Source organism: Pseudoalteromonas sp. P1-30, assembly GCF_001400005.1.
Taxonomy (GTDB): Bacteria; Pseudomonadota; Gammaproteobacteria; order Enterobacterales; family Alteromonadaceae; genus Pseudoalteromonas; species Pseudoalteromonas atlantica.
On the sequence record NZ_LKBC01000007.1, the window covers coordinates 5,381 to 63,051 of the forward strand.

The 57,671-nt window shown below is 40.6% G+C and carries 58 protein-coding genes (1 of these 58 cut by a window edge); 43 read left to right on the forward strand and 15 right to left on the reverse strand.

Annotated elements, in window-relative coordinates; all coding sequences use genetic code 11:
* Window positions 1–710: 710 nt before the first annotated feature.
* Window positions 711–1,634 carry a glutaminase B gene (gene glsB, locus AN395_RS12060; protein WP_054983148.1) on the forward strand — a complete coding sequence of 308 codons (924 nt, stop codon included), beginning with the start codon at window positions 711–713 and terminating at the stop codon, window positions 1,632–1,634.
* 34 nt (window positions 1,635–1,668) lie between these two features.
* Here glsB and AN395_RS12065 read toward each other — a convergent pair whose 3' ends face one another.
* Window positions 1,669–2,973 carry an inosine/guanosine kinase gene (locus AN395_RS12065; RefSeq protein ID WP_004588578.1) on the reverse strand — a complete coding sequence of 435 codons (1,305 nt, stop codon included), beginning with the start codon at window positions 2,971–2,973 and terminating at the stop codon, window positions 1,669–1,671.
* Window positions 2,974–3,151: 178 nt separating this feature from the next.
* Here AN395_RS12065 and tadA point away from each other — a divergent pair, with 178 nt between their 5' ends.
* Window positions 3,152–3,655 (forward strand): tRNA adenosine(34) deaminase TadA, encoded by a 504-nt coding sequence (gene tadA, locus AN395_RS12070; protein WP_024034372.1) that lies wholly within the window; start codon window positions 3,152–3,154, stop codon window positions 3,653–3,655.
* On the opposite strand, the gene AN395_RS19530 is transcribed toward tadA, so the two are convergent.
* Both AN395_RS19530 and mltF read right to left on the reverse strand, forming a co-directional pair.
* On the reverse strand, window positions 3,652–3,816 hold the full coding sequence (locus AN395_RS19530) for a hypothetical protein (protein WP_200910449.1): 165 nt from the start codon (window positions 3,814–3,816) through the stop codon (window positions 3,652–3,654). The two genes, tadA and AN395_RS19530, sit on opposite strands and share 4 nt — an antisense overlap.
* Window positions 3,817–4,062: 246 nt before the next feature.
* Complete coding sequence (gene mltF, locus AN395_RS12075) at window positions 4,063–5,577, reverse strand: membrane-bound lytic murein transglycosylase MltF (RefSeq protein WP_054983149.1); 1,515 nt, start codon at window positions 5,575–5,577, stop codon at window positions 4,063–4,065.
* Between the two features lie 211 nt (window positions 5,578–5,788).
* Between mltF and purL the strand changes: the two genes are divergently transcribed.
* The 4 genes from purL (at window position 5,789) to AN395_RS12095 (ending at window position 12,809) form a co-directional block, all read left to right on the forward strand.
* Window positions 5,789–9,679 carry a phosphoribosylformylglycinamidine synthase gene (gene purL, locus AN395_RS12080; RefSeq protein WP_054983228.1) on the forward strand — a complete coding sequence of 1,297 codons (3,891 nt, stop codon included), beginning with the start codon at window positions 5,789–5,791 and terminating at the stop codon, window positions 9,677–9,679.
* A 133-nt stretch (window positions 9,680–9,812) separates the two neighbouring features.
* Complete coding sequence (locus AN395_RS12085; RefSeq protein WP_054983150.1) at window positions 9,813–12,269, forward strand: YdbH domain-containing protein; 2,457 nt, start codon at window positions 9,813–9,815, stop codon at window positions 12,267–12,269.
* A gap of 2 nt (window positions 12,270–12,271) precedes the next feature.
* Window positions 12,272–12,469, forward strand: a complete 198-nt coding sequence (locus AN395_RS12090; RefSeq protein WP_004588572.1) for a YnbE family lipoprotein — start codon at window positions 12,272–12,274, stop codon at window positions 12,467–12,469.
* Window positions 12,470–12,479: 10 nt separating this feature from the next.
* Complete coding sequence (locus tag AN395_RS12095) at window positions 12,480–12,809, forward strand: YdbL family protein (protein WP_004588571.1); 330 nt, start codon at window positions 12,480–12,482, stop codon at window positions 12,807–12,809.
* 37 nt (window positions 12,810–12,846) lie between these two features.
* Here AN395_RS12095 and AN395_RS12100 read toward each other — a convergent pair whose 3' ends face one another.
* Together AN395_RS12100 and waaA are read right to left on the reverse strand one after the other, a co-directional pair.
* Window positions 12,847–13,395, reverse strand: coding sequence for a DUF1415 domain-containing protein (locus tag AN395_RS12100; protein WP_054983151.1), 549 nt, complete (start codon window positions 13,393–13,395; stop codon window positions 12,847–12,849).
* On the reverse strand, window positions 13,392–14,675 hold the full coding sequence (gene waaA / locus AN395_RS12105; protein ID WP_054983152.1) for a lipid IV(A) 3-deoxy-D-manno-octulosonic acid transferase: 1,284 nt from the start codon (window positions 14,673–14,675) through the stop codon (window positions 13,392–13,394). The genes AN395_RS12100 and waaA overlap by 4 nt, the downstream gene beginning before the upstream one ends.
* Before the next feature lie 182 nt (window positions 14,676–14,857).
* On the opposite strand from waaA, the gene AN395_RS12110 reads away from it, so the two are divergent.
* Complete coding sequence (locus AN395_RS12110; protein ID WP_004588568.1) at window positions 14,858–15,448, forward strand: SIS domain-containing protein; 591 nt, start codon at window positions 14,858–14,860, stop codon at window positions 15,446–15,448.
* Window positions 15,448–16,887, forward strand: a complete 1,440-nt coding sequence (gene hldE / locus AN395_RS12115) for a bifunctional D-glycero-beta-D-manno-heptose-7-phosphate kinase/D-glycero-beta-D-manno-heptose 1-phosphate adenylyltransferase HldE (protein ID WP_054983153.1) — start codon at window positions 15,448–15,450, stop codon at window positions 16,885–16,887. The genes AN395_RS12110 and hldE overlap by 1 nt, the downstream gene beginning before the upstream one ends.
* Window positions 16,888–16,985: 98 nt before the next feature.
* Here the strand turns inward: hldE and AN395_RS12120 are convergent, their stop codons facing one another.
* Entirely contained in the window at window positions 16,986–18,491 is a 1,506-nt protein-coding gene (locus AN395_RS12120; RefSeq protein ID WP_054983154.1) for a capsule assembly Wzi family protein, read from the reverse strand.
* Between the two features lie 211 nt (window positions 18,492–18,702).
* Here AN395_RS12120 and AN395_RS12125 point away from each other — a divergent pair, with 211 nt between their 5' ends.
* Both AN395_RS12125 and AN395_RS12130 read left to right on the forward strand, forming a co-directional pair.
* Entirely contained in the window at window positions 18,703–19,776 is a 1,074-nt protein-coding gene (locus AN395_RS12125) for a hypothetical protein (protein ID WP_054983155.1), read from the forward strand.
* Window positions 19,773–20,855 (forward strand): glycosyltransferase, encoded by a 1,083-nt coding sequence (locus AN395_RS12130; protein ID WP_054983156.1) that lies wholly within the window; start codon window positions 19,773–19,775, stop codon window positions 20,853–20,855. Before AN395_RS12125 ends, AN395_RS12130 begins: the two co-directional genes overlap by 4 nt.
* Here AN395_RS12130 and AN395_RS12135 read toward each other — a convergent pair.
* Entirely contained in the window at window positions 20,838–21,566 is a 729-nt protein-coding gene (locus tag AN395_RS12135; protein WP_054983157.1) for a 3-deoxy-D-manno-octulosonic acid kinase, read from the reverse strand. The two genes, AN395_RS12130 and AN395_RS12135, sit on opposite strands and share 18 nt — an antisense overlap.
* Window positions 21,567–21,690: 124 nt before the next feature.
* On the opposite strand from AN395_RS12135, the gene AN395_RS12140 reads away from it, so the two are divergent.
* The 6 genes from AN395_RS12140 (at window position 21,691) to glpG (ending at window position 26,952) form a co-directional block, all read left to right on the forward strand.
* Window positions 21,691–22,752, forward strand: a complete 1,062-nt coding sequence (locus tag AN395_RS12140; RefSeq protein WP_054983229.1) for a glycosyltransferase family 9 protein — start codon at window positions 21,691–21,693, stop codon at window positions 22,750–22,752.
* Window positions 22,749–23,312 (forward strand): D-glycero-beta-D-manno-heptose 1,7-bisphosphate 7-phosphatase, encoded by a 564-nt coding sequence (gene gmhB, locus AN395_RS12145; RefSeq protein WP_054983158.1) that lies wholly within the window; start codon window positions 22,749–22,751, stop codon window positions 23,310–23,312. Before AN395_RS12140 ends, gmhB begins: the two co-directional genes overlap by 4 nt.
* A gap of 168 nt (window positions 23,313–23,480) precedes the next feature.
* Complete coding sequence (locus tag AN395_RS12150; RefSeq protein ID WP_024034359.1) at window positions 23,481–24,677, forward strand: glycine C-acetyltransferase; 1,197 nt, start codon at window positions 23,481–23,483, stop codon at window positions 24,675–24,677.
* 49 nt (window positions 24,678–24,726) lie between these two features.
* Window positions 24,727–25,752, forward strand: coding sequence for an L-threonine 3-dehydrogenase (gene tdh / locus AN395_RS12155; protein WP_004588559.1), 1,026 nt, complete (start codon window positions 24,727–24,729; stop codon window positions 25,750–25,752).
* Between the two features lie 64 nt (window positions 25,753–25,816).
* Window positions 25,817–26,134 carry a thiosulfate sulfurtransferase GlpE gene (glpE, locus tag AN395_RS12160; protein ID WP_004588558.1) on the forward strand — a complete coding sequence of 106 codons (318 nt, stop codon included), beginning with the start codon at window positions 25,817–25,819 and terminating at the stop codon, window positions 26,132–26,134.
* Window positions 26,131–26,952 (forward strand): rhomboid family intramembrane serine protease GlpG, encoded by an 822-nt coding sequence (gene glpG / locus AN395_RS12165; RefSeq protein WP_054983159.1) that lies wholly within the window; start codon window positions 26,131–26,133, stop codon window positions 26,950–26,952. Before glpE ends, glpG begins: the two co-directional genes overlap by 4 nt.
* Before the next feature lie 2 nt (window positions 26,953–26,954).
* On the opposite strand, the gene AN395_RS12170 is transcribed toward glpG, so the two are convergent.
* Window positions 26,955–27,353, reverse strand: a complete 399-nt coding sequence (locus AN395_RS12170) for a flagellar basal body-associated protein FliL (RefSeq protein WP_024034357.1) — start codon at window positions 27,351–27,353, stop codon at window positions 26,955–26,957.
* A gap of 154 nt (window positions 27,354–27,507) precedes the next feature.
* Between AN395_RS12170 and AN395_RS12175 the strand changes: the two genes are divergently transcribed.
* Both AN395_RS12175 and ubiA read left to right on the forward strand, forming a co-directional pair.
* Window positions 27,508–28,047 (forward strand): chorismate lyase, encoded by a 540-nt coding sequence (locus AN395_RS12175; protein ID WP_004588555.1) that lies wholly within the window; start codon window positions 27,508–27,510, stop codon window positions 28,045–28,047.
* The gene (ubiA, locus tag AN395_RS12180) at window positions 28,044–28,922 is read left to right on the forward strand and encodes a 4-hydroxybenzoate octaprenyltransferase (protein WP_054983160.1); all 879 of its coding nucleotides are present in this window, start codon (window positions 28,044–28,046) and stop codon (window positions 28,920–28,922) included. Before AN395_RS12175 ends, ubiA begins: the two co-directional genes overlap by 4 nt.
* A gap of 63 nt (window positions 28,923–28,985) precedes the next feature.
* Here ubiA and AN395_RS12185 read toward each other — a convergent pair whose 3' ends face one another.
* From AN395_RS12185 to AN395_RS12195, 3 genes are all read right to left on the reverse strand, one after another.
* The gene (locus AN395_RS12185) at window positions 28,986–29,606 is read right to left on the reverse strand and encodes a 2OG-Fe(II) oxygenase (protein WP_054983161.1); all 621 of its coding nucleotides are present in this window, start codon (window positions 29,604–29,606) and stop codon (window positions 28,986–28,988) included.
* 245 nt (window positions 29,607–29,851) lie between these two features.
* A complete protein-coding gene (locus AN395_RS12190; protein ID WP_054983162.1) occupies window positions 29,852–30,736 on the reverse strand; it encodes a LysR family transcriptional regulator in 885 nt (294 codons plus the stop codon).
* 444 nt (window positions 30,737–31,180) lie between these two features.
* Window positions 31,181–31,618: a DUF2721 domain-containing protein gene (locus AN395_RS12195; protein WP_029773572.1), complete on the reverse strand. Its 438-nt coding sequence runs from the start codon at window positions 31,616–31,618 to the stop codon at window positions 31,181–31,183.
* An 83-nt stretch (window positions 31,619–31,701) separates the two neighbouring features.
* On the opposite strand from AN395_RS12195, the gene AN395_RS12200 reads away from it, so the two are divergent.
* The 3 genes from AN395_RS12200 to tsaD all read left to right on the forward strand — a co-directional run bounded on the left by AN395_RS12200 (window position 31,702) and on the right by tsaD (window position 33,818).
* Window positions 31,702–32,061, forward strand: coding sequence for a DUF2007 domain-containing protein (locus AN395_RS12200; RefSeq protein ID WP_054983163.1), 360 nt, complete (start codon window positions 31,702–31,704; stop codon window positions 32,059–32,061).
* Window positions 32,045–32,635: a YjaG family protein gene (locus AN395_RS12205; protein ID WP_004588549.1), complete on the forward strand. Its 591-nt coding sequence runs from the start codon at window positions 32,045–32,047 to the stop codon at window positions 32,633–32,635. Before AN395_RS12200 ends, AN395_RS12205 begins: the two co-directional genes overlap by 17 nt.
* Before the next feature lie 169 nt (window positions 32,636–32,804).
* Complete coding sequence (gene tsaD, locus AN395_RS12210) at window positions 32,805–33,818, forward strand: tRNA (adenosine(37)-N6)-threonylcarbamoyltransferase complex transferase subunit TsaD (RefSeq protein ID WP_054983164.1); 1,014 nt, start codon at window positions 32,805–32,807, stop codon at window positions 33,816–33,818.
* 9 nt (window positions 33,819–33,827) lie between these two features.
* Here the strand turns inward: tsaD and plsY are convergent, their stop codons facing one another.
* Window positions 33,828–34,436 (reverse strand): glycerol-3-phosphate 1-O-acyltransferase PlsY, encoded by a 609-nt coding sequence (gene plsY / locus AN395_RS12215; RefSeq protein WP_024034349.1) that lies wholly within the window; start codon window positions 34,434–34,436, stop codon window positions 33,828–33,830.
* A gap of 230 nt (window positions 34,437–34,666) precedes the next feature.
* Here plsY and folB point away from each other — a divergent pair, with 230 nt between their 5' ends.
* The 3 genes from folB to AN395_RS12230 are packed head-to-tail and all read left to right on the forward strand — an operon-like array spanning window position 34,667 to window position 36,312.
* Window positions 34,667–35,026: a dihydroneopterin aldolase gene (gene folB / locus AN395_RS12220; protein ID WP_004588546.1), complete on the forward strand. Its 360-nt coding sequence runs from the start codon at window positions 34,667–34,669 to the stop codon at window positions 35,024–35,026.
* Complete coding sequence (gene folK / locus AN395_RS12225; protein ID WP_054983165.1) at window positions 35,027–35,515, forward strand: 2-amino-4-hydroxy-6-hydroxymethyldihydropteridine diphosphokinase; 489 nt, start codon at window positions 35,027–35,029, stop codon at window positions 35,513–35,515. It abuts the gene before it with no gap.
* Window positions 35,512–36,312: an undecaprenyl-diphosphate phosphatase gene (locus AN395_RS12230; RefSeq protein ID WP_054983166.1), complete on the forward strand. Its 801-nt coding sequence runs from the start codon at window positions 35,512–35,514 to the stop codon at window positions 36,310–36,312. Before folK ends, AN395_RS12230 begins: the two co-directional genes overlap by 4 nt.
* Before the next feature lie 72 nt (window positions 36,313–36,384).
* Here AN395_RS12230 and AN395_RS12235 read toward each other — a convergent pair whose 3' ends face one another.
* Window positions 36,385–37,173, reverse strand: a complete 789-nt coding sequence (locus AN395_RS12235; RefSeq protein WP_054983167.1) for a hypothetical protein — start codon at window positions 37,171–37,173, stop codon at window positions 36,385–36,387.
* Window positions 37,174–37,411: 238 nt separating this feature from the next.
* On the opposite strand from AN395_RS12235, the gene mpl reads away from it, so the two are divergent.
* The 5 genes from mpl to AN395_RS12260 are packed head-to-tail and all read left to right on the forward strand — an operon-like array spanning window position 37,412 to window position 41,751.
* Complete coding sequence (mpl, locus tag AN395_RS12240; RefSeq protein WP_054983168.1) at window positions 37,412–38,767, forward strand: UDP-N-acetylmuramate:L-alanyl-gamma-D-glutamyl-meso-diaminopimelate ligase; 1,356 nt, start codon at window positions 37,412–37,414, stop codon at window positions 38,765–38,767.
* Window position 38,768: 1 nt separating this feature from the next.
* Window positions 38,769–39,389: a flavin prenyltransferase UbiX gene (locus AN395_RS12245; protein ID WP_004588542.1), complete on the forward strand. Its 621-nt coding sequence runs from the start codon at window positions 38,769–38,771 to the stop codon at window positions 39,387–39,389.
* Window positions 39,389–40,318, forward strand: a complete 930-nt coding sequence (locus AN395_RS12250; RefSeq protein ID WP_004588541.1) for an ABC transporter ATP-binding protein — start codon at window positions 39,389–39,391, stop codon at window positions 40,316–40,318. Before AN395_RS12245 ends, AN395_RS12250 begins: the two co-directional genes overlap by 1 nt.
* Complete coding sequence (locus AN395_RS12255) at window positions 40,319–41,086, forward strand: ABC transporter permease (protein ID WP_004588540.1); 768 nt, start codon at window positions 40,319–40,321, stop codon at window positions 41,084–41,086. It begins immediately after the preceding gene.
* Window positions 41,086–41,751: a tRNA (guanosine(46)-N(7))-methyltransferase TrmB gene (locus tag AN395_RS12260; protein WP_054983169.1), complete on the forward strand. Its 666-nt coding sequence runs from the start codon at window positions 41,086–41,088 to the stop codon at window positions 41,749–41,751. Before AN395_RS12255 ends, AN395_RS12260 begins: the two co-directional genes overlap by 1 nt.
* On the opposite strand, the gene AN395_RS12265 is transcribed toward AN395_RS12260, so the two are convergent.
* Complete coding sequence (locus AN395_RS12265; protein WP_054983170.1) at window positions 41,748–43,628, reverse strand: GGDEF domain-containing protein; 1,881 nt, start codon at window positions 43,626–43,628, stop codon at window positions 41,748–41,750. The genes AN395_RS12260 and AN395_RS12265 overlap by 4 nt on opposite strands.
* Window positions 43,629–43,904: 276 nt before the next feature.
* Between AN395_RS12265 and panP the strand changes: the two genes are divergently transcribed.
* The gene (gene panP / locus AN395_RS12270) at window positions 43,905–45,533 is read left to right on the forward strand and encodes a pyridoxal-dependent aspartate 1-decarboxylase PanP (protein WP_054983171.1); all 1,629 of its coding nucleotides are present in this window, start codon (window positions 43,905–43,907) and stop codon (window positions 45,531–45,533) included.
* A 79-nt stretch (window positions 45,534–45,612) separates the two neighbouring features.
* Here the strand turns inward: panP and argE are convergent, their stop codons facing one another.
* On the reverse strand, window positions 45,613–46,764 hold the full coding sequence (argE, locus tag AN395_RS12275; RefSeq protein ID WP_029773581.1) for an acetylornithine deacetylase: 1,152 nt from the start codon (window positions 46,762–46,764) through the stop codon (window positions 45,613–45,615).
* A gap of 218 nt (window positions 46,765–46,982) precedes the next feature.
* Between argE and argC the strand changes: the two genes are divergently transcribed.
* The 13 genes from argC to AN395_RS12345 form a co-directional block, all read left to right on the forward strand.
* A complete protein-coding gene (gene argC, locus AN395_RS12280; RefSeq protein WP_054983172.1) occupies window positions 46,983–47,993 on the forward strand; it encodes an N-acetyl-gamma-glutamyl-phosphate reductase in 1,011 nt (336 codons plus the stop codon).
* Window positions 47,993–48,760 carry an acetylglutamate kinase gene (argB, locus tag AN395_RS12285; RefSeq protein WP_054983173.1) on the forward strand — a complete coding sequence of 256 codons (768 nt, stop codon included), beginning with the start codon at window positions 47,993–47,995 and terminating at the stop codon, window positions 48,758–48,760. Before argC ends, argB begins: the two co-directional genes overlap by 1 nt.
* Window positions 48,761–48,767: 7 nt before the next feature.
* On the forward strand, window positions 48,768–49,700 hold the full coding sequence (locus AN395_RS12290; protein ID WP_024034341.1) for an ornithine carbamoyltransferase: 933 nt from the start codon (window positions 48,768–48,770) through the stop codon (window positions 49,698–49,700).
* Window positions 49,697–50,899 carry an argininosuccinate synthase gene (locus AN395_RS12295; protein ID WP_004588532.1) on the forward strand — a complete coding sequence of 401 codons (1,203 nt, stop codon included), beginning with the start codon at window positions 49,697–49,699 and terminating at the stop codon, window positions 50,897–50,899. Before AN395_RS12290 ends, AN395_RS12295 begins: the two co-directional genes overlap by 4 nt.
* 51 nt (window positions 50,900–50,950) lie before the next feature.
* Window positions 50,951–52,816: an argininosuccinate lyase gene (argH, locus tag AN395_RS12300; protein WP_054983174.1), complete on the forward strand. Its 1,866-nt coding sequence runs from the start codon at window positions 50,951–50,953 to the stop codon at window positions 52,814–52,816.
* Between the two features lie 290 nt (window positions 52,817–53,106).
* Complete coding sequence (locus AN395_RS12305; RefSeq protein WP_054983175.1) at window positions 53,107–53,310, forward strand: hypothetical protein; 204 nt, start codon at window positions 53,107–53,109, stop codon at window positions 53,308–53,310.
* A gap of 16 nt (window positions 53,311–53,326) precedes the next feature.
* Entirely contained in the window at window positions 53,327–53,860 is a 534-nt protein-coding gene (locus AN395_RS12310; protein WP_054983176.1) for a hypothetical protein, read from the forward strand.
* Between the two features lie 5 nt (window positions 53,861–53,865).
* Window positions 53,866–54,336, forward strand: coding sequence for a hypothetical protein (locus tag AN395_RS19655; RefSeq protein WP_054983177.1), 471 nt, complete (start codon window positions 53,866–53,868; stop codon window positions 54,334–54,336).
* 230 nt (window positions 54,337–54,566) lie between these two features.
* Complete coding sequence (locus AN395_RS12320) at window positions 54,567–54,998, forward strand: hypothetical protein (protein ID WP_095206659.1); 432 nt, start codon at window positions 54,567–54,569, stop codon at window positions 54,996–54,998.
* Between the two features lie 207 nt (window positions 54,999–55,205).
* Window positions 55,206–55,649: a hypothetical protein gene (locus AN395_RS12325; protein WP_054983179.1), complete on the forward strand. Its 444-nt coding sequence runs from the start codon at window positions 55,206–55,208 to the stop codon at window positions 55,647–55,649.
* Window positions 55,649–56,161 (forward strand): hypothetical protein, encoded by a 513-nt coding sequence (locus AN395_RS12330; RefSeq protein ID WP_200910450.1) that lies wholly within the window; start codon window positions 55,649–55,651, stop codon window positions 56,159–56,161. The genes AN395_RS12325 and AN395_RS12330 overlap by 1 nt, the downstream gene beginning before the upstream one ends.
* A gap of 599 nt (window positions 56,162–56,760) precedes the next feature.
* Entirely contained in the window at window positions 56,761–57,270 is a 510-nt protein-coding gene (locus tag AN395_RS12340; protein ID WP_054983181.1) for a hypothetical protein, read from the forward strand.
* On the forward strand, window positions 57,263–57,671 hold the 5' portion of the coding sequence (locus tag AN395_RS12345; RefSeq protein WP_054983182.1) for a hypothetical protein. Its footprint extends 89 nt past the window's final position; only the first 409 of its 498 coding nucleotides appear in the window; the start codon lies at window positions 57,263–57,265; its stop codon lies off the right edge, out of view. Before AN395_RS12340 ends, AN395_RS12345 begins: the two co-directional genes overlap by 8 nt.

A 57,671-nucleotide genomic window follows, 5' to 3' on the forward strand; every position in this document is an offset into this window, starting at 1 on the left:
CCCGGCCAACGATAGTGTAGCATTTGCTATGTGACTCTCCACCGCTGTGGGCACTACGACATTACCAGGAATTAGTTAAGAGAAACCCGTTACAGCGATGTAACGGGTTTTTTGGTGTCTGGGGTTTAGTAAATAACCAAGAGTCCATGCCAAACTCAGTAGTGAAGCAAAACAGCTCGAAGGCGAGCCCCGGCCAATGATAGTGTAGTATTTGCTATGTGACTCTCTACCGCTGTGGGCACTACGACATTACCAGGATNAATGATAGTGTAGTATTTGCTATGTGACTCTCTACCGCTGTGGGCACTATGACATTACCAGGATTCAAATTAAAGAAACCCGTTACAGCGATGTAACGGGTTTTTTGCTGTCTGGGGCTTAATAAAAAGCCAAGATCTCATGCTAACTCAGTCTCTGTAATGCTCGCGCTTGTAAATTCTTTGAGCCATAACATTCATATCCTTATAAAAAGCTAAGCTATTATAGGCAAAGTCACGGCGCACATCGTGCTGAGTGTAATCAGTTTATAGCCCCGCAAAATAATTAAGGCTTATTGCGGGTTGGTATTGCTTTGATATAGAAAATATCACTTTGAAAATAAACATTAAGTTCATGCTTATCTGCTATTTTATTCATGTAACATAGCTAGGCGTGCAGAAGTTGTGCGTGTTAAAATCAAATTTTTATAAATGCCAAAATAGAGGTGTCAATTGCCCACTGCTGACTACCAAACTGTACTAGATGAAATAGCACACGAAGTGCGCCCTTTGTTATCACAAGGTAAAGTTGCGGACTATATACCTGCACTTGCTGAGGTTTCTAGCGAGCAGTTTTCTATTGCTATTTATACCACTGATGGCGAAACCATTTGTGCGGGTGATTGCTCAAAACGTTTTACTATTCAGTCAGTTTCTAAAGTAATGACGCTTACAATAGCGCTACAGCGCTATGGCGACGAGCTATGGCATCGGGTAGGTAAAGAGCCCTCAGGAACCGCGTTTAATTCTCTTACGCAGTTAGAGTTCGAAAAAGGCGTACCACGTAATCCTTTCATTAATGCTGGCGCGATTGTGACGTGCGATGCTTTGTACAGTCGATTATCCGCACCTCGCCACTCAATGCTTGAAACATTTAGGCTACTTGCAGGTAATAGTGCAATAGTGATTGATAAAAAAGTGGCCAATTCTGAGTACGAGTTTAGGCATAGAAATGCGGCAATGGCGCATTTAATGAAGTCGTTTGGTAATTTTGAGAATGACGTCGATGATGTACTTTGGTCTTACTTCAATTTTTGTGCGATTGAGCTTAACTGTATTGAGCTAGCTAGAGCGTATAACTTTTTAGCGAATAAAGGGGTTGATTACAGCTCGGGTAAGCGCGTTTTGAGTAGTCGCCAGAATAAACAATTAAATTCGATTTTATTCACCAGCGGCTTATATGATGCGGCAGGAGACTTTGGCTACAGAGTGGGAATGCCGGGTAAATCGGGAGTGTCAGGCACTATATTAGCGGTATTACCGGGTAAGTTTACAGTGGCAGTATATTCACCAGGGCTTAATGAATTTGGTAACTCGGTGGCGGGGATAGCAGCATTAGAGCTGCTATCTAAAAAGCTCGATATTTCGATTTTCTAAAATACCGCAATAGGGAGCACGTAAAGCTCCCTATTTATTGGTCCCAGTACACTTGCTCTAGGCAGTCTTCGCGCTCTGGCAACCCACGTGATAAACGTGGAGAGTGCTGTACTAATACCTCGTAACTAGCGCGGTTAGCGTACTTACTAATTTGTGCAAGAGAAGAGTAGGTAATGGCCTTTTGTTCGTGTTTTGCTGAGTTAGCGACATTTAACTTATGATAAACGTTTGCTGATAAATCGTGTAACACGGCAGCCAACGCACAATCGCCAGCACCATTGGTGTTTTTGATTGAATCAGGCCCACCCATGAATGGCGCCGTATGGCTATACGCTTTTATCGGGTTTTCGCAATCGGATTTTTTCATTGCACGAGAAAACTCATAGCGATTAAAATCGGCAATGGCACCTGGTAATAGTGGGTACTCGGTTGCACGTTTAAAGCTCTCATCAACGTAACCGGCCATAAATAAGCCTTTTTCGCCAGCGGTACAAATAACTAAGTCTACCCAGTCAAGTGCTTTGTCTGCGGCTAATAATGGGTCTTCAAAGCCAGTAATTGCTAGCCCTTCTTCTTCGTTCATGGCAAGTATATCGACATGCTCGTTTACAAAGTTAGCCCACCAGGTTGGATCTTGCTCAATTAAAAACTTAGTGCCGAGTGTTAAAACTACCGGTACACCTGCATCGTTAGCGTATTTAACTGCTTGCATGGTTGCTTCAGTCATTGTTTCATCACCCTGTGTACGCATTAGGTAGGCGCTGATCACAAGTGCTGATGACTGCTCAATTAAGTGTTTATCGATAGACTCAGGCTTTAAGTGATTCATTAAACCGGCGCTAATTGCGAATGTACGCTCGCCTGTTTCATCAATTAAGGTAAAACAACGGCCAATAGGGCCATCTACAGGTTGTAAATAGTCTAAATCAACGCGGCTTGATGTGTTACATAAAAAGCGGTAGGCATAGCTGCCAATTTTTATGTTTTCACTCATAACACCGAGCAATACTGAACGGTCATCTGCTAGTACAGAGTAGTTATGCATTGTGTTACCAATGGTGCCACCGGCAAATTCGTAATCAACCATGTCGTTTAGTTTTAAACGGTCGTAAAGTGCGTTAGTAATATCGCTATCAATAACTTGCGACATTCCTCGGCGAAGTTGAAACTCGTCTAAAAAAGCCTGATCGACTTTGGCTTCAATATCAACAACGATCTGATCGATACCCGTAATGTAACTACGTTGTAATCGCTCAGTTGCGTTTAGCTGATTAGTAAGTGGATCTTTAGCTTCCACTGGAAAATAATGTTTATGTCTGCGGCGTCCAGGAAATTTCATTTGCTACCTGTGTTGTGAGCTAAATAAAAAAAGCGTGAGATTATAGCGTAAATCACACTCTATGAGCCACGATAAACCACATTATTTTGTTTTATTTTTGCAATAATTTAATCAATTACGCATTTTAAACAGGCAAGTTGATATAATAGCGAGAGAAAATTTATTTAAAGTAAGCACTATGAACGATCTTAAAAGCGATGAGTATTGGATGGAGCAGGCATTAGTTTATGCCAATAAGGCGCAGCAATTGGGCGAAATTCCGGTAGGAGCTGTCCTTGTGAAAGATAACACGCTTATTGCAGCGGGTTATAATCGTTCAATTACTGATAACGATCCCTCTGCGCACGCTGAAATGATTGCAGTGCGTGAAGGAGGGAGAGCTTTAAATAATTACCGTTTAATTGATTGCACTTTGTACGTTACGTTAGAGCCATGCTCTATGTGTGCCGGGCTGTTAGTGCATAGCAGAATAAAGCGCCTTGTTTACGGTGCGCCTGATGCTAAAACAGGCTCGGCTGGGTCGATTATGAACTTATTGCAAGAGCCGAGGCTGAACCATCAGGTAGAGGTATTAGGTGGGGTGCTTGGTCAAACCTGTGGGAGTACTATTTCGGCGTTTTTTAAACAACGCCGAGAACAAATTAAAGCGGCTAAAAAAGCAGCTCGCCAAATTAATGACTAGTTAGCCTTATCTGTATCTACTTCTATCATTTGCTGCATAGCAAACATACGACGACGCCAAATAATTTTTTTATGTAAGTTACGTAGCATAATACGACGTCTGGTGGCTGTTGAATGAATAATATTGCGTTTTAGTTTTTGCGTGCGTCTACGTTTTAGCATGTGTTCTCCTAATGCGTGAGAGTGAGAAAGGCACAAGATATATATTAAAAATCAGGTAAATATACTATAAACACACATTAGTGATCATTTCATGACAAGTAAACAGATTTTTAATTTAGTTACTAGAGTGGTTAAGCCTGAAGGGGGAATTAGCGCCTGTTAAAACGAGGAAAGAATCGTTTAATGCCCACATTTTAATGTTTCACAGGCCTGAATAGCCCATTTAAAAACGTAAATATAAACGCTTTACTGAGACTGCTGCGTGTTATTTTCACCTTGCTTACTTTTTTCTTCAGGTGAAAGCGAAGGGGTAGGTTCGGTTTTATCGTTGTTTATACGCTCTTTGCTTGGTTGAGCTGCTTTTTCAACTTCAGGTGCTTCAGGTTCTGATTCAGGTTTTGGCTCTGGCGCTAGGGCATTATTTTCATCAAGCCATACAAGTGCATCATAATACCTGCGAATGTTATCAACATATTTTACCGCAACATCGCCACGCGCATAGCCGTAACGGGTTTTACGGTAATAACGTTTTTTGATTAAAAGTGGTAAGCGCTTTTTAACATCGGCCCATTTATCAGGGCTCGCCCCTTGTTGTTCGGTAATAATGCGCGCGTCGTTAACGTGCCCCCAACCTACATTATAGGCTGCCAGTGCAAGCCAAGTTCTATCAGGCTGCGGGATTCTATCGGGGATGCGTTTAACGAGCTTAGCTAAGTATTTAGCTCCGCCACGGATGTTTTGCTCTGGCTCTAACCTATTTGTTACGCCCACTTGTTTAGCGGTACTGCGTGTCAGCATCATAATGCCTCTTACACCTGTAGGCGATTTAGCGCGAGGGTTCCACATAGATTCTTGGTAGCTAAGCGCAGCAAGTAAGCGCCAGTCAAGGCTACCTGCATATTGCTCAAACCAAGGCCTGTAAGTGGGAAGTGTTTCTTTTATAGCCTCTATGTATGCAAGCGTATTAACGTAGTTAAACTGGCGTACGTGTCCAAAGTACTTTTCCTCAAGCACATACAGTTGGTTACTTTGTTTTACGTCACCAAAAAAGGGCACTAGCAGTGCATAAAGCGAATCATCTTTTGATTTATTAAGGATCCAAGCTATGGGGTCATTTCGGGTAACTGAAAAGCCAATACTTAAATTTGGGTGGTAACGTCTAAACAGTGAAAGCGTGTGTGAGTCGGCGAGGGTGTAATCTATTTCGCCATCGATAACGGCTTGTAAAAGCTCCTCTTCATCGAGTTCTTCGGTTTCTTGCCAAGTTAAATCTGGGTTACTCTTTTTTATTTTTTGTAAGGTTAAAGAGTGGCTACTTTTGGCTATAACTGTAAAGTTTCCATCAAGGTCGTCAAATTCACGTGGGCGAACTCGACCTTGTTTATAAACCAACTTTTGGCTAATTGTTCTGTAAGTGGGGCCATAGCGGTATTGCTGTGCACGCACTTTGTTGTAGGTAAGTCCTGAGGCTATTAAGTCTAAATCACCACTTTCAAGGCGCTCAAACATATCGGATAAATTAAAAAACGGCACTATTTCTAGTTCAACACCTAGGTAGTCGGCAAATGCTTGAGATAGCTCGTATTCAAAACCTTGCTCGCCTTGCACGGCTTGGTAGTAGTTGCTGGCACTGGCAAGGGTACCTACACGTATTTTGTTTTGTGCTTTAATTTGGGCAAGTTGAGTTTGTTGATCCTGCATATTACACGCACACAACAACATAACTAAAGTGATGATAATTATTAGCTTTTCTTTCAACATTAACCGCCCCATAAAGCTCATACCCCGTTATACCAAAACTTCACTATGGCGTCACTTAGCGTTTAGCTTTTATTGGTAATTTTGCTGCTGTTTATATAAATAAAAAGTTAATTTTCTGAAAAGCGCAATTTGGAGTTAAAACTCGGTGCTACATAGACTATAATGCCCGCCTAAAATATCGTTCAATCCCTAACCCCGGATGAAATTATCTATGTTGATCCTTCGTGGTGCACCAGCACTTTCAGAGTTCAGAGTTAATAAAATTTTAGCGCGTTGCAAACTATCGCAACTTCCAGTCACCAATGTATATGCCGAGTATGCACATTTTGCCGATTTAACCTCGCCTTTGAGTGTTGATGAGCAAACTAAGCTTGAAAAACTACTTACTTACGGTCCAACTATTGCCGAGCATACCCCAGCTGGCACACTTATTTTAGTTACCCCTCGCCCTGGCACCATTTCACCATGGGCATCTAAAGCAACTGATATAGCGCATAACTGTGGCCTTAAACAGGTTCACCGTGTTGAGCGTGGTATTGCTTATTACGTAGAAGGTGAACTAAGTGCAGATCAGCTTGCTCAAGTAACGGCGTTATTACACGACCGTATGACTGAGGCAACGCATAGCGAACTTGCTTCTGCAGCGCAATTATTCCGCAATGACTCACCTCGCGAAATGTCATCAGTTGACATTTTAGGTGGCGGGCGCGAAGCATTGGCTGCGGCAAACGTTGAACAAGGTTTTGCGCTTGCTGATGACGAGATAGACTACTTAGTAGAAAACTTTAAAAAGTTAGGCCGTAACCCTAACGACATAGAGTTATTTATGTTTGCCCAAGCAAACTCAGAGCATTGTCGTCATAAAATATTTAATGCTGATTGGACAATTGATGGGATTGAGCAGCCTAAATCACTGTTTAAAATGATCAAAAATACATTCGAGCACAATCCTGAAAATGTGCTGTCGGCGTACAAAGATAACGCAGCAGTAATGAAGGGCTCAAAAGCGGGTCGTTTCTTCCCGAATGTGCAAGGTGAATATGCGTATCATCAAGAAGACATAGAAATTTTAATGAAGGTAGAAACCCATAACCACCCAACAGCTATAGCACCATTTTCAGGTGCGGCTACAGGCTCAGGTGGTGAAATTCGCGATGAAGGCGCAACAGGCCGCGGCTCTAAGCCAAAAGCCGGTTTAGTTGGCTTTACGGTTTCTAACTTACGTATTCCGGGTTACGAGCAACCGTGGGAAAGCGACTTTGGTAAGCCTAATCGTATCGTAAACGCGCTTGATATTATGATGGATGGCCCACTGGGCGGTGCTGCATTTAATAACGAGTTTGGACGTCCTAACTTATTAGGTTACTTCCGCACGTACGAAGAAAAAGTAACAAGCCACAATGGTGAAGAGGTACGTGGTTACCACAAACCAATTATGCTTGCCGGTGGATTAGGTAATATTCGTGCTGATCATGTTCAAAAAGGCGAGATTCCAGTAGGCGCAAAACTAATTGCGCTAGGCGGCCCTGCTATGAATATTGGTTTAGGCGGTGGTGCTGCATCAAGTATGGCGTCGGGCCAATCAAACGAAGACTTAGACTTTGCTTCTGTTCAACGTGAAAACCCAGAAATGGAACGCCGTTGCCAAGAAGTGATCGATAAGTGTTGGCAACTAGGGGATGAAAACCCAATTGCGTTTATACACGATGTAGGCGCCGGTGGTTTATCTAATGCGTTTCCTGAGCTTGTAGATGATGGTGGCCGTGGTGGTAAATTCCAACTACGTGATATTCCTAACGATGAGCCGGGCATGGCTCCACACGAAATTTGGTGTAACGAATCGCAAGAACGTTATGTACTGGCTGTTGCTGTTGAAGATTTTGATCGCTTTGAATCCATTTGTAAGCGCGAACGTGCGCAGTACGCAGTAATAGGTGAAGCCACAGAAGAGCGCCACTTAACTGTTGCCGACAGCCACTTTGATAACAGCCCTGTTGATTTGCCGCTTGATGTATTATTAGGTAAAGCACCTAAAATGCATCGCGATGTAACTTCAAAGCAAGTTACCGGTAAGGCAATTGATGCAAAGTCGATTGATATAGCTGAGGCTGCTCAGCGTTTACTGCGCTTACCTACTATTGCAGAAAAAACATTCTTAATTACCATTGGCGATCGCTCGGTTACTGGTTTAGTAGCACGGGATCAAATGGTGGGCCCTTGGCAAGTACCTGTGGCTAACTGTGCAGTTACCGCAGCAACGTACGACACTTACCACGGTGAAGCTATGTCACTGGGTGAGCGCACGCCGGCAGCACTATTAAATTACGGTGCATCGGCGCGTTTAGCCGTGGCAGAGTCACTAACCAATATTGCCTGTGCCAACATTGGTAGCCTAGAGAACATTAAGCTATCGGCTAACTGGATGGCTGCAGCAGGTCACCCTGGTGAAGACGCCGGCCTTTACGAAGCTGTAAAAGCGGTAGGCGAAGAGCTTTGTCCTGCGCTTGGTTTAACTATACCTGTGGGTAAGGATTCTATGTCGATGAAAACGACATGGAAAAACGAGGATGATAGTGCTGAGCAATCAGTTACTTCTCCGTTATCACTTATTATTACTGCCTTTGGCCGTGTTGACGACGTGCGTAAAACAGTGACTCCGCAGTTACGTACTGATAAAGGCGATACATCACTTATTTTAGTTGACTTAGGCGCGGGTAAAAACCGACTGGGCGCATCAAGCCTTGCACAGGTTTACAAGCAGCTTGGTGATGTTACTCCAGATGTGGACAGCCCTGAGCTACTGAAAGGCTTTTACAATGCCATGCAAGCACTTGTCGCTGATAGCAAGCTACTTGCCTATCATGACCGCTCAGACGGTGGTTTATTTACTACGGTAACTGAAATGGCGTTTGCTGGGCACACCGGTGTGACTGTTGATTTAGCTGGTTTAACCGGGACAGATCTAGAAGCACTTTATAACGAAGAGCTTGGCGCGGTAATCCAAGTTGCTAACAGCGATTTAGATGCCGTAAATGCTGTATTTGAGCAACACGGTGTTGCTGCAATTAGCCACGTGATTGGCTCGCTTAATAGCGACGATAGCATTGTATTTAACCGCGGTGAGCAAACTGTACTTAATCATACTCGTACTGAATTACGTACTATTTGGGCCGAAACAACGTACCAAATGCAAGCACGTCGTGATAACCCTGATTGTGCTAAGCAAGAGTTTGATGCCAAGTTTGATGCAAAAGATCCAGGCTTAAACGTAAAACTTAACTTTGACTTAAACGAAGATATAGCCGCACCGTACATCGCAACGGGCGCTAAGCCGCAAATGGCTATTTTACGTGAGCAAGGCGTTAACTCGCATTTAGAAATGGCTGCTGCGTTTAACCGTGCTGGTTTTGCCGCTGTTGATGTACACATGAGCGATATCCTCGAAGGGCGTTTAACCCTTGAGCAATTTAAAGGCTTAGTGGCATGTGGAGGTTTCTCTTACGGTGACGTATTAGGCGCCGGTGAAGGCTGGGCTAAGTCTATATTGTTTAACGATATGGCACGCGATCAGTTCCAAAACTTCTTCCACCGTGAAGACACCTTTAGCTTAGGTGTGTGTAATGGTTGTCAAATGTTATCAACATTGAAAGAGTTAATTCCGGGTACTGAGCATTGGCCACGTTTTGTAACAAATAAGTCAGAGCGTTTTGAAGCTCGCTTTAGCTTAGTTGAAATACAAGAAAACCCGTCTGTGTTCTTTAATGGAATGGCTGGGTCGCGTATGCCAATTGCTGTATCTCATGGTGAAGGCCATGCAGAATTTGCAAACGATGCTGCCACTAAAGCTGCGCTTGAAAGCGGCACTGTTGCGGTTAAATTTGTAGATAACTATGGTAACCCGACAACGCAATATCCGGCTAACCCGAATGGTTCACCAGAGGGTATTACCGGTATTACCTCTACTGATGGCCGTGCCACTGTAATGATGCCGCACCCTGAGCGTGTATTCCGCGCTGTTGCTAACTCGTGGCACCCAGATGAGTGGAAAGAGGATAGCCCATGGATGCGTATGTTCCGCAATGCACGTAAAAATGTAGGTTAAAAACGACATATACAAGTTAGATTCATAATCTAGCTGTAAAATAAAAAAGGCTGCACTGTGCAGCCTTTTTTGATTGCGTAGATTTAAAATTACGATAGTTTGTAAGGTATAAATAAAAGCTTATAAGGATAGTATGTTAAAGCGCATTGGTTTAATTATGGGTGCTGTATTGCTAAGTATAGTTTTGCTTGGCTATGTATTTCGTTTGCCACTATTACAATGGGCTGTAGCGCCTGAGCTTGAAAAAGCAGGTGTTACCTTAAGTTGCTTAGATTTTTCGCTTACGAGTAAGTTAAATGTGCACGTACAAAAAGCCTGTTTAAGTTACCAAAATCAAGAGCTTGCTCTTACAGGTATTACTGCTAATACTAAGCATGTTAAAGTTAAACACGCAGTACTTAATGTAAATCCATTTCCTCAAAGTAGTAAAACAAGCACTGCTGCCACAATTTTAGATTTAGCGCTTCCTGAAAAAAGGCCAACAATTACAGTTGAGCATTTAACTATACACAGTGCGCTTTTAAAGCGCCCGCTAATGCTAAATATCACCGAGCCCACGCTTAACCAGTTTGTAGTCAATGGTGATTTAAACGCAAGCGCAACGCTTTACAATAATAAGGTACAAGGGCAGCTTAAAGTTAATGATGGATTATTGAAGCAACTACTTAAAACAGATAATGAGTTATTAAGTGGACTTAGCTTTAATGCAGCGCAGGCATTTAGCTTTAACGGAGTAGAGGCAAGCCTTACTGGTGATTTACAAGCCCAGTATGACTATAAAATACAAAGCTGCGATATAACAAACAGCTCCAAAGGTGTGCTAAGTGCTACCTATAATTTAAATAGCCAAAACCTTGAGCTTGACCCAAGCAAGCTTAAAAACAATGTAAAACTTAGTAATAACTGCCAATCTCTTATTCCTGAAAGTGCCTACAAGTCATTTGCTGTAAAGCAGCTTCCACTTAATTGGCAGTGGGCTTTAGCTAAACCAATTAGTTTTGCGCAAAACAACCTAACTTTACCGTTAATAACGCTCAAAAGTGCAGAGCAAGCCAAGCAAAATATAGATATAACGGTTACAGATACGTTTTTAAATACTGCAGCACCGTTACAAAGTGCACGCACACAGCTAAAAGCACAACTACATACGGATGAAATAGACGCTATAACGCTAAGTACGCAGCTTAAAAACGCTCAACTAAGCGGTGATTACGATATTGCGCTTAACTCTTTGCCTGAATTTTTACCGGCTGAGGCTAATAATATTAAAGCCAAGGGGGATTTTACAGTTACTCAACTTATTGACTTTAAGCCCGAAGGTAGCGCACGTATTGAGTTAAGCTTTGATAGCGCAGCTGCTTATGGCAGCGCTCTTAACGGCTACACAGGTAACCTTGAAGCAAGTATGAATGAAAAGCTCGATGCAAAAGTAACGCTTAAAAGTAAGCTTAAAAGCGTGCAATACAACGAATATAAACTCACTGGTATTAATAACACCCTTAGTGCAAGGGCAAGCTTAGGTGTGGGAGAGTTATTTGCTCACTTAAATGCAAACACCCAAATAAATACACTCACTAGTCCAAATGTCGATTTAAATACAATAAACGTAACGTCAACCGGGCTGCAAAGTCGCGCGCTTGAAGCGTCTCATCATGTATTTGTAAATGGTGTTGAGCTGGTGGCCAATCATCATGTTTCAAAGGTAGCGCATCCGTTTGAAGTGATTATACCGCAGCAAAGTGTGCTTTCGTTAAATTCAATCGTTAGCCAATTTGAGCCGTTAGCTCAGCTAACCCAAGGAAAATTGGGTGGGCGTATAAGTGGTGATGTGAATTTACAAAAAGCAAATTTTACTTTAACGATGACTGATACCAGTGCACTGTATAACGACTACTTGGCTAATCAATTTAGTATGCAGCTAGGTGGGCAGTACGATTCAGGGCAGCTTAATGTTGCCCCTACTACCTTTAATCTTAATGAATTACGTGCAGGCGCTGTAGTTAAAAGTATCACGGGTAATATTAAAGTGGTTAATAATAGCGCGCAGGCCTTTGATGTTGAAGGCGATATTTTTGGTGGTAAATTTTCTTTAGATAAATACACGCTTTTAAAGCAGCAGCAAACAGCTAATGTTACGTTTGAAAATGTTGATGCCAGCAAATTAATAACGCTTGACGATAAGTCGGGTATTACCCTAACAGGTAGGCTAAAAGGGTCGTTGCCGTTTTATTTTGATGATGCAGGGGTTGAGGTAAAAAATGGCAGCCTAGCCAATCAAGGCCAAGGGAAGCTTATTATTAGTAATAACGAAGCGTTTGATGCTGTTATGCGCCAGCAACAAGAGTTACAACCTGTGCTTGGGTTGCTCAAAAACCTTGATATACAAAAGCTTAATAGTACAGTAGCACTTAAAAGTGATGGCTGGTTAAACTTAGGTGTTAACTTACAAGGCTTTAATGAGCCAGAGCAGCAACAAGTTAACTTTAATTATAATCACGAAGAAAATGTGTTTACGTTGCTAAGAGCGCTTAGACTGAGCGACGAAATAACGCAAAAAGTTGAGCAGCAATACTCTAAAAAAGGAAACTAATGATGAAAAATTTGTTGAGCATTAAGGCCGTTATTGCACTTGCTGCTATTAGCGCTTTAAGCGCATGTACCCACAGAGTAGAGGTGGCAGCGAAAGAGCCGATAACGATCAATCTAAATGTAAAAGTAGATCACGAAATTCGAGTAAAAGTAGATAAAGAACTCGATAACTTATTCAGTGACGACAGTGAATTATTTTAGGAGCTAAATGATGACTATAAAAAATAAATTAAGTATTGCTACTCTAGTAAGTGCGGTATGTTTGTCGTTTTCGGCGTGGGCTATTAGTTTAGATGATGCTAAAAACCAAGGCTTAGTGGGTGAAGATAGCTCAGGTTACTTAGGGCTTGTTGTACAAAACAGCGAGGCAAAAGCCGTGGTTGAAGAAATTAACGCTAAACGTAAAGCACAGTATTTAAAGTTGGCTAAAAAGAACGATTTATCGCTGGCACAAGTAGAAGCACTCGCAGCAGCTAAAACAATCGAAAAGACCAAAAGTGGCCACTATATTGAAGTGAATGGTAACTGGGTTAAAAAGTAATACAAGCAGCTAAACATATTACTTAAAAACCAAGCGTTTAGGCGCTCGGTTTTTTTATATTTGCTAAAAGTTGCTGCCAAAAGTCGAATCCTTTGCGCCTTGCAAGCTTTATATTGTGCTCTGGTATAGATTCAGGCTCGTTATAGTTATCAAGCGCTTCGCTCATACTCAGTTCGCGAATTAAATGTAATGTAGGGTAGGGGGCTCGGTTAGTGTAATTTGCGGCATCATCTTCATCGCTGTCGGCAAACACGTAATCGGGATGAAAATTAGCAATTTGGTATTTACCTTCAAACCCTTGCGCTACCAGTAAGGCATTGGCTAAATCGACTAAATCTAAAAAGTCTTCAAAATCGCTAAAGCCGTTATCAAACAGTATTAATGTGGTTTCGCGCTCTGGATTTTGATCAAGCTGCACACACTGCTCTAGCATGTCCATTACAGCGTCATCAATTTTTGTTGCAGGGCTAAGCACATAATGAATACAGTTGTTTTCTACTTCTTTACGGGCAAATGGGCAAAAGTTATATTTTACAATAACGGATGATACCCACTCGCGGGTTTGGGAGATTGCTTGATGAGTCATGCTTTTGGCTCTAAATACTGATTTATAATGGTTAATGTTTTTTCAATGGCGCCTTGGTTTTTTACTACACATTGCTGCGCTTTAATACCCAAGCTTTGGCACGCTTTGGTGTTTTGGCTTAAATTAATTAATTGTTTAGCAAGCTCATCGGTATTTTCAACAACGACAGCCCCTTTAAGTTTAATTAACTCAGGGTAGATATGATCAAAATTATACGTGTGTGGGCCTGTAATAACACCAACCGAAAAAGCAGCAGCTTCAAGTGGGTTGTGCCCACCTCGGCGAATTAAACTACCGCCTATGTAACTTACATTCGCTGCGCCATATAAACACTGAAGTTCGCCCAGTGTATCAGCTAATAGTACCTGCTCGTTTTGATAGTTATTGTTGCTGCGACGACTAAAGCTAAGTGGGCTTTGAGTTAACGTATCGGCTACTTTATCAAATTGCTCAGGGTGGCGCGGTGCTATAACTAAAAGTGCATTAGGGTGTTTTTTTAATAGCTGCTGATGGGCGTTTAATATCATTTCGTGTTCAAGCGGGTGAGTAGAGCCTGCCACCCATACAAAACGTTCATTGGTTTTATACTCGGCTTTAAGATTTGCAACTTTAGTTAGTTGCTCATTGCTTGGCGTAATGTCGAACTTTATTGAGCCTGTAACATGGCTTTTTGAAGGGGGTAAACCAAGTTCAACAAAGCGCTTAGCATCATTTTTATTATGACTTGCAAGCACTGAAATTGAACGCATAATTATATGGGTTAACCCTGCCACCTTTTGATACCCTTGTTGCGATTTTTCGCTTAGGCGAGCATTAAGCACTAATACCGGAATATTCTTTTTATGGCTTATTGCCATTAAATTAGGCCACAGCTCAGTTTCTAAAATACACAGTGTTTGTGGGTTTACGCGCTTTAAAAATCGAGCGCTTGAACCTGCAAAGTCTATAGGTAAATAACAACAAGCCACGGTATTTTTAAATTGTTCACTAATTTGCGCACGCCCGGTAGGAGTATTGCAGGTAATAAGTATATTAAGCTGCGGGTGTTGTTTTTGCAGTGCTTTAATCAGTGGCGTTGCAGCAAGGACCTCACCTACAGAAGCGCAGTGGAACACAACTGGTTTAGCGCTATTATTAAATAAGTGTATGCTAATAAAACCAAAGCGCTCTTTAAAGTTTGCGCGGTAGCCTATATTTTTTTTACCTCTTAGTACATACAAGTAAAATACAATCAGTGGGCTAATTAAAATTAAAGCGAGTGAGTAAAAAATGCGTGCCATACTGAACTTTTATTAAGGTAAGTGGCGCTAGTTTAACGCGAAAGTGATAATTTCTGAACATGTGAAGCACTAAATTATAATTCAGTTCAGCTATATTCCCATAAAATACACACAACTAAATAAAACTATGGAATAATGGATTTAATTTTTTCCTGCCATTTCAGTTCCTAGAGGAATTTTTCATGTCAATTATCGATTCTGTGGCAACAAGCTACGTTGAAAGTTTAAACCGTCATCAAGCCTTATTTGAAACGATGGAGGCTTATCATCAAGAGTCTATGCAATTATTAGAAGCGTGCCACAGTGCATTGCAAGCTGGTGGTAAGGTTATTTGGTTTGGTAACGGCGGAAGTGCTGCCGATGCACAGCATTTAGCTGCCGAATTTGTTGTGCGTTATAAGTTAGAGCGTGGCCCGCTTGCCTCAATGGCGCTGACCACAGATACCTCAATATTAACTGCGCACAGTAACGACTACCACTTTGATACGGTATTTGAACGCCAAGTTCAGGCTTTATGTAAACCAGAAGATTTAGTGATTGGTTTAACAACCTCAGGTACCAGCGCCAATATTAATTTAGCACTGGAAGCAGCTAACAAAATTGGCGCGTTTACGGTTGCATTAACCGGTCGCGAGGGCGGTAAAGTAAAAGACATTGCTAAGTTGCCCATTATTATAAAAAATGATGAAACAGCCCGTATCCAAGAGGCACATATGTTTATTGGCCATTGGTTATGTGAAGCAATTGATATGGTTGTTGCGGAGCAGCAGTAATGGATTTATCGCTATTAAAAAACTTATCTAAAGCGCGTATTTTAGTTGTCGGCGATGTCATGCTAGACCGATACTGGTACGGCGATACAGGGCGTATTTCGCCTGAGGCTCCAGTACCCGTTGTTAAAGTAAGCAAGTTTGAAGATAAAGCAGGTGGCGCTGCAAATGTTGCAAAAAACATTGCTAGGCTTGATGCCAAAGTGGGCTTACTTGGTTTAATTGGTGAAGATGAAAGCGGGCAAATCTTAGAAACCATTTTAAAGGGTGAAAAAATACATTCACAGCTTGTTAGTGTATGCGATTTGCCCACTATTTCTAAAATGCGTGTAATTAGCCGCCATCAACAACTTGTGCGCCTAGATTTAGAAGAGACCTTTAGCGAGCAGCATAGCCAGTTGTTATTAAACCGTTTAGAGCTGGTGCTTGATGATTACGACTTTGTGGTATTTTCTGATTACAGCAAAGGCTCGCTGAGCTTAATTAAAGAAATGGTTAGCGTTGCTAAAACGGCGGGTAAAACTGTACTTATAGACCCTAAATCGCCCGATTTACACTTATACGAAGGCGCAGACTATATTACCCCTAATTTACATGAATTTAATTTGGCAGGGGGGAAAACAGGCTCTGAAGAAATATTAGCACAAAGCGCGCGTGAGCTAATTAGTAAAAATGGTATTAAAGCTATGCTACTTACACGCTCTGAGCAAGGTATGTCATTAATTAACGCCGATGAAAAACACGACTTTGCAGCGCAGCAGCTAGAAGTAAGTGATGTAACTGGCGCAGGCGATACTGTTATAGCCACGCTTGCGGTGATGCTCGGGGCAGGTATGGAGCCTAAAGATGCGGTAGAAATTGCTAATTTAGCCGCAGGCATTGTAGTAAGTAAATTGGGTGCGGCAACGGTTTCACCAGAAGAGCTTAGCCAAAAGCTTGGCCAATACTTGCACATCAATGGCGAGCACTACCAAACTCCGTTTGACGATGTATTGCAACACATTGAGTTTGCTAAACAAAATGGCGAAACGATAGTGTTTACCAATGGCTGTTTTGATATTTTACACGCAGGCCACGTACGCTATTTAGCCCAAGCTAAAGCGCGTGGAGATAGACTCGTTGTTGGTTTAAATAATGATGATTCAATTACGCGTTTAAAAGGCCCTGAGCGCCCTATAAATCCACTTGATGAGCGCGCAATGGTATTAAGTGCACTTGCCTCTGTGGATTGGGTAATTCCCTTTGGCAGCGCGGACGAAAACGACACACCGGCTAAATTAATCGAGCAAATAAGCCCCGATATTTTAGTTAAAGGTGGTGATTACACCGTAGAGCAAATAGCTGGCGCCGATCATGTGCTACGCCATGGCGGCAAAGTAGAAGTGCTGACATTTTTAGATGGTTGTTCAACCTCTAAGGTGATTAGCAAAATAAAGCAGTAATATTTGCTGATTAAATAAAAAAGGGTTGAAAACGCAGTTTTCAACCCTTTTTTTGTTATAAATAGCAGCATTTAAAATGCTATTTTTAAATATACGGTTTAAAAATTATATTCGTACTTAGCAAACGCTGATGTGTCGTTTTCTGCGCCATCGTTGTTTGATGCAAAAGCGCCGAGCGTTAAGCGCCCGCCCATAGCCAGCTGCCTGTAGCGTAGCTCAACTTGTTTTGAGTTATAACCGGTTTTGGTAATTGTATTACCTAAATCGGGGTTACTAGGGTAACGGTCAAGATTATCGCTGTTGTAATCCACACTACGTAGTTTTACTTGCCAGTCATCGCCATTTGAAAGCTGACCTAAAAGTGTTAATACCACTGACTGCGCATCGTTATCAAAGGTTGAGCCAATAGTGCGGCCGTGGTAACGATAGCCCGATTTATAATCGGAGTGTTCGTAGTAGCAGTTTTCATTGGGTGATTCGGCCGAGCACGATACACCTGTGTCTATGTATTCAACGTTAACGAGCACATTTTGATTGTAAATGCGCTGCGTAGTTTGTACGCCAAATAAGTACGCTCTGTCGGCTGGTTTGAATTGCGAGCTGGCATCTTCGCCAATTGTACTTGCGTAGATTGCATAGGGGTGACTAAATAAAGTGTCAGACCAACGCACATCTATGCCTGCAAGCTGATTACCAATTTTAGACTCCAGTGAGCTATCACAACTTTCATTGCCATCAATACAATTAGTTTGCCCAGTAATAACATCAATAAAATCACCTGCTGAGCTTGGTTGGCCTTCACCGGCCCACTGCGCAGACCAACTTAAAGCAATTTCAAGCTGTTGCATCGGGCGAAAGTTAACACGGCTGCTCCAAAGCAGCGCATCAGGAATAACACGGGTCGATTCTAACTTTGCCATTTGCGCGGTAAAGCTCCATTGCCCAAGCCAACTTAACCAAGGCGTTTCAAACGCTGTACTTTGTTCACGGGTTACACTTAGTGCCGGCAGTGGCTTTGCATTACCCGACATAATTAAACTGTTATCAACACCTGGGCCCCAAAACTGCTCTACGGCACCGGCTCTAAAAATCCAATTGCCCAAGCGGTAGGCTAAGTAGCTATCGTCAAATGAGGTATCGTTACAATCTTCAAGTGCTTGTTCGTTAGTGGCTATATCATCGGTTGTTTTGCCATCAACTAAGCATTGCTTACCATCGTTACGGTAATTAATGGCTACCTTCGCCGCAAAGTTATCGCCAAGGTAGGCGTAGGCCGCAGAAAGCTCAGATTCTTGTGTGTTGGTTGCCCCAAAGCTGGTGGCTATAATTGGGTCTGATGCGGCAAACGCTGAGAGTTGTACACTGTGCGAGCTGCTGTTTTCTGACTTATAACGATGTTTTACACGAAGCAGTGCATCTTGCAGGCTGGGAGATAAAAGTTCAAGCTTGCTCGATTCTAGCTCGCCAATAAAGCTTTTCCACATTAGCGGGTAGGTGGTTACAGGCGCTAAAATAACACCGGCATCAGCCAGTTGTTGAATGTCGGCACGTAGACCGTAATCGTCTGGCTTTACCCAGGGCTCTGCTGTTACTGATGCGCTCATAGCGCAAAAAAGAGAAGAAAGTAGAAAGATTCTGTTTCGCAAAGTTCAGATCCTTGTGATTAAGATTGCGGCTAAGTTTACCAATCTAACATGGCTATTGCAGTAAATAATCTATTTTAGGGCGTTAAATTTGTGTATAAAAATGTAACCTAGCTATCGTAAAAACAATGGGATTGATATACTGCTGCGCAAATAGGAAATAGAGAATGCAATGAGCAACAAACGACTTTTATTTATACCCGTATCATCGCCACAAGGAATAGGTGAATACATGCGCTCGTTGTTGCTAGCCCAAAGCCTTGAAAGTGAATGTCTAGGTTCACTTACTATCCATTTTGTTTTAAATAAACACACGAACTACGCTAAAAACTGCCCATATGATACCACCTTGCTTGAGCGCTCTGCGACTAAAGAGCGCGATAAAGTGTGTGAAGTTATAGCCGATTTTAAACCTGACATTGTAATATTTGATTGTGCAGGGCGCGCTGCTCACATGAAAGCTGCAAAAAAAGTGGGTGCCAAAGTGGTGTTTATTTCTCAGCATGCGAAAAAGCGAGCGAAAGGTTTAAAACTTAATCGTATCAACCTAATTGATAGCCATTGGGTGGTACAGCCTGATTACTGTATTGAACCGCTGAGCTGGGCTGAAAAAGCTAAAATAGATATGTTTTCTTTGGCTATGCCTAAAAATGTGGGCCCTTACATAGCGTTTTCATCAGCGTGCGATACCAAACAGGTATTAAAAAAGTATCAGCTTGATGAACAAGGCTACTTTATTGTGAGTGCAGGCTCTGGCGGTCATGTACTAGATAATCAAAACTGTGCAGATGTATTTTTTGCTGCCGCAGAGCAAATTTCATTGCAAACAGGGTTAAAGGCGGTGGTGGTATTTGGCCCTAATTATAATAAAGCGTTGCCAGTATCAAATACGGTTATAAATTTGGATACGTTAGAAAATAGTGAGTTTTTGTCGCTTATGGAGCAAGCTAAATTTGCGTTGTTAAGTGCTGGCGACACGCTATTGCAGGCGATTGCTGTTAAAACGCCTGCTGTGGCATGCGCTATATCAAAAGATCAAACACAGCGCCTAGCAAGTTGCGCCACAACTGGCGTGGTAATTAAAGCAAACTTTGAGATTGAAGACATAGTAAATAAAGCCAGCGCTTTACTAATAGAGCCGCATTTTAACCAGCTACTAGAAAAATATTCTTTGCTTGAAAGCGCACATAGCTATGAAGAAATAACGCAAGGGGTTAAAAGCATGATGATGGTTGCCGATAGATGAATATAGTGATTGTAATAGACTCGTTAGCGGGTGGCGGCGCCGAAAAAGTGATGCTAACCCTTGCTCAGCAGCTAGTAAAAACGCATAGCGTTACTATTTTATCGTTGGCTAATAAATATGAGTACACGATCCCTGCGAATATAAAGGTTGAAAGTTTATTCAGTGATAAAGCCACTAAAGTGGATCGCTTTTGGAAAATAAACAAAAGTGTAGCAAAACTAGAGGCGTGGTTTAATAACAAACAAAAACAAATTGGCCCCATAGATTTAGTGCTTAGCAATTTAGATAGAAGCAATAACTTATTGGCTAAAAGCCAGATTAAAAATGTTCACTTTGTTATGCATAACTCTGTTAATGCAGAGCTAGCTAGGCAAAAAAAGTTAGGCCCGTTTTCTTATTACTATCTTAAAAAGTCAAAGCAAAACTTAAATGGAAAATCCTTGGTGTGCGTGTCTAAAGGGGTAGAGCAAGAAATTACCCAAGGGCGTTTAATTAGCCCAAGCGCCATCACAACTATTTATAATCCCTTTAATTTAGTGGATATAAAGCGGCTCTCAAATGAGGTTAATACGCAAATTCCACAATCGCCGTATGTTATTCATGTAGGGCGATTAGCTAAACAAAAGCGCCACGATATTTTATTTTCGGCATTTGCAAAGCTTGATAAAAAATACAAATTAGTCCTTTTATGTAATAAGCCTAGCAAAGCATTTAAGCTTGCAAAAACGTATGGTATTGAGGGACAACTTATAGTGCCAGGGTTTGAGCAAAACCCGTATAACTGGATTAAGCAGGCTGAGGCATTAGTATTAAGCTCTGATTTTGAAGGGCTCCCTACAGTGTTAATTGAAGCATTAGCTGTTGGCACGCCTGTAGTAAGTACTAACTGTACGTTTGGGCCGAGCGAAATTTTAACAAACGACTTGGCTAAATATTTAGCGCCTGTAGGGCATAGCGATGAGCTAGCGGCTAAAATTGAGCTGGTTTTAAACACTAAGCCTAATGTAGATAATGCCGACATTTTACAAAAGGTAACGGCCGAACAAGTTGCTAAGCAATACCTAGCTTTGTGTGGTTAATTGCTCTTTATAAATAGCCAATAAAGTTTGCCAGTCATTACTTTGCCAATAAAAAGCGTTGTTACGTCCTTGCTCTTTTAAAAATGAGCGCTCTAAACGTGCCATATTACTTTGTTGCCATTGCTTGTTAGGTGGTTTTATTTCGCCGCGATCAAAGTCGATAATATAAACCTCGCCCGTTTCATTAAATAAAATATTATTTATATTCAAATCAGCGTGGTACACACCTTTTGAGTGAAATAGCGCAACAGTATTGGCAATGCGCTTGAGCTCATCTTCTGTTAGTGGGCGTTCAATTAAAATATCGAGCAGGCTTTTAGCCCCTTTTACAGCCTCTGTAATTATATCGCCACGATAAATTAAGCCTGTGGTTGTTACCTTGGCGGCAATGGGTTTTGGTACATTTAAGCCAAGCTCAATAAGCCTTATCATTAAGCTGAACTCTTTATACACACGGGTGTTTTTAAGCCCAGGGTAGAGGTACTGATCGCTTAACAACTTGCCAACTAAACCGCCGCGCCAATAGTGCCTAAGTACAGCGGTTAAATCATCGTGTTTAAAAAACCAGGCTGTGGCGCGGCCTTTTTTAGCACCGACTATTTTATTTTGCTGTTGCCAATAATCTGCATTGAACCAGTTTAAATCAACCTCGTTAAAATAATCTGGGTGGCTTAAAATAGTGTGCTTACCTTGCGTTAGTGTTTTAAACATAGCTCGTTAAAATAATTCAATAATGCGCGTATATTAACGTGTTTTATAGCGCAGCATAAGTGCTTGCATTAGTGCGAGTATAATTTAAGATCGCAGTCTATTATTTAAAGCCAAAGTGGAACGCGTGACTCAAGTGCCTAATTACTCCTCAATTTGTATTTTAAGACTCTCTGCCATTGGTGATGTGTGTCATGCCGTTAGTGCTGTACAAGCCATTCAAAAAGCACACCCCAATGCAAAAATAACGTGGGTAATGGGTAAAATAGAAGCCATGTTACTTGCCGATTTACCTGGGGTTGAGCTGGTGGTTTTTGATAAAAAACAAGGTAAGGATGCACTTAAAAAGTTAGCACATTCTTTTAAAGGGCAGCAGTTTGATGTGCTGCTTAATATGCAAGTCGCATTAAGAGCTGGCTTTGTTGCGCGCTGTATTCCGGCTAAAGTAAAAATAGGCTTTGATTGGGCACGTTCAAAAGAATTACATAGCTTGTTTATAAATAAACGAATAGCCCCACAAAAAGAAGCGCATGTGCTAGAGGGATTTAAAGGCTTTGCGGGCGCCATTGGAGTTAAAGACTATTCACCTACCTGGGATATGCCTTACACCTTAGCGGATGAGAACAAAGCAGATGAGCTATTAGGGCCTGCGCATTTGGCAAATAAGTTATTGGTAATATCGCCAGCGGCCAGTAAAGCACAGCGAAACTGGTTGCCTGAGCGCTATGCTGCCCTTGCTGATTACGCGCATGAGCAGGGCTTTAACGTGGTACTAACGGGCGGCCCAACTGAGCTTGAGATTAATTTAGCTAATCAAATTATAAAACACAGTCACTGTACTATTTTAAACTTAGTCGGTAAAACAAAACTTAAAGAGCTGTTATGTGTGCTTAAGCGCGCTGATTTAGTATTAGCCCCCGATACCGGCCCTGCACATATGGCGGTAACGGTAGGTACGCCGGTTATTGGTTTATATGCGCATTCTAATCCTGCACGTACAGGCCCTTATTTATATCAAGACTACGTAGTTGAGGTGTATCATCAAAATCTGCTAAAGCAAACGGGTAAAACAGCTCAACAATTGCCTTGGGGTACGCGCGTTAAGGGAGATGACCTTATGAGCCAAATAACCGTAGGCAGTGTTAAAGCTATGTTTGATCATGTGGTACAAAAAGAGTCTATAAAATGAGTGTAACAGAAAAAAACAAAGCGCTTTTTTTAGACCGAGATGGCGTGGTAAATATTGATCATGGCTATGTGTATCAAAGTGAAAAATTTGAATTTATAGACGGTGTGTTTAGTACCTGTAAAGCATTTTATGATGTAGGTTATAAAATTATCATAGTGACTAATCAATCGGGAATAGGGCGAGGTTACTACACTGAAGATGACTTTTTAGCTTTAACTCAGTGGATGAAAACACAATTTAGTAAGCACAATATTAAAATTACAGATGTGTATTTTTGCCCGCACCATCCCAAAAAAGCGATAGCGCAATATTTAAAACAGTGCCAGTGCAGAAAGCCAGCTCCAGGTATGCTGTTACAAGCTATGCAAGAGCATAATATTGACCCTTCGAGCAGTGTTATGGTGGGTGATAAACTTAGCGATATGCAAGCGGCACAAAAAGCGGCTATTAGCACGCGAGTGCTAGTTCGCTCAGGCCAACAATTTGACGAAAACGCTAAACAATACGCCGATTTAGTGATTGACTCTATTAACGATTTACCAGCACACTACTTGGTATAAAGTGCGTTTATATTTTCGCAACTAAAGTGTTAAGTATTGCTGCCATTACCTGTATTAGCGACGAGCTGCAAACAGTGCATTTTACTTGTTAAACTTTTACAATACACCTCAACATAAACAGTGGCTTTAATGTTGTTGTTTACCCGTTCATTTAATTGGAGACTACAGATGAGAGCATCTGCTTTTTTTAGCCAACTACAAGAGCAAATTGAAGACGTTAAAGCGCAAGGTTTGTATAAAAGTGAGCGTATTATTACCTCGCAGCAACAAGCTCAAATAGAAGTTGCATCTGGCGATAAAGTTATTAATTTTTGTGCTAACAATTACTTAGGCTTAGCAAATAGCCCTGAGCTAATTAAAGCAGCGCAAGGTGGTTTAGATGACCATGGCTTTGGTGTTGCTTCAGTACGTTTTATTTGTGGCACGCAAGATATTCATAAAACACTAGAGCAAAAAATTAGCGCGTTTTTAGAAACCGAAGATACAATTTTATACTCGTCTTGTTTTGATGCTAACACGGGCCTATTTGAAACTATTTTAGGCGCTGAAGATGCTATTATTTCTGATTCTCTAAATCACGCATCAATTATTGATGGCGTACGCTTATGTAAAGCTAAGCGTTTTCGTTATGCTAATAACGATATGGAGGATCTTGAAAAGCAACTTATTGCAGCTGATGAAGCGGGCGCTAAAACAAAATTAATTGCCACCGATGGCGTGTTTTCTATGGATGGCGTAATTTGTAACCTTGAAGCTGTGTGTGACCTTGCCGATAAGTATGATGCATTAGTGATGGTTGATGACTCACATGCGGTAGGCTTTGTTGGCGAAAACGGTAAAGGCACGCCTGAGTACTGTAATGTGCTTGACCGTGTAGATATTATTACCGGCACGCTAGGTAAAGCGCTGGGCGGTGCATCAGGCGGTTATACATCAGGTAAAAAAGAAATTGTTGAATGGCTACGTCAGCGTTCACGCCCTTACTTATTCTCAAATTCATTAGCGCCTTCAATTGTAACTGCATCAATTAAAGTACTCGAAATGCTTGAAAATGGTGGTGAGTTACGCGCTAAACTTTGGTCAAATGCTAAATATTTCCGTGAGCAAATGGAAGCTGCAGGCTTTACGTGTGCGGGTAAAGATCATGCCATTATTCCTGTAATGCTTGGCGATGCTAAAGTTGCTTCATTAATGGCAGACAAACTACTCGCTGAAGGCATTTATGTAACCGGTTTTTCGTTCCCTGTTGTGCCAAAAGGCCAAGCGCGTATTCGTACACAAATTTCTGCTGCGCACAGTATTGAACAACTAGACACCGCAATTGCTGCCTTTACCCGTATTGGTAAAGAAATGGGCGTTATTTAATTTTTTATAAACCGAAGTATTGCTTCGGTTTTTTAGTTGAGTGCTAACTATGAAAGCTTTATCAAAATTAAAAGCCGAAACCGGCATCTGGATGACCGACGTACCCAAGCCTGAAGTAGGGCATAACGATCTACTCATTAAAATTCGTAAAACCGCGATTTGTGGCACCGACGTTCATATTTATAAATGGGATGAGTGGTCACAAAAAACCATTCCGACCCCTATGGTTGTAGGCCATGAGTACGTGGGTGAAGTGGTTGATATGGGCCAAGAAGTACGTGGCTTTGCAGTTGGTGACCGCGTATCTGGCGAGGGACATATTACGTGTGGGCATTGTCGTAACTGTCGTGCTGGTCGTGTGCATTTGTGCCGAAATACAACCGGTGTGGGCGTTAACCGCGAAGGTGCATTTGCTGAATATTTAGTTATTCCGGCCTTTAATGCGTTTAAAATTCCTGACAATATTTCTGACGAGCTTGCGTCTATTTTTGACCCGTTTGGTAATGCTGTGCACACCGCTTTATCGTTTGATTTAGTGGGTGAAGATGTGCTTATTACAGGGGCAGGTCCAATTGGTATTATGGCGGCAGCCGTTGCTAAGCATGTGGGTGCTCGCCATGTTGTGATTACCGATGTTAACGAATACCGTTTAGAGCTTGCGCGTAAAATGGGCGCTACACGTGCCGTAAACGTTGCGAATGATAAACTTGAAGATGTAATGAATGAGCTAGGTATGACTGAAGGCTTTGATATTGGCCTTGAAATGTCAGGTGTGCCAAGCGCCTTTAATTCTATGTTAAATAACATGAACCATGGTGGCAAAATTGCCATGCTGGGTATTCCGCCATCAGATATGGCCGTAGATTGGAATAAAGTTATATTTAAAGGCTTAGTGATCAAAGGTATATATGGTCGCGAGATGTTCGAAACGTGGTACAAAATGGCAAGCTTGATTCAATCAGGCCTTAATTTAGACCCTATTATTACGCATCAATATTCGGTAGATGACTTCCAAGCTGGCTTTGATATGATGATTTCAGGTCAATCTGGTAAAGTAATTTTAAACTGGGAATAGTTTAAAGTTTGCATACAGAGGCGGCTTAAGCCGCCTTTTTATTATATTTTTAAAAGAGATTTCAATGGCATTTAAACATATATCTATAGCACAAACGCACGAACTGCTTGATAAAGAAGATGTAGTGATTGCAGATATACGCGATCCTAATTCGTACCAAGCAGGGCATATTCCTGGCTCTGAAGCGCTTTCAAATGCCAATATCGCTCAGTTTATGATGGAAAAAGAGTTCGATCAGCCCATTATTATTGTTTGCTACCACGGTATGAGCTCACAAGGTGCGGCTAGTTATTTAGTAGAGCAGGGCTTTGAAGATGTATATAGCATGGATGGTGGCTTTACGGCTTGGGAAGCGGCTTACAGCGAGAAAGTGGAACGATGATTGAGCTAGGTAGTTTAAATAATCCTCGTGCCGCACAGGGCTTTATAGATTATTTAAAAAGCCAAGGCTTAGAAGGGCAATTGCGCAGTGCTGATGGCAGTAATGTTATTATTTGTGTTGCGGGCGAGCACTTTCATCAAGTGCAACCTTTGTGGGCTGAATTTGTACAAAACCCCAATCATGAGCGTTATCAACAAGCCTCTTGGGATGTGGGCAGTACACAATCTGGCTTAACGTATCAAGGACAGTCGCTTAATTTAGTGGCACACTTTAAAGCACTAAGCTGGCTAAATAAAACCGTAAGTATTGTAAGCGTTGCTATTTACTTTGCATTTTTATTGGGTGGCTTTGAGCAAATTTATACTGCTTTGCAGTTTAACCCGAGCCAACCACTGAACTGGTTAACGCCGGCACTTGTTCATTTTAGCGCAATGCACATTGTATTTAACCTAATTTGGTGGATGTCGTTAGGTGATAATATTGAAAAGCAATGCGGTAAGCTGAGCTTAGTTGGGCTATTTGTGGTTACTGCACTTATTAGTAACTGGGCTCAGTTTTTAATTGTGGGGCCTAACTTTGGTGGTTTAAGTGGTGTTGTGTATGGTTTATTGGGTTTTTGTTGGATTCACAGCTATTTAAATCCTAAGCAACCTGCGCTAGTAAGCACTGCCATTATTGGCTTTATGTTAATTTGGCTGGTACTCGGTTTTGCTGATGTGTTGTTTGTTGGTATGGCTAATTGGGCGCATTTAGGTGGGCTTTTAAGCGGCATGGCTTATGCCGTAACCGCTAATTTATTTAATGCTAAAAAAGCGTAAGCTTAGTGGTATAAATACTTAGTAAATAATACTTCACGAATAATCTCTTGGCCTGTTTCTTCTTTTAGCAGGCTTTTTAATTTTTCGGCACACTTTGCTCTAATTTCTTCACGCCCAGTAAGCGACTTTATTTTTTCTTCAGGTTCTTTAGATAGTATTTCTACTAACGCATCGCGTAAAAGCGGGGTATGGTGCTCTACAATAGCAATATCTGCATTATTGCTAAGCATTAAATCTATAGTCACGCGTACATAGCCCATTTTTTTACTTGAAGCGCCTATGTAATTGGTAATAATGTCTGGCTCAAAACCAAAATAGCCCACTGTCGATTCCGCTTTTGCCGAAAAGCTAAAACAGTTTAGGATCAGTGCTAAAAAACCTGCGTATACTATTTTTTTCATCTTTAGTGTGTTTCCATTTTCTTAATACAAATAGTTTATACTTAATAGCGCCTAATAAACAGCTCCTGCAATTATTTATCGGCAGTAAAACATCACTTTTTCAAATGCTTTGGCAATGTTATCATCGTCTCGGTTTTTATTTTATTGAGCTATTGTGATTACATTTCCGCTTTCTATATCTGCCAATTGGCAATGTGCTTCTTTGGTAAATAACTTATCTGCGTTAGAGCAAGAGTGGCTATTTGAGCCACATTCATTAACCGCTAAATTAAAAAGTAATGCACAAACTTTTAGTGTAAAAGTGCTTAATGAGCAAACTTTTACTCTAAGCGATGCACAGCAACAACTACTTGGCTCAAATACAAATAAAGCACTTAATCGCGAGGTGCTTTTATTGTGTGACAATACACCCATGGTGTATGCCCAAAGTTGGCTGCCCAGTACACAAACGCAAACAACACTGCATAATATGGGCGCACGCCCTTTAGGTGATGTTATTTTTCAGCACCCTGAACTTACCCGAAGTAATATTGAGGTAGGGCGCTTTGACTCAGAGCATGCGCTGCAGTCACTTGTTAAAGAGTTGAATTTAACTACGCACCCTTTATTAGGTCGTCGTAGTGTGTTTTCTATTAATGATTATCACTTTTTAGTGTGCGAAGTATTTTTACCCGGAGCCTATTTGTACTCATGAAATTAGCCCCTTTGCAATTACAGCATAGCCCTTTTTATATTCAGCTCATGCGCATTGACAAACCTATCGGTACATTACTATTACTGTGGCCTACTTATTGGGCTCTATGGCTTGCAAACGCTGGTATGCCAAGCCTAGTTAACTTTATTGTATTTACCTTAGGCGTAATTGTTATGCGCAGTGCTGGCTGCGTTATTAATGATTTTGCAGATAGAAAAATAGACGGCTCAGTTAAGCGTACAGCAGGGCGCCCTTTGGCCACCGGACAAGTAAGTGCAGGTGAAGCACTGAGTTTATTCATATTACTGATAGCCATTGCTTTTGTGTTGGTATTACTACTTAGCATCAACACTATTTTATTGTCACTTGGGGCGTTGGCACTGGCATTTTGCTACCCGTTTATGAAACGCTATACACATCTTCCGCAGGTAGTCTTAGGCGCTGCATTTGGTTGGGCAATACCTATGGCATATATGGCATCAATTGACTCATTACCGCTGCAGGCGTGGCTGTTATTTGTTGCAAATATTTGTTGGACGGTAGCGTACGACACTATGTATGCCATGGTCGACAGAGATGATGATTTAAAAATAGGGGTTAAATCTACTGCTATTTTATTTGGTAAATACGACCGCCATATTATATTTTTATTAAACGCTAATTTTATAGCGTTGTTGGCGCTTATTGGCTTAATTAACCAGCTAGGCTTGGCGTTTGTTGCAGGTTTATGTACTGCCGCTGGGTTACTTATTTATCAGCAAGTGCTTATTCATAAACGTGCGCGTGATGCATGTTTTAAAGCGTTTTTAAATAATCACTATGTTGGATTAGCTATTTTTGTTGGCTTGTTCTTGTCATTTGTATTTGCGCGTTAATTTCATCTCAACGCTATTAATTTAACCTCAGCATAGCCACTAGTTGTTGTGGCTATGTTGGTTTTATCGTGGGGGGTCAATTACTCCACTTATTGAGGCGTTTTTTCTAAACCAGCCAGCAATAGAGTAGCGCTCATTAATGGCAGGTAACACCTCGTGTGCAAAACGCTCGCTTTCAAACATAACGAGTGTCCCCGCGGTGGGTTTAATTATTATCTCTACTTGCTTACTTTTTGGCTTGTAAATAACAAGCTCGCCGCCTTGCTCGGGCGTATTTAAATAAAGGATTGTTGTAAATACGCGGTTAGATCGCCCTTTAAATGCATCAAAATGCTTTTTATAAAAGTCGCCTTGGGTGTATTTAGCGTAGTGGCACTCATAATCAAATAAGCCCATAAAAAACTGTCGATTAAGTGTGGTTTTTATACTTTCCATTGTTGCTTGATAAGTTAGCTGTGCTTGTGAGCTGCCATCAAACCAATAGGTTTTATCTTTACGAATGGTTTTATCTATTTGTAAGTCATTTAAACGGCCAATACCTGCAGCGCTAAAATGCGGGTTAATACGGTGGCAATCGGTGATTAAACTCTCTACTAGCTCGCTAATAAGTGCGTTAGGAATAACAACATAACCATGGGTTTCTATTGCATCTAAATAAACATCAGAACTAAAAAGTGCGTTCATCTATGTCTGTTGATTAAAAAAGGTGCGACAGTGTAGCCTAAAAAAATTTAATAGCTAGTGGTTTGTGCTCCGCTACTTAAGCAAATAAAAACCTAACGCGTAAGCATAAAAACTAAAAGTGCTTTTTAGGTTAAGCAGCTGTGCTGCAGGTTTTGGTAACAAGAAGAGTAAATCAGTAAGGGCTATCTAAATTGGTTGCCCTTAAAAGGTTTAAGGGCAATGCGGTATGCTCTTTTTATCTTGGCTTAAGTAATAGTCGTAGATGCTTTTTTGATAAGAGATAATAAATGGTCAATGTGTTCGCTAACTGCTGCTTGTTGGCTTGTTTGTATAACAAGTTGTTCGTGACTTAAGTCTTTATTTGTTTTTAGCTGTACAAGTTCTGTGTGCTCTGCAAGAGTGCTCGCGTGTTCAATACTCGCAATAGCAAAGTGATCTGATTTAACCAGCCCTGAGATTACTTGCTCAATGCTGCCTACCTTAATGCTAGCCGATTTATTGAGCATATCGATAGCTTCGTTAAGCATGCTTTGTACTTGTTTAGACTGAGAAAAACAGCCGTACATAGGGTAGCTATCTAAATCGTGTTTGCTGATATCATTTTTATTTGCTAACGGATGGTGTTTAGAAACAAACAATACCAGTTGGTCTGGCAGGTGTATGTCGCTGCCGATGCTGTTAATTGCCTGCGAATAAACACTAATATCAATCTCGCCCTCTTGCAGTTTACGCGCAAGTTCGTGCTGCTCTTGCAATTGCATTTCTATTTTAACATGGGGGTATTGTGCTAAAAATTGCCCGCATGAGATAGGCACTACACTGCTGGCTTTGTTGGTGTAGCCAATGACTAACTTTTCGTCAGTATTGCCGTTAACCGATTGAGAAATTCGTTTTTTTGTATGCTCAAGTTCGGCAAGAGTGTTTTTGGCGTAATCAAGAAATAGCTCGCCTTCGGGTGTTAACTTTACTGAACGTGTTGAGCGTTTCACTAGTTCGTACCCCATTTCGTCTTCTAGGGTTTGAATGCTGCGCGTTAGCGCTGATGTGCTAATTTGAGTTTGTTCAGCTGCTTGTCTGAAATGACGTAATACACCAAGCGCTACAAATTGTTCTAATTGTTCAAATCTCACTTTATAGTCCCTTTTTATAAGTAAGTCGCGTGTGCCGCGAACATCAATAATATTAGATTTAACGTTTCAAAAAGCGAAGCCTAATATGTAACTGTGTTTGCAAATTTATGACATATTTGCAATCAGCATATCCCCCTTTTTGTATTATTTAAAGGGAATACTTATTAAAAAGTATCACCAATTAGGCTTATATTTTGATTAATTACGCTGTTTTAAACCTAACTAGTCGAGATAGTGATAATAAACACAATGGCTTACCTTCCTAGCTGCGTTAAAAAGTAATACTTTAGACATAATTTAGCATTAATTAATAAAAAAGTATGCCATAAAAAAAGAGTGCAGGAAAATTATTTAGTAGTGATTTGTAATGAAGTGAGGCGTAACAACCTATAAATATAGGTTATATTCATGATTTCATTATTTTCAACTCTATTAAGTAAGCCGCTAAGGCTTACTACTTTTGTTAGTAAAGTTTTTAGTAATGCGGTTACTTAGGGGTTTGTCTTCAATACTTTGTAGCTCTATTTCTATGGCGTCGCACGAAATATGAATTTCAAATAACGATGTTAATAACGAAAGGCTTAAGCACGCTAAGCTCACCCCAAACAAAATAATGCCTGTGGTGTTAAATTCTATAAATAAAGCAAACATTGATAGCGTACACAATAAAAAAGAGGCCACCCCATACACTTGCATGGTACGTATTAGTTTAATGCGCTTCCTTAAGTTTGTTATTTGAGCCACAACAACGGGGCGAATAGACTCACCTTCTCGTGAATTTAATTCTCGGATTAATTGCGCTAGTACTAAAAAGCGGTTTGTGTAAGCAAGCAGCAACAGTGAGATTGCTGGAAAAAGTAAACCTGGGGTAGTAAGTGTCATTGTTTTATCCTAAAAAGTTACCTGCTATACACTTTAGTAGAGTATCGTAGGATATTGTAAACACAAAATAATTGAGGTGATAATTGCAAAATATTAATACTCATAGTACTCAGCAAGCTTTTCAGTGGGTAACGCTCTACAAAGCAGATAACACATTAGAGGCAAATATAATCAAAGGGCTGTTATTAAGCGCGGGAATTGAGTGCCAAATTCAAGGTGAGATGCTTCAAGGCGCCTTAGGCGAAATCCCCTTTGAACAAACCCAAGTAAGTGTGCGGGTTTATTCGATAAAAGAGCGCCACGCGCGCGAAATATTGGTAAACTACCAACAAGTAAAACAATCCGCTCCAGATTGGGTATGCCCTAACTGTAATGAGCATAATGGATCAACATTTGATTTTTGTTGGTCATGTGAGACGTTAAGAAATGACAAAAGCGAATAACTTTCAACGTATTAGAGAGCTAAACTACTTACAAAAAGCAGTGTTAGCAAGTGCTTTAATTGAGCGTATGTTACCTAATTATGGTTTATTTAGTGAAGCCACCGGTTTTGGTGATGAAGCCTTATTACGCAGTGCGTTAAATGTTTGCTGGGAAAAAATATTACTACCAAAAAGTAAAATAGATCTCGAAAAACAAGTAGAAAAAATTGAGCCAAATGTACCTGAACTTGCCGACTTTGATATGTTTGGTACTTACCCCGCAATAGACGCTGCTACGTCGCTTTTGAGCCTAATGCACGGCTTGATGGGGCAAGACGAGCAAGAATTTATAAGCGTTAGTAAAATATCGCAAGCAACGGTGGCGCGTTTTATTGAATACCAAATGACGGTTGAAGGTGAAGTGGCTGACAATAAAGCCGTACGAGAACACCCATTAATGCAATACGAAATTGAAGTTTTGAGTGAGCTAATCGACTTTGTAGAAAATATGGGCCGCGTGACTTCTGAAAACGTTAAGGCACTTAAAAAGCAGGCCGTTGCAGATGGACAAACCAATATTGGTTTAGCGTTATAGTCTTAATTATTAACTGTGGTTAATTAATCGCTCTCTAGCAATTTTAGCGTTTATTACGTTGAACTTAGTAAAAACCTTAGCTAGAGAATGATAAAATAGTTTTAAATATGTGTGTAAATCTCTTAACCACAATGCAGGTTAAGCAGTAAATAAAGGCAGGAGAAGTAAAGTGCGAATTTTAGGCATTGAGTCATCGTGTGATGAAACCGGTATTGCAATTTACGATGATGAAAAAGGCTTATTGGCTCACCAGTTATACAGCCAAGTAAAAGTACATGCAGATTATGGCGGTGTTGTACCTGAGCTTGCATCGCGCGATCATGTTCGTAAAACCCTGCCACTTATTGACGCTGCGTTTGCTCAAGCCGGTTGTGGCCCTGAAGATTTAGATGGCATTGCATACACCGCAGGCCCTGGTTTAGTCGGGGCGTTACTGGTAGGTACCTCTATTGGCCGCTCTTTAGCCTATGGTTGGGATATTCCAGCTGTTGCCGTGCATCATATGGAAGGGCATTTACTTGCTCCTATGCTTGAAGAAAATGTGCCTGAGTTTCCCTTTATTGCTTTGCTCGTGTCGGGCGGCCATACCATGATGGTAAAAGTAGCCGGTATAGGCCAGTACGAAGTATTGGGTGAATCTGTTGATGATGCCGCAGGTGAAGCATTTGATAAAACAGCTAAACTGCTAGGGCTTGATTACCCAGGCGGCCCTCGACTAGCTAAAATGGCTGAGCAAGGTGTTGCAAAACGGTTTGTTTTTCCACGCCCTATGACGGATAAGCCAGGCCTTGATTTTAGCTTTAGTGGCTTAAAAACAGCAGCTTCTATAGCGATTCGCGAAAATGATGATGACGCACAAACCAAAGCAGATATCGCCCATGCGTTTCAAACAGCAGTGATTGATACATTGGTTATTAAGTGTAAGCGTGCTCTAAAACAAACTGGGATAAAACGTTTAGTGATTGCCGGCGGAGTAAGTGCAAATACACAGCTGCGCTTACAGCTTGAGCGTGTTATGCAAGGTATGAAAGGACAGGTTTACTACCCACGTACTGAGTTTTGTACTGATAATGGCGCAATGATTGCCTATGCTGGTATGCAGCGCTTAAAAGCAGGCCAGTTTGCCACACTCGACATGAAAACCAAACCGCGTTGGCCAATAGACAGCTTAGAAGCGATTTAGCATAAATAATTATTGATTTTTTTCATTAGTGGGTGCTTTTTTAGCGCCCACTTTTGGCTCTTCACCTTTGAAAAGGCGGATAATATTGGTGCGATGACGAAATATAATTAGCACAGTAATAAAGGTTACCGGTAGGGTGTAAAGCGGTTTAATCAACCACGTATACAGTGGAGCAAGCGACACCGTGACCAAAGCGCCTAATGAAGAAAAGCGCGTAATAGCAACCACAATAATCCAGGTACTTATTAACAGCCCCGCCAACGATAAACCAATCGGCAATAAAGAGCCAAATGCAGTGGCTACCGCCTTTCCGCCTTTAAAGCTAAAAAATAGTGGGTACATATGCCCTAAACACGCGGCAACGGCGACCAAACCAAGTGCTAAAGGCGTTAGGTCTAAAAAATAAGCCCCCCATACGGGGATAGTGCCTTTTAAAATATCAAACACTAATACTAAGCACGCAGGAAAGGCTCCACCTAAACGATACACATTGGTGGCACCTGGGTTATTTGAACCGCTGCTGCGAGGGTCTGGCAGTTTGAATAGCCGAGACACTAATATAGCCGATGAAATCGACCCTAATAAGTAGGCTAAAACAAACAGTAAAATGGCTAACACAAAGTCCCTTATTTTTTAATTGCTATACCCATCGATAGCACTTTTACGCTATTATTGGCGGCACAATTTATCGTGAAAATTATTAACTGCTGTATTTTGCAGTTAATCTAGCTATTTGGCTATTGTAGAAGTAATTTTTACATATTTAAACACTGCTTAAAGCATATACAGTATTAATTTTATCAATGCATTGTATGCTTAGAGAGTGTTTATAGTTATTTGGAGTATCAATGGATAAGGTTTTTATATCTCAACTACACGTCGACACAATTATTGGAGTGTACGACTTTGAAAAAGAAAGTAAACAAAGCCTTTATTTTGATATTGAAATGCTCAGCGATATAAAGCCTGCAGCAGCAAATGATGACATTAATTTAGCACTCGATTATGCAAAAGTAAGCGAGCGAGTGATTGAGCACACTACGGCTAAGCCGGTTGAGTTACTTGAAACCTTAGTAGAGCAACTAGCAACTATTATATTAACCGAATTTAATACACCACAAGTAACAATTAGAGTGAGCAAACCGGCCGCTGTAGCGCAAGCAAACACCGTAGGTGTAGAAATAACACGCACAAAGGCTATGAGCTAAATGGCGCAAATTTATATCAGCTTAGGCTCAAATATAAATAAAGCGCATTATATTCGCTGTGCGCTTGATGCACTTGAGCAACACTTTACAGATATTGTGCATTCATCTGTTTTTGAAAGCGAAGCTGTAGGGTTTAAAGGAAATAACTTTTATAACTCGGTGGTGGCTGCTAGCACATCAATGCCGCTTGAGCGTGTATGTAAGTTATTAAAACAAATAGAGCGTGATAACGGGCGTAAAGCGGATGATAAAAAATTTAGCCCCCGTACATTAGATTTAGATCTGCTCTTTTACGATGACGTTATTTGCGACTCGCCAGCACAATTACCTCGCGATGAAATTACCAAAAACGCTTTTGTACTTCAGCCACTTTGTGAAGTCGCCCCCAATTTTTATCACCCCGTTGCCAAGCAAACCATTGCTGCGCTATGGAGTGCGTATAACAACCCTCAACAAAAACTATGGAAGGTGGAGTTTTCTAACCCATGAGTATTTTAGAAATAATTATTTTAGCCCTGATACAAGGGTTTACTGAGTTTTTACCTATTTCGAGCTCAGCTCACTTAATTTTACCTTCGCAAATTTTGGGATGGGAAGACCAAGGCCTTGCTTTTGATGTGGCTGTTCATGTTGGTACGTTAATAGCGGTTGTTATTTATTTTCGTAAAGAAGTGGCTGATATTCTTAGCGCCTGGTTTAAATCGTTTGGCGCTCAAGGCACCACCGACGACAGCAAACTTGGCTGGTGGATTATACTGGGCACTGTACCTGCAGCGTTATTAGGCTTATTGCTAAAAGACGTTGTTGAGCTGTATCTGCGCAGTGCGTGGGTTATAGCTGCTACGACTATTATTTTTGGTTTATTACTTTGGTACGCCGATGCCAAAGGTAAGCAAATGAAAACAATTTATCAGCTTAACTGGAAAACAGCGCTGTTTATTGGCTTTGCTCAAGCGGTGGCTATGATCCCTGGTACCTCTCGCTCAGGCATTACTATGACAGCGGGTTTATTGCTGGGCATGAACAAACAAAGCGCAGCGCGTTTTTCGTTTTTACTCGCTATACCTATTATTTCTATGATGGGTCTTTACTACACAATAGAGTTGGCTTTGGGCGATCATGTGGTTGATTGGAGCACATTAATTTTAGGTGTAGTCCTTTCGTTTTTATCGGCGTACGCCTGTATATTCATGTTTTTAAAAGTGATAGAACGAATGGGTATGCTGCCGTTTGTTATTTACAGACTTTTACTTGGCGTTGGCTTAATTGTATTTTTAACGCTTTAAAATAAAAAGTGCATAAAGTGCCCCCACTAGCTTAATTTTAAACTACAGCGGGGGCCTTAATATCTACAAAAGTTACAAATTAAGTAAATAAGCTTCTATAAATTGACGTTGATTTGGTGCTTCAGGTGCTGTTTTAAAGCTAATGACGCCTGCATTTTTTCGTAACTTGAGTTTATCAGTAAATTGACACTCAACACGATTTAATTGTGTAGCAGTGTGTTTAAAATTTTCGTCTTTTTCACACATGTACGCTATTTCATTTGCAACTTGAGCGCAAAAAGAACCCACCGCATACTTTTTAAGGTTTTCGTCGTTGACGTTAGCCCAGTCAAGTTGTGTCTCTATGGCTGAGCCGCACTGTTGAAGTGTATTTTGTTGTGCTTTAATTAGTTGTTGCTGTTGAATTTCTAAATGTTTGTTGCGATCAAAGCTAGCAAGTCGCTCTTGAGTTCCGTCAGCTAACTGTTGTTCGTATTGTGCTTTTAAATCTTCAACAATAGCAGGGCTAGATTCATCTTCTTTTGATAAGTAAGTGCCTTCACTACCTTGAGGTATGTATAGGGTGTAAGAGCAACAGCGATAACCTTCATTAACAGTGATTAAACTACGCTCAGTTCCATCAAAAGTGAACTTATACGCTTTATTTGTTCCATGAGGCTTTAGGTTTGTTAGAAAAACGACACCATCAATCTTATGGTTTACCCCAGTAACTTTTACTAACGCCTGTTTTTTATCAAGAGTTGGTGCAATAACAACGTTTACTCCTTCACCTGAATTTAGTTCTAGGGGGTATTTAGCCAGCTCGAGCGCAAAAGCTTGCTGAAAAAATAAAATAGAGGCTACGAACAATAGTTTTTTCATGATAAGTCCTTTTAATTATTAAGAATTGTATTTAGCTAATTTATAACACCGATGCCAATTTATTTAAAGCTGTAGCTAAAATTGCGAAACCTGACTCTCAAATAAAAATTAATAAGGATTAACGCTGTTTTAGCATCAGTGAATTGACGAGACGTGCATAGTCACGAAGCCTAAAATTTGGCATTATAGCGCCATTAAACTTCACAGACGTGCGAAGTACGAAAGGATTTAAAAAGTTATGCATATTCATATATTAGGCATTTGCGGCACCTTTATGGGCGGTATAGCGGCTATTGCTAAATCGCTTGGTCATAAAGTAACCGGCTCTGATCAAAATGTTTACCCGCCGATGAGCACTCAACTTGAGCAGCTGGGCATTGAGCTAACCCAAGGTTACGACGTAAAACAGTTAGAGCCAAAGCCAGATATGGTGGTTATTGGTAATGCCATGAGCCGAGGTAACCCCTGTGTAGAGTATGTGTTAGATAAGGGCTTGCCGTATACATCGGGGCCAGAGTGGCTTAAACATAACCTATTGCAAAATGCTTGGGTGCTTGCGGTGGCAGGCACACATGGCAAAACCACCACAGCAAGCATGCTGGCGTGGATTTTAGAGTATGCAGGTTTAAAACCCGGGTTTTTAATTGGTGGCATAGTTCAAAACTTTGGTGTGTCAGCCAAAGTGGGCGAAACCCCGTTTTTTGTAATAGAAGCGGATGAATACGATACCGCTTTTTTTGATAAGCGCAGTAAATTTGTGCATTACTTACCACGTACGCTCATTTTAAATAACCTTGAGTTTGACCACGCTGATATTTTTGACGATTTAAACGCAATAAAAAAACAATTTCATCACTTAATGCGTACATTACCTCATACTGGCAAGGTAATTTGGCCAAAAGACGATATCGCACTTGATGATGTTATTAAGCAAGGGCTCTGGAGCGAAAGTGAAACCCTAAATGGTGATTGGCATTATGACTTGTTAAGCGCTGATGGCAGCCAATTTAATGTGCTTTTAAACAATGAACTTCAAGGCACAGTTAATTGGCAGGCTATAGGCGAGCATAATGTTAAAAATGCCATTATGGCTATCGCGGCAGCGCGCCACGTAGGTATAGCCGTTGAGCATAGCATTGCAGCGCTTGAAGAGTTTATTAGCCCTAAACGGCGTATGGAGCTTAAAGCCGACATAAATAACATTAAGGTGTACGACGATTTTGCGCACCACCCAACAGCCATAAAAACTACCCTTGCGGGGTTGCGTGCAAAAGTGGGTGATGAAAAAATTATTGCTATTTTAGAGCCTCGCTCAAACACCATGAAGATGGGTGTACATCAACATACGCTACTTGCTTCGTTAAGTGATGCCGATGACGTGCTGTTATTTGAGCCCGACAACCTAAATTGGTCTCTTAAAGCGCAAGCCGATAATGCCGGTATGCAGTGTTTTAATAGTACGCAAATGATTATTGACACTGTGCTTGAAAATATCATGCCAAATCAGCACATATTAATTATGAGCAATGGCGGTTTTAATGGCTTACATCAACACTTAGTTGATGGTTTAGCTAAAAAATACAGCGGAGAATAATGTGCAGTTTAAAGATAAAATTACACTGGCGTTTAGTGGTGCTTCAGGCGCGCCTTACGGTTTAAGATTGCTTGAAGTATTACTCGCGCAGCAATTTCAAGTGTATGTACTTATATCAAGTGCTGCGCGCGTGGTGCTTGATACAGAGTCAAACATTAAACTCTCAGCTAATGAAGATAAAGCAACCGAGCAGTTAAGCGCTCTATTTAATGCCAAGCCAGAGCAGTTAAAAGTATTTGGTAAAGATAACTGGTTTAGCCCTGTAGCTTCAGGCTCTGCCGCCCCTAAAAAAATGGTAGTATGCCCGTGCAGCGCAGGGTCCGTGTCTGCTATTGCGCTCGGAGCATCAGATAACCTACTCGAGCGTGCAGCCGATGTGGTTATTAAAGAGCGAGGGCAATTAATTTTAGTGCCACGCGAAACGCCCTTTAGCGAAATTCACCTTGAGAATATGTTAAAGCTTGCGCGTTTAGGGGTCACTATTATGCCCGCTGCGCCTGGTTTTTATCACAAGCCACAACGTATTGAAGACTTAGTTGATTTTATGGTGGCGCGAATTTTAGATCATTTAAACATTGAACATAACCTAACTAAACGTTGGGGTTATGGTGAGGGTAAATAATGAATAAGCAAAATGTTGCTTTAAATATAGAAGGCCTGACCAAGGTTTATAAAAACGGTGTAGAGGCCGTGAAAGGTGTTGATTTACAAGTTTTTGAAGGCGACTTTTTTGCCTTACTTGGCCCAAATGGTGCCGGTAAGTCGACCACTATTGGTGTTATATCGTCCTTGGTAAATAAAACGCAAGGTAAGGTGGAAGTGTTTGGTCACAACATCGATACCGACCTTGAAGCTGCTAAAGCGCATTTAGGCCTTGTGCCACAAGAGTTTAACTTTAGTCAGTTTGAAACGCTTGGCCAAATATTGGTAAATCAAGCAGGCTACTACGGTGTTACCCGCGCAGAAGCGCATAAGCGTGCCGATAAATATTTAACTCAGCTTGGCTTATTAGAAAAAAAAGACAAGCAAGCACGTACGCTTTCAGGGGGTATGAAACGCCGTTTAATGATTGCCCGCGCATTAATGCATGAGCCAAAGCTACTAATATTAGATGAACCCACAGCAGGGGTTGATATAGAGCTGCGCCGCTCAATGTGGGATTTTTTACGCCAAATTAATGAGCAAGGCGTAACGATTATTTTAACCACGCACTACCTTGAAGAAGCTGAGCTGTTATGTAAAAACATCGCTATTATTGATACTGGCCGTATTGTTGAAAACACCACTATAAAAGCGTTACTAGCTAAGCTTGATAAAGAAACCTTTGTGCTTGATTTAAAACAGCCAGCACAGCCAGTCACCCTTGAGGGGTACTCATTTAGCATGCCTGATGAGCACACCATAGAAGTTGAAGTGGCTAAATCTCAAGGGTTAAATGCAGTTTTCAGTGCGCTAACCGAACAAGGTAACACTGTTTTGAGTATGCGTAATAAAGCAAACAGATTAGAAGAGTTATTTGTAGGATTACTAGAGCAAGGGCGGGGCGAATAAATGTTTAAATATGGCGTAGCCTTAAAGAGTTTATGGATTAAAGAGTGTATTCGTTTTTTACGTATTTGGGTGCAAACCTTAGTGCCGCCGGCGATTACGATGAGTTTATACTTTGTTATTTTTGGTAATTTAATTGGCTCACGTATTGGTGAAATGGGTGGTTTTAGCTACATGGAATTTATTGTTCCGGGGCTAATAATGATGTCGGTTATTACCAACTCATATTCTAATGTTGCTTCTAGTTTTTATTCAACCAAGTTTCAAAAAAGCATTGAAGAGCTATTGGTTGCGCCTGTGCCTAATTACATAATTGTACTTGGTTATATGGGCGGCGGTATGACCCGCGGCATGATGGTGGGCTTTATTGTTACCTGTGTATCGCTGTTGTTTGTGGATATTCAAATACACAATATATTTGTAATTATGGCAACGGTAATTTTAACCTCAGCGGTGTTTGCACTCGGTGGTTTAATTAACGCTATTTATGCCAATAGTTTTGACGATATTAGTATTATCCCAACCTTTATTTTAACGCCACTAACATACTTAGGCGGCGTATTTTATTCAATTACGCTACTGCCAGAGTTTTGGCAAAATGTATCGCAAATAAACCCAATTATTTATATGGTTAATGCGTTTCGTTATGGCTTTTTAGGCGTGTCGGATGTTGATTTAAGTGTCGCGCTTGGCGTTATATTAGTATTTATTACGGTGCTATTTACTTTAGCGCTAACGTTAATTAAAAAAGGTGTGGGGCTTAGACATTAATGAGCGATGCAAATTCACGCAGTATTGTATCTAATCAGGCGGGCATACACGAAAAGCTTGATGAAATCGTTAACAAGCATTTAAACGCAGAGTTTAAAAAGCCTATTGCTGAGCACACTCAACAAGCGTTTGATGAAGTCAATGAGCAGGTTCAAGCTTTTAATGGACCGCTTATTATAGACTCATGTTGTGGAGTAGGAGAGAGCTCGGCTAATTTAGCTAAGCGCCACCCAGATGCATTAATTATTGGTATTGATAAATCGTCACACCGCTTAGATAAGCACGATGTTGAATATAAACAAACAGACAGCGGCCAGTACATTTTGGTACAAGCTGACTTAAACGACTTTTGGCGTTTAGCTGTGGCTGCTAATTGGCAGCCTACTCATCATTATTTGCTTTATCCTAACCCATGGCCTAAATCTAAGCATATCCAGCGTAGGTGGCACGGCGCGGCTATTTTTCCGTTTATTGTTAAGCTAGGCGGTCGCTTAGAGGTGCGCAGCAACTGGGATATTTATGTAAAAGAGTTTGCCAGAGCGCTTGAACTAACGGGTCATCCTTGTGAGGTAACGCTGTATGAGTCAAACGAAGCAATTACTCCGTTTGAGCGTAAATACTGGGCCAGCGGCCAACAAAGCCATCGTTTAGTGATAGACCTTTAAACGGCCACTTCCTCTTGGCTTGATGAGTTAACATGTGACGCTGGGTAAGCAAAGTAATTGCCTTGCATCAGCGCCACATCTACATTTTTAAGCGCATTTTCAATACTTACATTTTCTACCGACTCTGCCATGAGCGTTAAACCAAGCTGCTTTGCAGCATGAACTGTATGCTCAATAAATAAGGCTATATTTTCATCACTTACTGCTTGTTTTACTAATGCGCCGTCGAGTTTTATACCGTTTACTTCAAGCTTTAGCGCATTCGAAATATTTGAATAACCACTACCAAAACCAGTAATAATGACATTCACCCCTTTGGTTTTTACCATAGAAATAAACGTTTTAACTTCTAAAAAATTAGTAATAGCGTGTGACTCTAAAAGGCCAAGCGTGATGTTTTCTGGGTGCGGGTAGCGCTTAAGCTCGTTAGCAATGTATTCACTCAAACTAGGGTCGAGTATATCTTTATCGCTTATGTTTAAGCTCCAGCATATATCTGTTTTTCTAAACCGCTCTATACACTGGCTAAATAGCGTGCGCGTTAGTAGTCCGCCCATTCTTGAGCGGCTCACTACATTTAAAAATGAGTCGGGTTTTAAAATTTCGCCATTTTTAGTCACCATTCTGGCTAAGCATTCGTAATGTACAACTTCATTATTGGTGGTGTTAAACATAGCTTGAAAATAAGGCACTATGCGGTTGTTATCAAATGCTTCTTGAACCTCTTTGGCAAGGCTTACATTGTATTGATACTGGTTTTTTACATCGCTCATTACTTTTGAGTAGCTAACAACCTTACCGCGCCCATGTTTAGCCTGAAGCGTTGCAATGTGCGCGTTTTCAATCAGTAGTGATTTATTACCACTGGCGATACCTGCGCAGTAAGTTATATAAATAAATGGGTTTGTTAATACCGGGCTGTTTGCATTATACGACTCAACTAAATCGCTCAGTTCGCTGCTTTTAAAGCTTTTAGGGGTAAGCACGGCAATTTTATTAGTAGCAAGGCGATACACCTTACAGCTTTGCGGGCTGCGACTTTGATAATGACTGAGCAAGCTTTTCATTACGTTGTCGCCAACTTGAGTGCCATAAAAGCTATTAATATCTTCAATTTCGTTCACCCAAATAATGGCAAGTTGCATGTGGTGTGAATTACTCTTTTTGATAAAGTACTCAAGCGCAATATGATTGGCAAAGCCCGTACTGGCATCTGTTGCTAGGGTACGCTTTAACAAATATATATAAATAGCTGCAACCAGTACCGCAATAAAAAAGAAAAAACACGCCGTTATTATGGCTTTAGTGACACTGTATTGAAGCTTTTTATTTAAATCATCTAAGGTTATGTCGGCACCCGTAATGTAGGTGGTACCATATTTATCTACAAAGGGAATAAAAACAGTTTTAAAATCACCCCATTGGTCGCTAGATTTCTCAAAAACAGGCTCGGTAGAATAAAACGCGCCCCTGTTAATGTCGGTGGCCTCTGGGTATAAATCAAGAAATTGCGTAACACGTGCGTTTTCTTGATCGTCTTTGGTGTAGCTGGAAGAGGTAAAGTAAACTTTGTTATCGCGCATGATCATCGAATAGACGTAAGCTATATCAAGCGCTTGTGCAAGCTCTGAGAGTTGTTTGCTTTTAGTTTGGTAAACCGAAAAACCAATATCGTAGCCTTGGCTAATTCTATCGTGGTAACTTTGCCCCAAAATATGTTTTACGCTGGTGGCGGCATTTAGAAGGCGCTCATCGACAGCGTGCATTATTTCGCTACGCGCTGAGCTATAGGTGTAATAAACATAGACTAATAAACTGACCAAAAACAATGTAAAGCCAGCTATAAACCACTTCCCTTTTAATTTCCCTGTGAGCATACTTGTCCCTTATTGTTACACACATTAAGTATACGCATAAATGTAATTTGCCCAAAACTAAAATGTGACTTTTTAATAAAATCCTATTATTGAAATTTTTTTACAATATTTGTCATCCGTTTAGTCGCTTTTATGGCTTAAAGGGAGACATTTTACTTATATTGCAGTAAAGTTAGCGCAATTTTTAAAAGAAGCACGCTGCTTATAATAGCGCCATAGTTTGGCATTTTTAACTGTTAAACGCGTGTTTTAGCTACACACACACTAGGTATAAAGATGGATCAAAAGCGTTGTGCCGTCGCCTCTAAAGAAAGCCTTAAGCGTATATTTACTGTACCTGAAGCGCCAGACTCAACTTTAAGCAAAATTGAGCTTGAAATTTCGAGTAATTTAGCAGGGTTTTTAAACGAAAATATAGCGGCAATTGAAAAACCATTACACGAAATTGAAAAAGATTTTCAGGCTGCGGTGATCCCAGAAAACCCAACGTTTGTATCTGCTTACGCCCAAGATATTATGGAGCAGCTAGTTGCCCATTCGGTACACACGGCTGCGCCTAGCTTTATTGGGCATATGACATCGGCTCTTCCGCATTTTTTACTACCGCTTTCAAAATTGATGGTGGGGCTTAATCAAAACCTAGTAAAAATAGAAACCTCAAAAGCATTTACGCCCCTAGAGCGCCAAGTACTAGGTATGATGCATCATTTAGCTTACTCGCAAGATGAGTCGTTTTATTCTAAATGGATGCACAGTGCTAAAACATCACTCGGTGCTTTTTGTTCTGGTGGTACAGTTGCAAACATAACGGCACTGTGGATTGCACGTAACCGCTTATTAAAACCCGACGGTAGCTTTAAAGGCATTGCCGCTCAAGGGCTCGTTGCCGGTATGCTGCATTATGGCTACAAAGGGCTGGCCGTTTTAGTGTCGGAGCGAGGGCATTACTCTTTAGGTAAATCAATTGATTTACTAGGCATCGGCCGTGAAAATTTAATTGGTGTAAAAACCTGCGAAAATAACAAGGTTGATGTGAATGCCATGCGCGAAAAAGCTTTAGAGCTTGAATCGCAAGGCATAAAAGTTATGGCAATTGTAGGGGTTGCTGGCACAACCGAGACCGGTAATATCGACCCTCTTGATGATATGGCCGATTTAGCGCAGCAAATAAACTGCCATTTTCACGTTGATGCAGCGTGGGGTGGGGCAACGCTTTTATCGCAAACGCATCGCCCATTATTAAAAGGAATTGAGCGCGCAGATTCGATTACCATTGATGCACACAAACAAATGTATGTGCCAATGGGTGCAGGCTTGGTGTTATTTAAAGACCCAACTGCTACGGATGCAATAGAGCACCATGCAGAGTACATATTACGTAAAGGCTCAAAAGATTTAGGAAGCCATACACTTGAAGGCAGCCGCCCAGGTATGGCTATGTTAGTACATGCTTGTTTACGCGTTATTGGCCGCAAGGGCTACGAAATGCTTATTGATCGTAGTATCAAAAAAGCACATTACTTTGCTGATTTAATTAAAGCCGATGAAGACTTTGAGCTGATTTCAGAGCCTGAGCTGTGTTTGCTTACATACCGCTATGTGCCTAAACAAATTAAACAAGCCATAGCCCAAGCAGATGCCGCAACACGGTTAGAAATTTTCGCGTCGCTCAATCGCTTTACTGCCAGTATGCAAAAACGCCAACGTGAATCGGGGCGCTCGTTTGTATCGCGTACTCGCTTAACACCCTCAAAGTACTATAATCAGCCAACAGTGGTATTTAGAGTGGTATTGGCTAATCCGCTAACATCGGGTGTTATATTAAAAGAGATTTTAGCTGAGCAAAAAGAGCTTGCTAAAACAGACCCTGTATTTAAAAAGTACTTAAGTAAGTATATGCAGTAACGCCTAGATATAAACTAAAACAAAGGCGCCAATGGGCGCCTTTGTTATTTTTGCTGTGAGTTTTAATACAGTCTTCTTTTTAAGCGTTAAAGCAGTTTGCCCTAATAATGTCAGTTATAATTTTTTGCGATGGGTTTATTTTCTCCATTGCTAAAAATTCATCAGGTTGGTGGGCTTGATTAATTGAGCCTGGCCCCATGACTATTGTTTCACAGCCAAGTTGCTGAATAAACGGAGCTTCTGTGCAATAATTTACTGCAACGGCTTTTTCCCCTGCAATTTTTTCTGCCATTTTAACGAGTGCGCTATCAGTGCTGCCACTAAAAGCTGGAATGGGCTCGTGTAAATCAATTACGCTCACTGCGCTTGGGTATTGCGCGTTTATATCGCTGGTAGCATCAATAAGTAAAGCTTGTAAGTCTTTAATGCTTAACCCTGGGAGCGGGCGCATGTCTATGTGCATTTCGCAGCAGCCACAAATTCGATTTGCGTTGTCGCCACCATGAATATTACCTAAATTTAAGGTAGGGTAAGGTATTTCAAAATGTTCAACTGAATATTTATTCTTTAACTGCTCTTTTAAGATCAGCAACTTTGTAATCACTTTATGCATGACTTCGATGGCGTTAAGACCACGTTCGGGATCGGAACTATGACCTGAGCGGCCAATCACTCTTATAGCCGTGCTCATATGTCCTTTGTGAGTAAATACAGGAGTCATATCAGTAGGTTCACCAATAATACAACGCGCAGGTTTTAAATTAGGGTGCTTACAAATTTGCTGCGCTCCCGCCATGGTGGTTTCTTCATCGGCAGTGGCGAGTATTAAAATAGGTTGTGTTTGCTGTTTTATATCAAGCTCACTAATAGCTTGTAATACAAAAGCAAAAAAGCCTTTCATATCAATACTACCTAACCCATATAAGTTATTATTATGTTCAGTGAGTTTAAATGGGTCGTGGTTCCAGCGGCTATCGTCAAACGGTACGGTGTCTGTATGGCCTGCAAGCATTAAGCCGCCATCGCCTTGCCCTCGCTTTGCAAGTAAGTTGTATCGGCCTTTTCCACCTTCTAACTCTATAATTTCGCAAGTAAAACCTAAACTTTCGCACCAACGTGCTAGCAACTCTATTACCCCTTTATTACTCATACAAAGCTCATCTTCTATTGCACTAATAGAGGGGGCTGCAATGAGTTGTTGGTACATAGAGATAAATGACGGCAAAGACATAAAAAAATCCAAAATAATTATTCAATTTAATTGCATAACAATATAAAAGTATTTATGATGAATATCAATTCACTTTTTAAGCATAAATATATTAAGTATAGCCATGAAGATAATGCGACGATAATCAACAATTCATTGAGAAAAGTATTAGCTAGCATCTAAGCTAGTGTAAGCGAACACCACACCTATTTAGTAGTAAATTTATAAACGAGTAAAAAATGAATGTAGCGATTATTGGCGCAAGCGGTTATAGCGGCGCAGAATTAGCAAGCTTAGTTGCTAAGCACCCTAATTTAACGTTATCGGGCTGTTATGTCTCTGAGGGAAGTTTAGATAAACATAAATTATTAAGTGATTTATACCCAGAGCATAGAAACCTTCTTGATATTCCTCTACTACCACTGAGCGAATCAGCGTTTGATGACATAAATTCGAGTGCCGATTACATCTGCTTATGTACTGATCACAAAGTAAGTGTTGATTTAGCCCCGCAGTTTTTAGCTATGGGTAAAAAAGTATTTGACCTATCGGGCGGTTACCGCCTTGCTAGCAACGACGAGTATGTTACTTACTATGGTTTTGAGCACCAACATCCTGAGTTATTAAACGAAGCAGCCTACGGGTTAGCAGAGTGGAATAGCAGTGCAATTGCCAATGCAAATCTTGTGGCAGTAGCCGGCTGTTACCCAACCGCTGCGCTTAATGCGTTAAAGCCGTTGCAACAGGCAGGCTTGTTGAGTGATGAAAAAGTGATTATTAATGCTGTTTCAGGTGTTACTGGCGCAGGGCGTAAAGCCAGCGTAGGTACTCACTTTTGTGAAGTATCGCTTGCCCCGTATGGTTTGTTTAACCATCGTCATGGGCCTGAAATTGAACAACACCTTGGCCACAAGGTGTTATTTACACCGCACTTAGGTAATTTTCCGCGTGGAATTTTAGAAACTATTTATGTACAGCTTAAGCCAGGCGTTACCAAGGAAAACGTATCTGATGCTTATCAAGTACTTAAAAACGAGCCGTTGATTCGTTTGTTAGCTGATAAAGTGCCATCTATTAAAAGCGTGCTAAAACAACCCTATGTTGATATTGGTTGGCAGCAGCAAGGCTCTCAACTGATTGTTATGGCAGCGATAGATAATCTATTAAAAGGCGCTGCGGGTCAAGCCTTGCAATGTATTAACTTATCAATGAATTTAGATCACACCACTGGCTTAAAAGGAGCCTTTTAATGAGCACTAAAACGTGGGTAATTAAATTAGGTGGTGCTGTACTTAATACTGAAAACGCGGCAAAAGCTTTGTTTAATGTATTAAGCGCTGATCAAAATAATCAGTTTGTTATTGTTCATGGTGGTGGCTCGTTAGTTGACACTTGGCTAAAACAAGCAGGCTTTGCTAGTGCAAAGCACCAAGGACTGCGTATTAGCCCAAGTGAGCAAATGCCTTACATAGTGGGGGCGCTGGCTGGCTGTGCAAATAAGCAGCTGGTAAGCCAAGCTATTAATGCAGGCCATAAACCTGTTGGTCTCTGTTTGTATGAAGCCGGAGTTATGGCGTCTCAAAAGCTAAAAGCGCTTGGGCAAGTAGGTAAGTGCGAAAGTAATGATGATTCAATTGTTAACGATTTACTTAAGCTTGGTCGGTTACCTATCGTGAGTTCTATTGGGTTTGATGAGCAAGGTAACTGGTACAACGTTAATGCTGATGAAGCTGCCGCAGCGATTGCTAGCAACTTAAATGCAGAACTTATTTTTATGACAGATGTAGAAGCGGTACTTGATGCAAACAAGCAGCCGTTACATCAACTTGACACAAAACACATTGATACTTTAATTGATGAAGGGGTAATTTTGGGCGGAATGGAGGTCAAAGTTAAGACCAGCCTGCACGCTGCCCAACATTTACGACGCGGTGTGTATATTTCCAGCTGGCAAAAGCCAGACAATTTAACTGCTTTGCTACAGGGCGAGCATGTCGGAACAAAAATTACACCATAGGGTTATCATGTTAGAGAATTTTTTAACGGGTCTAGAATTAGACCAACAAGGCGCACTAAATTTACTAAAACTAGCGCGTGATTTAAAAGCAAAGCCAGAAAAGTACAGCCAAGTATTAGCGGGTAAGTCAATTGTTACCTTATTTGAAAAGCAAAGTTTACGTACGCGTTTATCGTTTGATATTGGAATTAACCGTTTAGGCGGCCACGCTGTGTATTTAGATCAGCAAAACGGCGCTATGGGTGCACGTGAATCTGTAAAAGACTTTGCACTTAATATTTCTACGTGGGCTGATGGTATTGTCGCGCGCGTAAACCAGCACAGCACGTTAACCACCTTAGGTGAATACTCTAGTGTACCTGTCGTTAATAGCTTGTGTGATTTATATCACCCGTGCCAGGCATTGGCTGACTTTTTAACGCTACAAGAAGTACACGGCGATGTAAGCGAGCTAAAAGTGGCTTACTTAGGTGAAGGTAACAACGTTACTCATTCACTTATGTTATTAGCGGCAACGCTAGGTACAGATTTTGTTGCTGTTACACCAAAAGGCAGCTCGCCTGATTCGCAAATTCTTAAAAAGGCTGAGCAAATTGCTGCAATGAATGGCGCATCAGTAATGGTAAGCGACCGTGTAGAAGCCGCTGTAGGCGCTAATGTTGTATATGCAGATACGTGGGTGTCTATGGGCGATGATACACCTCTTGAGCAAGTTAAAGAAAAATACATGCCATATCAGCTAAACCAAGCACTGCTAGAACAAACAGGTGCGACTACGGTATTACATTGCCAGCCGGCACACCGTGAGTTTGAAATTACCTCTGAGGTAATGGATGGCCCAGCATCAAAAATTATTCAACAAGCAGAAAATCGCATGCATGCGCAAAATGCTCTGCTAGTTACATTACTAAATCCAAATTTTGTTAAGGAACACCTATGAGTTCAATTAAAAAAGTCGTTTTAGCCTATTCAGGTGGTCTTGATACTTCAGCTATCGTGCCATGGTTAAAAGAAAACTACGGTTGTGAAGTAATTGCCTTTGTTGCCGATGTAGGCCAAGGCGCTGAAGAACTTGAAGGCGTTGAAGAAAAAGCCATCGCATCAGGCGCATCTGAGTGTTACGTAGTTGACTTAAAAGATGAAATGGTAAGTGAGTACATTTACCCAACGCTTAAAACGGGTTCTATTTACGAAGGTACTTATTTATTAGGTACGTCTATGGCGCGTCCTATTATTGCTAAAGCGCAAGTTGAAATTGCACGTAAAGTAGGTGCCGATGCACTTTCGCATGGTTGTACTGGTAAAGGTAACGACCAAGTTCGTTTTGAATCGTGCTTTGCAGCACTTGCACCCGATTTAAAAGTAATTGCACCATGGCGCGAGTGGGATTTATCAAGCCGTGAATCATTATTAGATTACTTGGCTGAGCGTGATATTCCGTGTTCTGCTTCAGCAACAAAAATATACAGCCGTGATGCTAACGCATGGCATATTTCGCACGAAGGTGGCGAGCTTGAAGATCCATGGTGTGAGCCTAGTGACCAAGTTTGGACCTGGACTAATTCACCAGAGCAAGCACCCGATAAAGCTGAGCATGTAACGCTTACGGTTATTGAGGGTGAAGTGGTTGCCGTAAATGGCGAGCAGCTTAAGCCTTACGACTGTTTAGTTAAATTAAACGACATTGCTGCGCCACATGGTGTTGGTCGTGTAGATATTGTAGAAAACCGTTTAGTAGGCATGAAATCGCGCGGCTGTTACGAAACACCAGGCGGTACCGTTATTATGGCGGCACTGCAAGCTATTGACGAGCTAGTACTTGATAAATCAAGCCGTAAATGGAAAGAAGTATTGGGCGGTGAGTTTTCGCACTTAGTTTATGATGGTCGTTGGTTTACACCTCTAAAAGACTCTATTTTAGCCGGTGCAGAAGCGCTTTCTACACTTGCTACGGGTGAAGTTGTACTTAAGCTTTACAAAGGCCAAGTGACAGCCGTTCAGAAAAAATCACCTAATAGCTTATACAGCGAAGACTTTGCTACCTTTGGTGAAGACGACGTATATGACCAGTCACATGCTGAAGGCTTTATTCGTTTATTCTCGCTTTCGAGCAGAATTTCAGCAATGGCTAAAAAGTAAATTATTTATAGCCCCTTGTATAAGGGGCATTACAGGGTTTGGAGAGATTTCATGGCATTATGGGGCGGACGTTTTTCTACGGGTCCAGATGAGGCGTTTAAACAGTTTAACGACTCACTTCCGTTCGATTATCAGTTAGCAGAGCAAGATATTATTGGCTCTGTGGCATGGGCAGGTGCGCTTGAGCAAGTAAATGTACTTACAAGCGATGAGCACACCAAGTTGGTTGCAGCACTAAATGAACTGCTTGAAGAAGTAAAAGCAGATCCACAAGCAGTGGCAACCTCAGGTGCAGAAGACATTCACTCGCACGTAGAAGCCGCACTAATCGAAAAAGTAGGTGATTTAGCTAAAAAGCTACACACAGGCCGAAGCCGTAATGACCAAGTAGCCACTGACTTTAGATTATGGTGCCGCGATACTGCTGATCATTTACTCGGTGCAATTGCTGCACTAAAAGCTGAGTTTGTGGCGTTAGCTGAGCGCGAGCTGGGCACTATATTGCCAGGTTACACTCACTTACAACGTGCTCAACCTGTACTGTTTAGCCATTGGTGTATGGCTTATGTAGAGATGCTAGAGCGTGATGAAAGCCGCTTGCAAGATGCCAAAGCGCGTTTTAATTTTTGCCCTCTAGGCAGTGGCGCACTAGCAGGTACTGCCTACCCAATTGATCGCCAAGCTTTGGCGCAAGGCCTGGGCTTTACTGGCGCAACTAAAAACAGCCTTGATGGCGTATCTGACCGTGATTTTGTAGTAGAGCTTTTAAGCTGTGCTTCTATTTCTATGATTCATTTATCGCGTATGGCTGAAGATTTAATATTTTATAACTCTGGTGAAGCCGGATTTATAGAGCTTGCTGATAATGTTACCTCTGGCTCATCGTTAATGCCGCAGAAAAAGAACCCTGATGCGCTAGAGCTTATTCGTGGTAAAACTGGCCGTGTATTTGGTGCGTTTAGTGCCATGATGATGACCTTAAAAGCACTCCCTCTTGCGTACAATAAAGATATGCAAGAAGACAAAGAAGGTCTTTTTGACGCTATGCCAACTTGGCTTGCCTGTATTCACATGGCGCAAGCGTGTATCAAAAGCGTAAAAGTAAACGGCGATAAAACGCTTGCAGCAGCAAAAGGTGGCCATGCTAATGCAACTGAGCTTGCAGACTACTTAGTAGCTAAAGGTGTGCCATTTAGAGAAGGCCACCACATTGTGGGTGTACTTGTGCAGCTTGCTATAAGCGAAGGTAAAACTCTTGAAGAGCTTTCGCTTGAGCAGTACAAATCAGTTAATGACGTGTTTGAAGATGACGTTTACCCAGTACTTGAAATAGATGCCTGTATTAAAGCACGCCAAGCGCTTGGCGGTACATCTATTGAGCAAGTTACTAAAGCGGTTAAAGAAGCCAAAAAAAAACAGCAAATAACGGTTCGTGATGCAAATTTAGATGATGTTGAAGATATTGCTAGGCTGATACAGCACTGGGCTACGGTAGGTGAAAACTTGCCGCGTGCTAAAAGCGACATGGTGCATTCAATTAACGAATTTGCAGTAACAGAAATAGACGGCAAAGTGTCGGGATGTGCATCGTTATACATTTACGACACGGGGCTTGCTGAAATACGCTCTTTAGGCATTGATCCACAAAGCGCGGTAACTGGGCAGGGTAGGCAGCTTGTAGAGCACTTATTAGCAAAAGCCAAAAAATTGGCGCTTAATCGCGTTATTGTATTAACCCGTGTGCCAGACTTTTTTGAACAGCAACGTTTTACTTTTTGTAGTAAAGAATCGTTACCAGAGAAGGTAATGAAAGATTGCGAACTTTGCCTTCGTAAAGAAAACTGTGACGAAGTAGCAATGGAATATATTTTAAAGCCAAGTACACGTGCGGAGATCCCGTGTAAATACGTGGCTTAAATTCCCTGGATATAAAAAACGTACGGTTACCCCTGTGCGTTTTTTTATGTGTATAATAAACTGGTCAGATGAGTTTGGTGTCAGCTAGGGTTTTAGATTTAGTTTTAATAAATAGTTGTAGGTAGCATGTATTTTTAATATGTCAAAAAATGTTGGCACATTGGTTGCTTTGTATAAGTCAGATAGCAAAATAGCTATCACTGCTTAAAACAGGTAATGCAATTACCTACATGATGGTGTGATTAAAAGTTGCGCCAAATAATATTAAAACTTATACAAGGAACAATCACATGCAAGTTTCAGCTAATAGCCAATTACAAATGCAAGCATACAATAAAACACAACAATTACAGCCTGCGACGGAACAAACTGCTAGCCCTAAAACACTACAATCTGATACAGTAAGCTTCTCTCAAGAGGCGATGAGCGCTTCTAGTAATGATCTGCAGAGAGCAGGAATAATTTTGCCGGGTGGAAATCCACGCCCGAAATAATTACTATGGGATTTTAATGTTTTTAACTGATTTCTTTGGTTACTTTTCTCTATCGGCCCTAAATTTTTGGGCATTCTCTATGGCTTTTTTATTTAACCTATTTGTTTACAGCTTAGGAGTAAAAAGAGAAACAACATTGCTGATAAGTTCATTTATCATGATGGTATCCTATGGCGTATCTGATTACTCTTTAACATGGATATCTATAAATGAACTTACTTACCTCGATTGGGCCCTCTATGATGCCATTACAATTGCACTTCTAGTTACTACATATAGAATAATTAAAAAAGTAACTGTTTCTTTTACTTATTTAATCACGGGTTTAAGTATAAACATGTGTCTGCTGTTAGCTATGCATTTAGATGTTTTTATATATAATAATCGGGACACATGGCTTCTTTGGGATATATATGGTTTTACTGTTAGTATCATAGATATATTTATGATAGTAGCCTTGATTGTAGATAGGGATTTCTTAGGTCTCCACAAACTCAAAAATAAGCTTTTTGGTTTGTTTAAGTCTTCAAAAACGCAGCACATAATCTAGCTTAAATGTATATTTCTGAAGCCCTAATGGATTATGTAGCGGCTTTCTCCCAATGGGGCTTCTTAATGGCCTTCCTCTACTGTCTAGTCTCCAGCATAAACAAAGAAAATAAATCTCCTGTTTATTTGTCTGCATTAATGCTCTGCTCATATATTTTTGGCAGCTATATAAAATTGTTAGATAACCTATATCTTAATTGGGCGTTCTACGATTTTATTACAATTGTAGCGTTGCTGTCTTTGCAGTACTTCAATGTTTTTAAACGTAACAAAGCTTTCCTGTTCCTCGTTCTGGCTTTAACTGCTAATGCCGTACTTACATTGCTTTTGTATTATGACTTATATGTTCTATATAACTTTGAGCCATGGTGGTATTGGAGTGTTTATTCTATCGGCGTAAACGTAATTGATGTTTTAATGATGCTTTCACTAGTGGTTAACCAGCTAAAGAGTAATCGGCTTATTGAAAAGTTATAAGTGTGGCTGAACTTTAATAACGTGAGGTTTGCTGCATTTGTGGGGCTATTTATTGAGTTTTAGTTGCCAGGCGAGGGCTGTGGTACTGACGAGGGTCAGATGAATTATGTTAATATTACTTATTTTTTGCCTAACTACATAGTGTTTCAAACAACATGGCTATTATTGATGTAATCTCTAACTTCGATTTCGCTTATATATTAAGCGCTATTGTGCAGTGGGGGTTTCTCATGGCCTTTTTATACTCATTAGTATCTTCAATAAATAACCCCTTTAAAGGCTTTGTTGTACTTTCGAGTATTATGGCGATAGGTTATTTGCCTTGGATATTTACAAACTTTCAAACGGTTACTTATTTAGATTTTGCCCTTTTAGATATCGCTATTTTAGTTGCTGTGTATGTAACTCAGCGTTATTTTATTAAAGAGAAAACGACAGCTTATGTCTACTTAAACATCGGCCTTAGCGTTAACACCTTTTTAGCCCTATGCATGTATCTAGATACCAATATTCTATATAATTACACCTACTGGTGGTTTTGGCGCTTTTATTCATCGGCTGTTATGTTTTCTGATTTGTGTATGATTGCCGTACTAATTATCAATAGAGACTTTTTAGGCTTAATTAAGCTTAAAAGGTGGCTTTTGCAGCTAGCATTTTAAAGACGAAGTATCGAAACGTTTATGGCGATGAAAGTTTTTTTAGTTTTAATAAGTAAAATACTAAGCTAGGTGCTCAGTTAATGGTGTTGTTTATTATTTTTGAGGTGCTTATTATTAGCGTTTACTTTTAAGATGGATATCATCTCTTTTTTATTAGATGTGAGAATTGCCCATATAATCGGTGTGGTATTGCAATGGGGGTTCCTCATGGCATTTTTATATTCTTTAGTCTCATCTATCAATTCACGCTTTAAAGCGTTAGTTATACTTTCATCGATTATGGCTATTTCGTATTTTCCAGGTGTTTTGTTCAATTACCAAACCATTACTTACCTTGATCTCGCTATTTTAGATGCTATCACCATTGTGGTTTTAATTATTGCCCAATACTTTTATATTAAAGAGAAAACGGTTGCATTTATGTATCTTATGCTTGGGCTGAGTATCAACATGTGCTTTGCTCTAGGTATGTATTTAGACTCTTATATTTTACATAATTACACCTATTGGTGGTTTTGGGGGTTGTATTCATCAGTGGTGGCCATTTCTGATCTGAGTATGATTTTAGTGCTGTTTATTAATAAAGACTTTTTAAAAATTATTTATTTCAAAAACCTTATTTACTCGTTCTTTGCTAAGAAACCGCAATAGTGAATAATGTTCTAATCCCTCCTGAAGTGTCAGTTTATATCGGTGTGTTGGTGCAGTGGGGGTTTTTAATGGCCTTTTTATATTCACTAACAACTAGCATTAACAATCCATCAAAACAGGCAGTATGGCTATCTTTAGTTATGGTAGTTTCTTACTGCTTAAGTACAGTTATAGATATTTACAACATTAGTTACATAGAACTGTTTTGCTATGATGTAGGCACTTTATTTTGTATTTTATTTCTGCGGTATTTCCTACCTGAAAAGCGCATATCTACTTACTTATTATTTGGCTTGAGCATCAATTCGTTATTATTTTTAGCTATGCACATAGATGTGTTTGTACGTGGTAATTACGAACCGTGGTGGTTTTGGTCTGTTTATACAGTTGTTATTAATATGATGGATATCATCATGGTTGGTATTTTTTTCGTTAAAAAGGATTTTTTAATGTTAGTGCATGCTACTGATAAGTTGGTGAACGGTGTTATGAGATTGAAGCAAAGTGGCTGATGTTCTTTGGGGACTGGTCGATTTAGGGTACAACGTAGGTATTTTGTTTACGTGGTTTTTTCTTATTGCCTTTTTGTAAAACTTATCGGCAAGTATTAATAAGCCAGATAAGAGCAGGGCACAACTTTCATTTATTATGATGGTATCCTACATAGCTAGTTTGTTTATGGATCCAATTATAGAAACACCGCACTTAAATTATTTTTATTATGATGCTGTAACTATCTTGGTTTTACTTCTGTGGCGTAATTTCACCAAACAAACTATACCTACGCCCTTTTATTATTTAATTGTAGGGCTGAGCTTTAATGCCTGTTTATTTTTAGGTATGCATTACGACATTGTTATACAAGGTACACTTTACTATTGGTGGTTTTGGGCGGTATATATTTTTGGGATGTATTTTAGCGATTTCACAATGGCAATTGTACTAATTATAAACAGAGATATTTTAGGTTTACTTCGGCTTAGGAGATATTTGAGATTATTTATAGAAAGGCTGAGGGAGTGAGTTAATTTAATTATTGTTTTATGGTATTTGCTACGCCTCAAAAGTGTAGATAGCGGTACAATTTTTACTTTTCAGGCATTAAGGTTTCATGATTGATTTAATATTAAATACCAATATAACCTTCTACATAGGTGCATTTGTACAATGGGGCTTTTTAATGGCTTTTTTGTATTCACTTGCCAGCTCAATAAATAACGCTGATAAGAGCAAAGTTTGGTTAACATCAATCATGGCACTTTCATATTCATCTAGCTTATTTATTGATATGGACTCCATAACCTACTTTGATTTTTTCTTATTTGATGCTGCAACACTAGCCTCAATTGCTTTATGTGGTTTTTTTATAAAAAGTTGCACCTTGTACATTTATTTACTTATTGGGTTAAGTATTAATACTTCTTTATTTTTTGCGATGTACATAGACAACGATATTATGCATCACTATGAGTACTGGTGGTTTTGGGATATTTACTTTGTAGGTGTTAATTTTAGCGATTTACTAATGATTACAGTAAGCCTTTTAAATAAAGATATTTTAGGTTTAGCAAAGTTAAGTAATTATTTAACAACAAAATTTAAGCCCTCACGATATGCATAGCCTGTTATGGGCGATGGCTGACCTATACGATTACATAACCATTTTAATTACATGGCTGTTTGTTTTTGCATTTTCATATTGCTTATCTACAAGCATAAATAAGTCAGATAAAAGTTTAGCCCAAATATCATTTATTATGATGGCTTCATATACATCAAGTATGGTTATGGACCCGCAAACAGCCACACCTCACTTAAACCTGTTCTTATTTGATGCAGTTACCATAATCGCTTTGATGATATGGATGATTTTTTCGAAAGCTAAACAGATCGCTTTTTATTATTTAATCGTGGGGCTTAGTTTTAATGCGTTTGTATTTTACGGTATGCATTACGATAGTATCGTTGTTGGGAATATCGAGTATTGGTGGTTTTGGGGGCTTTATGGTATTGGGCAGCTTA

Coding starts and splice junctions, on each gene's coding strand:
- AN395_RS12065 (WP_004588578.1), bottom strand. CDS start 2,973: ATGAAATTTCCTGGACGCCGCAGACATAAACATTATTTTCCAGTGGAA.
- tadA (WP_024034372.1), top strand. CDS start 3,152: ATGAACGATCTTAAAAGCGATGAGTATTGGATGGAGCAGGCATTAGTT.
- AN395_RS19530 (WP_200910449.1), bottom strand. CDS start 3,816: ATGCTAAAACGTAGACGCACGCAAAAACTAAAACGCAATATTATTCAT.
- mltF (WP_054983149.1), bottom strand. CDS start 5,577: ATGTTGAAAGAAAAGCTAATAATTATCATCACTTTAGTTATGTTGTTG.
- purL (WP_054983228.1), top strand. CDS start 5,789: ATGTTGATCCTTCGTGGTGCACCAGCACTTTCAGAGTTCAGAGTTAAT.
- AN395_RS12085 (WP_054983150.1), top strand. CDS start 9,813: ATGTTAAAGCGCATTGGTTTAATTATGGGTGCTGTATTGCTAAGTATA.
- AN395_RS12090 (WP_004588572.1), top strand. CDS start 12,272: ATGAAAAATTTGTTGAGCATTAAGGCCGTTATTGCACTTGCTGCTATT.
- AN395_RS12095 (WP_004588571.1), top strand. CDS start 12,480: ATGACTATAAAAAATAAATTAAGTATTGCTACTCTAGTAAGTGCGGTA.
- AN395_RS12100 (WP_054983151.1), bottom strand. CDS start 13,395: ATGACTCATCAAGCAATCTCCCAAACCCGCGAGTGGGTATCATCCGTT.
- waaA (WP_054983152.1), bottom strand. CDS start 14,675: ATGGCACGCATTTTTTACTCACTCGCTTTAATTTTAATTAGCCCACTG.
- AN395_RS12110 (WP_004588568.1), top strand. CDS start 14,858: ATGTCAATTATCGATTCTGTGGCAACAAGCTACGTTGAAAGTTTAAAC.
- hldE (WP_054983153.1), top strand. CDS start 15,448: ATGGATTTATCGCTATTAAAAAACTTATCTAAAGCGCGTATTTTAGTT.
- AN395_RS12120 (WP_054983154.1), bottom strand. CDS start 18,491: ATGAGCGCATCAGTAACAGCAGAGCCCTGGGTAAAGCCAGACGATTAC.
- AN395_RS12125 (WP_054983155.1), top strand. CDS start 18,703: ATGAGCAACAAACGACTTTTATTTATACCCGTATCATCGCCACAAGGA.
- AN395_RS12130 (WP_054983156.1), top strand. CDS start 19,773: ATGAATATAGTGATTGTAATAGACTCGTTAGCGGGTGGCGGCGCCGAA.
- AN395_RS12135 (WP_054983157.1), bottom strand. CDS start 21,566: ATGTTTAAAACACTAACGCAAGGTAAGCACACTATTTTAAGCCACCCA.
- gmhB (WP_054983158.1), top strand. CDS start 22,749: ATGAGTGTAACAGAAAAAAACAAAGCGCTTTTTTTAGACCGAGATGGC.
- AN395_RS12150 (WP_024034359.1), top strand. CDS start 23,481: ATGAGAGCATCTGCTTTTTTTAGCCAACTACAAGAGCAAATTGAAGAC.
- tdh (WP_004588559.1), top strand. CDS start 24,727: ATGAAAGCTTTATCAAAATTAAAAGCCGAAACCGGCATCTGGATGACC.
- glpE (WP_004588558.1), top strand. CDS start 25,817: ATGGCATTTAAACATATATCTATAGCACAAACGCACGAACTGCTTGAT.
- glpG (WP_054983159.1), top strand. CDS start 26,131: ATGATTGAGCTAGGTAGTTTAAATAATCCTCGTGCCGCACAGGGCTTT.
- AN395_RS12170 (WP_024034357.1), bottom strand. CDS start 27,353: ATGAAAAAAATAGTATACGCAGGTTTTTTAGCACTGATCCTAAACTGT.
- ubiA (WP_054983160.1), top strand. CDS start 28,044: ATGAAATTAGCCCCTTTGCAATTACAGCATAGCCCTTTTTATATTCAG.
- AN395_RS12185 (WP_054983161.1), bottom strand. CDS start 29,606: ATGAACGCACTTTTTAGTTCTGATGTTTATTTAGATGCAATAGAAACC.
- AN395_RS12195 (WP_029773572.1), bottom strand. CDS start 31,618: ATGACACTTACTACCCCAGGTTTACTTTTTCCAGCAATCTCACTGTTG.
- AN395_RS12205 (WP_004588549.1), top strand. CDS start 32,045: ATGACAAAAGCGAATAACTTTCAACGTATTAGAGAGCTAAACTACTTA.
- folB (WP_004588546.1), top strand. CDS start 34,667: ATGGATAAGGTTTTTATATCTCAACTACACGTCGACACAATTATTGGA.
- folK (WP_054983165.1), top strand. CDS start 35,027: ATGGCGCAAATTTATATCAGCTTAGGCTCAAATATAAATAAAGCGCAT.
- AN395_RS12230 (WP_054983166.1), top strand. CDS start 35,512: ATGAGTATTTTAGAAATAATTATTTTAGCCCTGATACAAGGGTTTACT.
- AN395_RS12235 (WP_054983167.1), bottom strand. CDS start 37,173: ATGAAAAAACTATTGTTCGTAGCCTCTATTTTATTTTTTCAGCAAGCT.
- mpl (WP_054983168.1), top strand. CDS start 37,412: ATGCATATTCATATATTAGGCATTTGCGGCACCTTTATGGGCGGTATA.
- AN395_RS12250 (WP_004588541.1), top strand. CDS start 39,389: ATGAATAAGCAAAATGTTGCTTTAAATATAGAAGGCCTGACCAAGGTT.
- AN395_RS12255 (WP_004588540.1), top strand. CDS start 40,319: ATGTTTAAATATGGCGTAGCCTTAAAGAGTTTATGGATTAAAGAGTGT.
- AN395_RS12260 (WP_054983169.1), top strand. CDS start 41,086: ATGAGCGATGCAAATTCACGCAGTATTGTATCTAATCAGGCGGGCATA.
- AN395_RS12265 (WP_054983170.1), bottom strand. CDS start 43,628: ATGCTCACAGGGAAATTAAAAGGGAAGTGGTTTATAGCTGGCTTTACA.
- panP (WP_054983171.1), top strand. CDS start 43,905: ATGGATCAAAAGCGTTGTGCCGTCGCCTCTAAAGAAAGCCTTAAGCGT.
- argE (WP_029773581.1), bottom strand. CDS start 46,764: ATGTCTTTGCCGTCATTTATCTCTATGTACCAACAACTCATTGCAGCC.
- argC (WP_054983172.1), top strand. CDS start 46,983: ATGAATGTAGCGATTATTGGCGCAAGCGGTTATAGCGGCGCAGAATTA.
- argB (WP_054983173.1), top strand. CDS start 47,993: ATGAGCACTAAAACGTGGGTAATTAAATTAGGTGGTGCTGTACTTAAT.
- AN395_RS12290 (WP_024034341.1), top strand. CDS start 48,768: ATGTTAGAGAATTTTTTAACGGGTCTAGAATTAGACCAACAAGGCGCA.
- AN395_RS12295 (WP_004588532.1), top strand. CDS start 49,697: ATGAGTTCAATTAAAAAAGTCGTTTTAGCCTATTCAGGTGGTCTTGAT.
- argH (WP_054983174.1), top strand. CDS start 50,951: ATGGCATTATGGGGCGGACGTTTTTCTACGGGTCCAGATGAGGCGTTT.
- AN395_RS12305 (WP_054983175.1), top strand. CDS start 53,107: ATGCAAGTTTCAGCTAATAGCCAATTACAAATGCAAGCATACAATAAA.
- AN395_RS12310 (WP_054983176.1), top strand. CDS start 53,327: ATGTTTTTAACTGATTTCTTTGGTTACTTTTCTCTATCGGCCCTAAAT.
- AN395_RS19655 (WP_054983177.1), top strand. CDS start 53,866: ATGTATATTTCTGAAGCCCTAATGGATTATGTAGCGGCTTTCTCCCAA.
- AN395_RS12320 (WP_095206659.1), top strand. CDS start 54,567: ATGGCCTTTTTATACTCATTAGTATCTTCAATAAATAACCCCTTTAAA.
- AN395_RS12325 (WP_054983179.1), top strand. CDS start 55,206: ATGGCATTTTTATATTCTTTAGTCTCATCTATCAATTCACGCTTTAAA.
- AN395_RS12340 (WP_054983181.1), top strand. CDS start 56,761: ATGATTGATTTAATATTAAATACCAATATAACCTTCTACATAGGTGCA.